This is a genomic window from Enterococcus sp. DIV0756 (genome assembly GCF_051710745.1).
GTDB lineage: Bacteria > Bacillota > Bacilli > Lactobacillales > Enterococcaceae > Enterococcus_A.
This window is the reverse complement of record NZ_JBIOLF010000002.1, coordinates 1,153,191-1,210,861: the sequence shown is the minus strand read 5'-3', so window position 1 is coordinate 1,210,861 and position 57,671 is coordinate 1,153,191. Positions and strand designations below refer to the sequence as shown.

Annotated in this window: 54 protein-coding genes and 2 pseudogenes (2 of these 56 cut by a window edge); 5 read left to right on the top strand and 51 right to left on the bottom strand. The window is 40.4% G+C overall.

The window, feature by feature from the left end; translation table 11 throughout:
* From IGI44_RS22125 to IGI44_RS22095, 7 genes are all read right to left on the bottom strand, one after another.
* A protein-coding gene (locus IGI44_RS22125) for a beta-glucoside-specific PTS transporter subunit IIABC (RefSeq protein ID WP_438790070.1) crosses the window boundary here: on the bottom strand, positions 1-1,034 show its 5' portion. It extends 814 nt beyond the left edge of the window; 1,034 of the gene's 1,848 nt are visible here — the first part of the coding sequence; it begins with the start codon at positions 1,032-1,034; the stop codon falls past the left edge of the window.
* Positions 1,035-1,245: 211 nt separating this feature from the next.
* Positions 1,246-2,142: a MurR/RpiR family transcriptional regulator gene (locus IGI44_RS22120; protein WP_438790069.1), complete on the bottom strand. Its 897-nt coding sequence runs from the start codon at positions 2,140-2,142 to the stop codon at positions 1,246-1,248.
* A gap of 10 nt (positions 2,143-2,152) precedes the next feature.
* Complete coding sequence (locus IGI44_RS22115; protein ID WP_438790068.1) at positions 2,153-2,566, bottom strand: MerR family transcriptional regulator; 414 nt, start codon at positions 2,564-2,566, stop codon at positions 2,153-2,155.
* A 192-nt stretch (positions 2,567-2,758) separates the two neighbouring features.
* Positions 2,759-3,349 carry a flavodoxin family protein gene (locus tag IGI44_RS22110; protein WP_438790067.1) on the bottom strand — a complete coding sequence of 197 codons (591 nt, stop codon included), beginning with the start codon at positions 3,347-3,349 and terminating at the stop codon, positions 2,759-2,761.
* A 109-nt stretch (positions 3,350-3,458) separates the two neighbouring features.
* A complete protein-coding gene (locus IGI44_RS22105; protein WP_438790066.1) occupies positions 3,459-4,439 on the bottom strand; it encodes an aldo/keto reductase in 981 nt (326 codons plus the stop codon).
* A 151-nt stretch (positions 4,440-4,590) separates the two neighbouring features.
* Positions 4,591-5,568 carry a Gfo/Idh/MocA family protein gene (locus IGI44_RS22100; RefSeq protein WP_438790065.1) on the bottom strand — a complete coding sequence of 326 codons (978 nt, stop codon included), beginning with the start codon at positions 5,566-5,568 and terminating at the stop codon, positions 4,591-4,593.
* Positions 5,569-5,588: 20 nt separating this feature from the next.
* Positions 5,589-6,608, bottom strand: coding sequence for a Gfo/Idh/MocA family oxidoreductase (locus IGI44_RS22095; RefSeq protein ID WP_438790064.1), 1,020 nt, complete (start codon positions 6,606-6,608; stop codon positions 5,589-5,591).
* A gap of 220 nt (positions 6,609-6,828) precedes the next feature.
* Here IGI44_RS22095 and IGI44_RS22090 point away from each other — a divergent pair, with 220 nt between their 5' ends.
* Positions 6,829-7,698, top strand: a complete 870-nt coding sequence (locus IGI44_RS22090) for a MurR/RpiR family transcriptional regulator (RefSeq protein WP_438790063.1) — start codon at positions 6,829-6,831, stop codon at positions 7,696-7,698.
* Positions 7,699-7,749: 51 nt separating this feature from the next.
* On the opposite strand, the pseudogene IGI44_RS22085 reads toward IGI44_RS22090, so the two are convergent.
* From IGI44_RS22085 to IGI44_RS22010, 16 genes and pseudogenes are all read right to left on the bottom strand, one after another.
* Positions 7,750-8,310 (bottom strand): annotated as a pseudogene (locus IGI44_RS22085) (histidine phosphatase family protein).
* Between the two features lie 82 nt (positions 8,311-8,392).
* Positions 8,393-9,091 carry a flavodoxin gene (locus IGI44_RS22080; protein ID WP_438790062.1) on the bottom strand — a complete coding sequence of 233 codons (699 nt, stop codon included), beginning with the start codon at positions 9,089-9,091 and terminating at the stop codon, positions 8,393-8,395.
* 32 nt (positions 9,092-9,123) lie between these two features.
* Positions 9,124-9,525: a MerR family transcriptional regulator gene (locus tag IGI44_RS22075; RefSeq protein WP_438790061.1), complete on the bottom strand. Its 402-nt coding sequence runs from the start codon at positions 9,523-9,525 to the stop codon at positions 9,124-9,126.
* 579 nt (positions 9,526-10,104) lie between these two features.
* Positions 10,105-10,388, bottom strand: a pseudogene (locus IGI44_RS22070) (PTS lactose/cellobiose transporter subunit IIA).
* Between the two features lie 30 nt (positions 10,389-10,418).
* The gene (locus IGI44_RS22065; RefSeq protein WP_438790060.1) at positions 10,419-10,739 is read right to left on the bottom strand and encodes a PTS sugar transporter subunit IIB; all 321 of its coding nucleotides are present in this window, start codon (positions 10,737-10,739) and stop codon (positions 10,419-10,421) included.
* A gap of 36 nt (positions 10,740-10,775) precedes the next feature.
* On the bottom strand, positions 10,776-11,564 hold the full coding sequence (locus tag IGI44_RS22060; RefSeq protein WP_438790059.1) for a MurR/RpiR family transcriptional regulator: 789 nt from the start codon (positions 11,562-11,564) through the stop codon (positions 10,776-10,778).
* A gap of 174 nt (positions 11,565-11,738) precedes the next feature.
* A complete protein-coding gene (locus IGI44_RS22055) occupies positions 11,739-13,076 on the bottom strand; it encodes a PTS sugar transporter subunit IIC (RefSeq protein ID WP_438790058.1) in 1,338 nt (445 codons plus the stop codon).
* 90 nt (positions 13,077-13,166) lie between these two features.
* Positions 13,167-14,171 carry a Gfo/Idh/MocA family protein gene (locus IGI44_RS22050; protein ID WP_438790057.1) on the bottom strand — a complete coding sequence of 335 codons (1,005 nt, stop codon included), beginning with the start codon at positions 14,169-14,171 and terminating at the stop codon, positions 13,167-13,169.
* Positions 14,168-15,196, bottom strand: a complete 1,029-nt coding sequence (locus IGI44_RS22045; RefSeq protein ID WP_438790056.1) for a Gfo/Idh/MocA family oxidoreductase — start codon at positions 15,194-15,196, stop codon at positions 14,168-14,170. Before IGI44_RS22045 ends, IGI44_RS22050 begins: the two co-directional genes overlap by 4 nt.
* 345 nt (positions 15,197-15,541) lie before the next feature.
* Positions 15,542-16,141 (bottom strand): hypothetical protein, encoded by a 600-nt coding sequence (locus IGI44_RS22040; RefSeq protein WP_438790055.1) that lies wholly within the window; start codon positions 16,139-16,141, stop codon positions 15,542-15,544.
* Positions 16,122-16,361 (bottom strand): hypothetical protein, encoded by a 240-nt coding sequence (locus tag IGI44_RS22035; protein ID WP_438790054.1) that lies wholly within the window; start codon positions 16,359-16,361, stop codon positions 16,122-16,124. The genes IGI44_RS22040 and IGI44_RS22035 overlap by 20 nt, the downstream gene beginning before the upstream one ends.
* A gap of 12 nt (positions 16,362-16,373) precedes the next feature.
* Positions 16,374-17,720, bottom strand: coding sequence for a TRAP transporter large permease subunit (locus tag IGI44_RS22030; protein WP_438790053.1), 1,347 nt, complete (start codon positions 17,718-17,720; stop codon positions 16,374-16,376).
* A 96-nt stretch (positions 17,721-17,816) separates the two neighbouring features.
* Positions 17,817-18,515 carry an RraA family protein gene (locus IGI44_RS22025; RefSeq protein WP_438790052.1) on the bottom strand — a complete coding sequence of 233 codons (699 nt, stop codon included), beginning with the start codon at positions 18,513-18,515 and terminating at the stop codon, positions 17,817-17,819.
* Positions 18,516-18,581: 66 nt separating this feature from the next.
* A complete protein-coding gene (locus tag IGI44_RS22020) occupies positions 18,582-18,821 on the bottom strand; it encodes a hypothetical protein (RefSeq protein WP_438790051.1) in 240 nt (79 codons plus the stop codon).
* Positions 18,822-18,837: 16 nt separating this feature from the next.
* Complete coding sequence (locus tag IGI44_RS22015) at positions 18,838-20,187, bottom strand: TRAP transporter large permease subunit (RefSeq protein ID WP_438790050.1); 1,350 nt, start codon at positions 20,185-20,187, stop codon at positions 18,838-18,840.
* Positions 20,188-20,337: 150 nt separating this feature from the next.
* Positions 20,338-21,309 (bottom strand): hydroxyacid dehydrogenase, encoded by a 972-nt coding sequence (locus IGI44_RS22010; protein ID WP_438790049.1) that lies wholly within the window; start codon positions 21,307-21,309, stop codon positions 20,338-20,340.
* A gap of 195 nt (positions 21,310-21,504) precedes the next feature.
* Between IGI44_RS22010 and IGI44_RS22005 the strand changes: the two genes are divergently transcribed.
* The gene (locus IGI44_RS22005) at positions 21,505-23,367 is read left to right on the top strand and encodes a sigma 54-interacting transcriptional regulator (protein ID WP_438790048.1); all 1,863 of its coding nucleotides are present in this window, start codon (positions 21,505-21,507) and stop codon (positions 23,365-23,367) included.
* A 116-nt stretch (positions 23,368-23,483) separates the two neighbouring features.
* On the opposite strand, the gene IGI44_RS22000 is transcribed toward IGI44_RS22005, so the two are convergent.
* The 24 genes from IGI44_RS22000 to IGI44_RS21885 all read right to left on the bottom strand — a co-directional run bounded on the left by IGI44_RS22000 (position 23,484) and on the right by IGI44_RS21885 (position 52,519).
* Positions 23,484-24,062 (bottom strand): hypothetical protein, encoded by a 579-nt coding sequence (locus tag IGI44_RS22000; protein ID WP_438790047.1) that lies wholly within the window; start codon positions 24,060-24,062, stop codon positions 23,484-23,486.
* A gap of 63 nt (positions 24,063-24,125) precedes the next feature.
* Positions 24,126-24,707, bottom strand: coding sequence for a hypothetical protein (locus IGI44_RS21995; protein WP_438790046.1), 582 nt, complete (start codon positions 24,705-24,707; stop codon positions 24,126-24,128).
* A 205-nt stretch (positions 24,708-24,912) separates the two neighbouring features.
* Entirely contained in the window at positions 24,913-25,404 is a 492-nt protein-coding gene (locus IGI44_RS21990; protein ID WP_438790045.1) for an isochorismatase family cysteine hydrolase, read from the bottom strand.
* Between the two features lie 233 nt (positions 25,405-25,637).
* The gene (locus IGI44_RS21985) at positions 25,638-27,140 is read right to left on the bottom strand and encodes a helix-turn-helix domain-containing protein (protein ID WP_438790044.1); all 1,503 of its coding nucleotides are present in this window, start codon (positions 27,138-27,140) and stop codon (positions 25,638-25,640) included.
* 207 nt (positions 27,141-27,347) lie between these two features.
* Complete coding sequence (locus IGI44_RS21980; RefSeq protein WP_438790043.1) at positions 27,348-28,040, bottom strand: helix-turn-helix domain-containing protein; 693 nt, start codon at positions 28,038-28,040, stop codon at positions 27,348-27,350.
* 772 nt (positions 28,041-28,812) lie between these two features.
* Complete coding sequence (locus IGI44_RS21975; protein WP_010744311.1) at positions 28,813-29,058, bottom strand: GlsB/YeaQ/YmgE family stress response membrane protein; 246 nt, start codon at positions 29,056-29,058, stop codon at positions 28,813-28,815.
* Between the two features lie 25 nt (positions 29,059-29,083).
* The gene (locus tag IGI44_RS21970; protein WP_438790042.1) at positions 29,084-29,668 is read right to left on the bottom strand and encodes an Asp23/Gls24 family envelope stress response protein; all 585 of its coding nucleotides are present in this window, start codon (positions 29,666-29,668) and stop codon (positions 29,084-29,086) included.
* A gap of 538 nt (positions 29,669-30,206) precedes the next feature.
* Positions 30,207-31,634 carry a family 1 glycosylhydrolase gene (locus IGI44_RS21965; protein ID WP_438790041.1) on the bottom strand — a complete coding sequence of 476 codons (1,428 nt, stop codon included), beginning with the start codon at positions 31,632-31,634 and terminating at the stop codon, positions 30,207-30,209.
* Between the two features lie 13 nt (positions 31,635-31,647).
* Positions 31,648-33,513, bottom strand: a complete 1,866-nt coding sequence (locus IGI44_RS21960; protein ID WP_438790040.1) for a beta-glucoside-specific PTS transporter subunit IIABC — start codon at positions 33,511-33,513, stop codon at positions 31,648-31,650.
* Complete coding sequence (locus tag IGI44_RS21955) at positions 33,510-34,355, bottom strand: PRD domain-containing protein (RefSeq protein ID WP_438790039.1); 846 nt, start codon at positions 34,353-34,355, stop codon at positions 33,510-33,512. Before IGI44_RS21955 ends, IGI44_RS21960 begins: the two co-directional genes overlap by 4 nt.
* Positions 34,356-34,617: 262 nt before the next feature.
* The gene (locus tag IGI44_RS21950; protein ID WP_438790038.1) at positions 34,618-35,268 is read right to left on the bottom strand and encodes a YczE/YyaS/YitT family protein; all 651 of its coding nucleotides are present in this window, start codon (positions 35,266-35,268) and stop codon (positions 34,618-34,620) included.
* 14 nt (positions 35,269-35,282) lie between these two features.
* Positions 35,283-35,831, bottom strand: a complete 549-nt coding sequence (locus IGI44_RS21945) for a helix-turn-helix domain-containing protein (protein WP_438790037.1) — start codon at positions 35,829-35,831, stop codon at positions 35,283-35,285.
* A 292-nt stretch (positions 35,832-36,123) separates the two neighbouring features.
* The gene (locus tag IGI44_RS21940) at positions 36,124-36,918 is read right to left on the bottom strand and encodes an SDR family NAD(P)-dependent oxidoreductase (RefSeq protein ID WP_438790036.1); all 795 of its coding nucleotides are present in this window, start codon (positions 36,916-36,918) and stop codon (positions 36,124-36,126) included.
* Positions 36,919-37,342: 424 nt separating this feature from the next.
* Positions 37,343-38,005 carry a DUF2922 family protein gene (locus tag IGI44_RS21935; RefSeq protein WP_438790035.1) on the bottom strand — a complete coding sequence of 221 codons (663 nt, stop codon included), beginning with the start codon at positions 38,003-38,005 and terminating at the stop codon, positions 37,343-37,345.
* 45 nt (positions 38,006-38,050) lie between these two features.
* Positions 38,051-38,446, bottom strand: coding sequence for a hypothetical protein (locus IGI44_RS21930; RefSeq protein WP_438790034.1), 396 nt, complete (start codon positions 38,444-38,446; stop codon positions 38,051-38,053).
* A gap of 334 nt (positions 38,447-38,780) precedes the next feature.
* A complete protein-coding gene (locus IGI44_RS21925; RefSeq protein WP_438790033.1) occupies positions 38,781-39,266 on the bottom strand; it encodes a hypothetical protein in 486 nt (161 codons plus the stop codon).
* 12 nt (positions 39,267-39,278) lie between these two features.
* Positions 39,279-39,719, bottom strand: a complete 441-nt coding sequence (locus IGI44_RS21920; protein ID WP_438790032.1) for a hypothetical protein — start codon at positions 39,717-39,719, stop codon at positions 39,279-39,281.
* Between the two features lies 1 nt (position 39,720).
* Positions 39,721-40,215 carry a hypothetical protein gene (locus tag IGI44_RS21915; RefSeq protein ID WP_438790031.1) on the bottom strand — a complete coding sequence of 165 codons (495 nt, stop codon included), beginning with the start codon at positions 40,213-40,215 and terminating at the stop codon, positions 39,721-39,723.
* A gap of 14 nt (positions 40,216-40,229) precedes the next feature.
* Positions 40,230-40,697, bottom strand: a complete 468-nt coding sequence (locus IGI44_RS21910) for a tRNA (uracil-5-)-methyltransferase (protein WP_438790030.1) — start codon at positions 40,695-40,697, stop codon at positions 40,230-40,232.
* Positions 40,694-44,689, bottom strand: a complete 3,996-nt coding sequence (locus IGI44_RS21905) for a hypothetical protein (RefSeq protein WP_438790029.1) — start codon at positions 44,687-44,689, stop codon at positions 40,694-40,696. The genes IGI44_RS21910 and IGI44_RS21905 overlap by 4 nt, the downstream gene beginning before the upstream one ends.
* 477 nt (positions 44,690-45,166) lie before the next feature.
* Positions 45,167-46,750 (bottom strand): oligosaccharide flippase family protein, encoded by a 1,584-nt coding sequence (locus IGI44_RS21900; protein ID WP_438790028.1) that lies wholly within the window; start codon positions 46,748-46,750, stop codon positions 45,167-45,169.
* Positions 46,751-46,897: 147 nt separating this feature from the next.
* Positions 46,898-48,835: a heavy metal translocating P-type ATPase gene (locus IGI44_RS21895; RefSeq protein WP_438790027.1), complete on the bottom strand. Its 1,938-nt coding sequence runs from the start codon at positions 48,833-48,835 to the stop codon at positions 46,898-46,900.
* A gap of 177 nt (positions 48,836-49,012) precedes the next feature.
* Entirely contained in the window at positions 49,013-51,808 is a 2,796-nt protein-coding gene (locus IGI44_RS21890; RefSeq protein WP_438790026.1) for an FtsX-like permease family protein, read from the bottom strand.
* Positions 51,809-51,817: 9 nt separating this feature from the next.
* On the bottom strand, positions 51,818-52,519 hold the full coding sequence (locus IGI44_RS21885) for an ABC transporter ATP-binding protein (protein WP_438790025.1): 702 nt from the start codon (positions 52,517-52,519) through the stop codon (positions 51,818-51,820).
* A gap of 117 nt (positions 52,520-52,636) precedes the next feature.
* Here IGI44_RS21885 and IGI44_RS21880 point away from each other — a divergent pair, with 117 nt between their 5' ends.
* Positions 52,637-53,224 (top strand): TetR/AcrR family transcriptional regulator, encoded by a 588-nt coding sequence (locus IGI44_RS21880; RefSeq protein ID WP_438790024.1) that lies wholly within the window; start codon positions 52,637-52,639, stop codon positions 53,222-53,224.
* 132 nt (positions 53,225-53,356) lie between these two features.
* Here the strand turns inward: IGI44_RS21880 and IGI44_RS21875 are convergent, their stop codons facing one another.
* Positions 53,357-54,364 (bottom strand): NADH:flavin oxidoreductase, encoded by a 1,008-nt coding sequence (locus tag IGI44_RS21875; protein ID WP_438790023.1) that lies wholly within the window; start codon positions 54,362-54,364, stop codon positions 53,357-53,359.
* Between the two features lie 201 nt (positions 54,365-54,565).
* Here IGI44_RS21875 and ndk point away from each other — a divergent pair, with 201 nt between their 5' ends.
* Positions 54,566-54,961: a nucleoside-diphosphate kinase gene (gene ndk / locus IGI44_RS21870; protein ID WP_438790022.1), complete on the top strand. Its 396-nt coding sequence runs from the start codon at positions 54,566-54,568 to the stop codon at positions 54,959-54,961.
* A 57-nt stretch (positions 54,962-55,018) separates the two neighbouring features.
* On the opposite strand, the gene IGI44_RS21865 is transcribed toward ndk, so the two are convergent.
* Together IGI44_RS21865 and IGI44_RS21860 are read right to left on the bottom strand one after the other, a co-directional pair.
* Positions 55,019-55,513, bottom strand: a complete 495-nt coding sequence (locus IGI44_RS21865) for a GNAT family N-acetyltransferase (RefSeq protein ID WP_438790021.1) — start codon at positions 55,511-55,513, stop codon at positions 55,019-55,021.
* 109 nt (positions 55,514-55,622) lie between these two features.
* Positions 55,623-56,066, bottom strand: coding sequence for a MarR family winged helix-turn-helix transcriptional regulator (locus tag IGI44_RS21860; protein WP_438790020.1), 444 nt, complete (start codon positions 56,064-56,066; stop codon positions 55,623-55,625).
* A 315-nt stretch (positions 56,067-56,381) separates the two neighbouring features.
* Here IGI44_RS21860 and IGI44_RS21855 point away from each other — a divergent pair, with 315 nt between their 5' ends.
* Entirely contained in the window at positions 56,382-57,029 is a 648-nt protein-coding gene (locus tag IGI44_RS21855; RefSeq protein WP_438790019.1) for a FusB/FusC family EF-G-binding protein, read from the top strand.
* Positions 57,030-57,086: 57 nt separating this feature from the next.
* Here the strand turns inward: IGI44_RS21855 and IGI44_RS21850 are convergent, their stop codons facing one another.
* A protein-coding gene (locus tag IGI44_RS21850) for a cryptochrome/photolyase family protein (protein WP_438790018.1) crosses the window boundary here: on the bottom strand, positions 57,087-57,671 show its end. Its footprint extends 840 nt past the window's final position; the window shows 585 of its 1,425 coding nt (coding positions 841-1,425); the start codon falls outside the window, past its right edge; the stop codon is at positions 57,087-57,089.

The following is a 57,671-nucleotide window of genomic DNA, read 5'->3' as shown; positions in this document are numbered from 1 at the left end:
GTTCTGAAAGCGACGACGGCTGAAGCAGTTGCTTGCGCAATATTTGAACAGACACATCCTGGGCCAAAGATACTGTCATAACCAAGCTCCGCCATTTGCATAACACCTAGTGGAGCCACCCCATTATGCAGTCCGAACATCACCATGATCGGTAAAAAGCCACCGATCAGAACTGCTGGAACCCAGCTGGCATTGACACTTAGGAAAGTGAAAAAGGTAGCTAAGTAGCCGCCAAGAATACTGCCAATCGGACCTAATACGGAGAAGGCTAAGGTTCCCATTATTAAGAAAGTCAACATTGGTACGAAAACGAGCTCGACAGATTTAGGAATCACGCGATTCAAGAACTTCTCAACATAAGATTGAGCGAAAATCACTAGTAAAATCGGGATCACAGAACCAGTGTATGTTGCGAGAGTAAAGGGAATAATTTCAAAAAATCGGACTGGATCTCCCGCTGTCACCAACGCTCCCCAGTTTGGATGCATCATCATTGCCGCAACAGATGCAGCTAAAATCGGATTACAGCGTAATTTCTGCGCTTCCGTGAAAGCCAAAATCATTGGCAGGAAGAAGAAAACGCCATCCGCAAACATATTTAACAGGTAATACGTTTGAGATTCCGGGGAAATCACTTGGAAAACGATTAGTAAGGCTAGTACTGCTTTGACCATTCCCGCTCCAGATAACGCTGGAATCACAGGCTGGAACGTTCCCGCAACAAACTCAATAATCGAAGTCAAGAGACCTTTCTTTTCTGTTTGAACTGCCTTTGTCGGATCAAGCTCAATGATTTTTTCGATTTCTTCAAAAACATCCTTTACATGGGTTCCAATCACAATTTGATGGACACCTGCGTTAAAAATATATTTCGTCACACCGTCTAAACTTTCCAAGCCTTTGATATCAATCTGCGATTCATCAATCACTTTAAAACGCAGACGTGTTTGACAATGATACCCTTCAGTAATATTCTTTTTGCCACCTAACTTTTCAACAATATCATGAGCCAAACCTGCATATTTCTTACTCATGGGATTCTCCTTTCAATGGGGCAAGATGTTTTTTTGATTTAACCGGTTAATCAAGTCTTGCTTGTATCTGAACCTTATCACGGCAAGAGAACGTTTCCAATAGATTTAAAGCATCTCAAAACGTATTCCATTTTTTCGTAAAATCGACCTCTTATTTATGAAATACGTTTCATCCCAATAAAAAAGAACACCCTACAATAGGTGTTCTGCATCAGAATGGTTCGAAAAGATCTTTATGAGTGGTTTGCCTCTTTTTTGATTCTAAAACTTTGGCATTGGCTATTTTATTCTTCTTGTTATCTTCATAATTAAGCGAGTAAATTTTCGCAAAGAGACTATCTAATAAAAATAGCACCGACTCTTGCGTCGCAAAATTTGCAATCTTGGAATATAGCCGCTCTTTGCTTGAGATATTCAAGACCACATCTGAATAATCTCTCAAATAGTTCTTGCCTCCGCTAGTAATACTGATGATCGGCACGCCGGATCGCTTCAGAATTTTGACATTACTCGTAGGGTTTTCGTCTGGATTATTGCCAGAATAGGAAAGAATCACCGCGCAATCTTTTTCGTTTAATGAACAAGAGATCAACCCATTCTCGCCAGCGTTGGACATGAAGGCTTTTTTCTGGATCGATAGTAGATTCCGCTTGAATAATTCGCCATAATAGTGATTGGGACTGTTGCCATAGATCACAATATTTTCTGCTTTTTGGATCAATTCTGCGGCGTGATTCAAATCTTCAACGGCAATATGCGAAACGGTGTCCTTAATGCTCTGAATTTTTAACGTAACTAGCTGTTCAATGATTTGCAGAGAGTCATCCTCGGCGCTAAAAGGAAAATTTGGGTCAACGTCCTCATAAGCGTTTTCATTATAATTGGCGACCTCATGAGTAAATGCATACATAAATTCCGTCCAACCTGAGTAATCAAAATATTTAGCGAAACGAACCAATGTCGGTTTTGAGGTAAAGGTTCTTTTGGCGATCTCATCCATACTAAGCTCCGGAAGCTGGTCACGATGCTCAAGAATGAATTCGCCGATCGTGCGCCGCGCATCATTTTGTTTAAAGGCCGCCTCTTCAATTCTTTGGAATAAATACATGCCTTACCTCCTAAACCTTCACTTTCTCTGATACCGATTTGTTTGTTTTCGAAAAAATTCCTTGTTCGCATTTCTGGATCATCTGATCGTAATTATCCAGCTTTGTTTCTAAACGAGCAACAGTGGCATTGATCAGCTGCTGCTTTTCCAGCATTTTTTTGTATTCCTCGATCAGAATTTTCTTGCGCTCAACGAGTGTGGCATCTCCCTGCTGATATAACTTGGAATATTTTGCTAAGGAATCGATGGAAAGACCAGAATCGCGCATACATTTGATAAACTCGACCCAGTTTAGGTCCTCTTCCTTAAAATCACGAATTCCGGATTCATTTCTAGTAATCGGCGGGATCAGGCCTTCTTTTTCATAATAACGGATGGTTGCCGGGGTCATGTTGAAGGTTGCTGCTACTTCTGAGATGTTCATTTTCACCACTCCTTTTGTTTGTCCTCTCATTTTCATCTTAACAGGATTTCCCTTTGATTTAAAGTGAGCTTTAACTCGAATCCAGTTTAAGTGAAGCAATAGTAAAAAATACTTAACAAACGGAAAGCCAAACGGCGAAGTACTTTCCGAAAAGAAAGTAAGCCGACGTTTGGCTTTTCATTTTTTAACTGTTTATTGGGCCAACCATTCTTCTACCAGACTCGCCGTTTGGCTTTTATCCGACGATGTGATTCCTAAGCCTTCACCAAGAGTGGCTTGAGTCAGTATCTCTCGGTAACGTCCCATGGATTCATCAATCGAGCTGCTTCCGCTAGTAAAAAAAGGATAAATCGTTTTTCCAGCTAATTCATTTTCACTAAGCCACTTTTCTACTGGTAAAGCCGGTTCACCAAACCAGATCGGTGTTCCCAAGAAAATACTGTCATACTCAGATAAATCAACCTCCTGCTTCACGATTTCCGGTAATTCATCGGCTTCTCTTTGCGACTGAACGATAGTCAAAACATCATCATAGACCTCAGGATAAGGTTCAACCGTTTCGATTCGCAATATATCACTATCCGTTTGTTTTTGAATTTCTTCAGCCACCGCTTTTGTATTTTCAGTTAGGGAATAATAGACAACGATCGCTTTCCCCCTAGGCCCAGCTCCGTTATCCTTAGTTGAATCAGCAGTGTCGCTTGCATTCTCAGAATCCGAACGACCTAACCCGCATGCACCAAGAAACAAAACAACAGGGACTATCCAAAACAGCTTTTTCATACATCCCACCTCCACTTTCTTTCGTTCTAGCATACTGGTTAAAGTGCACTTTAAGTCAAGAGACTTTATGAGTAATTAGAGTCGAAAATTATTTTTTATATTTGGATACCTACTCATGCCCCACCACTTTATGAGGAATATATGGCTCTTCTAAATACAGAACATCTTCTTCTGTCAATTTGAAATCAACGGCACCCACTGCGGTTTCAATATGGCTCATTTTTGTCGCTCCTACAACTGGCGCAACCACTGGATTTTTTTGCAGCAGCCAGCCTAATGCAATATTTACCCGGTTCGTATCATATCTATCAGCTAATTCCGCCACACGATCAATAATCAACTGATCCTTATCCGCGGTTTCATCATATTTAGCTTTTTGCGCGATATCCGTGCTGCTGCGCTTGGTTGCTTCGGAGCGATCACGAATCAATCGGCCAGACGCCATCGGACTATAGGGGGTCAAGGCAATCCTTTCGGAACGACAATACGGAATCATCTCCCGTTCTTCTTCACGATAAATCAAATTCAAATGATTTTGCATCGAGACGAACTTTGTCCATCCATTTTTTTCAGCAATCGCATTGGCCTTTTGAAACTGATAAGCATACATCGCAGAAGCGCCAATATAACGGGCTTTTCCAGATTTCACCACCTCATGTAATGCCTCCATCGTTTCTTCAATCGGAGTCTCATAATCCCAGCGATGAATAATATATAAATCTACGTAATCCGTTTGCAGACGTTTCAAGCTTTGATCGATTTGCGAGAAGATGGCTTTTCTTGATAAGCCCTGTCCATTAGGACCGTCAAACATTTTTTGATGGACTTTGGTCGCTAACACGATCTCATCTCTATTGGCGTAATCCTTCAAAGCTTTTCCTAAAATTTCCTCACTTCGACCCAACGAATAAACATTGGCTGTGTCGAAAAAGTTGATCCCCAGCTCCAATGCTTTCTTAATCAACGGTCGACTGTCCTCTTCTTCCAAAACCCAGTTATGAATCCAATTTTTAGGATCACCAAAACTCATTGAACCCAGACAAATTCTCGAAACATCTAATCCTGTGTTGCCTAATTTTGCATATTCCATTTGAATCCCACCTTTCTTCTACTATACTAGTGTACCTGTTAAAGTTCACTTCAAGGCAAGTACTTTTTTTAACAACCTTCCAATCGTAAAACAAAAACGGCACAAACTTTACATTTATAAAGTTCACGCCGTTTTTACTTTAAAAATGAAACTAGCCTAATTCGATCCCTGCATCCTTGATCGCCGCTTCGACGATTTCCATCACGATTTTGCTATGCTCCAGCTGTTTCTTAACAAAGGTCATATCCTTGTCTTCGATCACTTGATTGAATAGCTTGAATTCATCAAACATCCGATGCGGGTGATCCTTGTGATCGAAGGTTTCTATCTCACCTTTTAATGGTTGGATGCTGTAGCTTTCCAAGGTGTTTGTCGGACCATTGACGATCACAGAGCCTTCTGTTCCTTGAATGGTCGAACGAATCGTTGCTTCCGAATCTTTTGCTCCGATGCAGACAACTTTTACATCGCCATAATCCAGCAGCAGCATGCCAGACGTATCAATATCACGCTCAATATTGGCATAATATTGGACATGTTGCGGTTTACCAAGCAATCCAACAACTAGATGAATATTGTAGATATTGATATCCATCAACGCTCCGCCGCCCATTTTTGGATTAAAAGCGGGTAAAATCGTTCCTTCTTTAAACGCATCATAGCGGGAAGAATATTGTGAGTAGTTGCATTCAATAATTTTCAACGTACCAATTTTTTGAACAGCTTCTTTGATCCCTTGATAATTTGGCATATATTGATTGGTGATCGCTTCGACTAATACTAGGTCTTTTTCCAACGCAAGTTTTTCTAGTTCTAGTAATTCCGCCGCCTTCAAAGTGAAGGGCTTTTCACAGATCACGTGCTTGCCGGCTTCTAGTGCTTTTTTCGCGAAGCTGTAATGCAGATGATTCGGTACTGCCACGTAAACCGTGTCGAAAGCATCGCTTTTCAGACACTTGTCAATATCTGTGTAAGAGGCCTCGATTCCATACTCTTTTTGAATTGTCTCGGTCTTTTCCTGACTGCGTTTCGTTCCCATAATGGCCTTTAGCTGAATTTCAGGAAGATCCTTCGTGATTGCTAAAAACTCCTGTACGATTTTGCCGGAACCAAAAATGGCTAATTTCATTGCTACTCCTTCTTTCTTCGCTAGTTTTTCACCTGCTGGATGCCTTTTTCCAGCATCTCGATTTGCAGCAGCGTTTCTTCATCCTTAACGGCTTTTGGTTTGCCATTGATCAGTGTTTCGTAGATATCCTCATAGACACGGCTGTAATCACCGATCTCCGAAACGACCTTCTCTTCATGAAATACGCCTGCATCATCCATATAAGTCAGCGTACCATAATGCTCAGGCAAATCAATCCCGAAATCTTTGTTTTCCGGCATATAGAACATTTTTAAGTGCTCCTCTTGACGATCTTTGGTTTCTTTAACAAAGACACCTTTTTTTCCATAAACTACAAAACTTGGACGCTCCTTCAAACGGAAATAGCTAGATTTTACTGACACCTTCATGCGGCCATAAAACAGATCCAGATCAAAATAATCATTCATGCGATCATCGCCAAGAAGTTGACGAACTTCGTAATGCACATCGTCTGGCTCTCCAAAATAGGAAATTACTTGATCCAATGTGTGACAAGCATGCCCATATAGATAACTTGTACCGATTGAAAAGTGCTCCACACTCTCAGGTACTTCTGGACGGAAGTAATCGTAATGCATCTCAACTTCTAACAAATCACCCAGCACGCCACTTTCGATGACTTTTTGCACGGTTAAAAAGTCTGAATCATAGCGACGGTTTTGATAGCATTGAATGAATAACCCTTTTTCATCTGCTAAGCGGAATAATTCTCTCGCTTCCTCAGAGGTTTCAGTAAATGGCTTCTCAATCAGAACATTTTTACCATGCTCCAAGACTTCTTTGCCTAATTTGAAATGCAATGGACTTGGGGTTGTCACCACCACCAATTGAATTTCTGGATCGTTGTAAATGTCATTGATGTCAGACGTATACGTTGTTCCAGGATTTTTCTCCCAGGTAATGCGTCCGCTAGGTGAATAGATCGTTTTGACCTTGATCTTGTCGGTTAGTTTGGTTGAAAATGGTAAGTGATAGCGATTGGTACTCTTGCCGTTGCCGATGTATGCGATAGTTAACATGGATAAATCCCTCCAGATTTCTTTTAATAGTTTTAGTATAAAAGAAATCATTTCATTTGAAAGTGATTCCTCTAAAACAGGTCCTTTTATCCAAGCTTTCGAACAAACAGGTCAAAAATCTGAACATTTTATCCAAAAAAATTTACAGGTTCTTCTGAAATTCGTAAAATTACGGTAGAATAAATAGAATACTCGTTCATTCAAACAAGAAGGTGAAAACATGCTATTAATCGATAAATTACGACTGCAAAAAGATCTGACCAATACGGAAAAACGGATCGCGGATTATATTTTACAGAATTTGACAGAGATTCCAGCGATCAATGTTGCTGATCTAGCCAAAAATACCTATACTTCCCATTCATCAGTGATCCGTTTGGCGCAAAAAATGGGGTATGATGGTTTTCGCGATTTTCGTGTCGCAATTTCTGAGATCGCTCATAGTGATATCTATCGACCAGAGCCAGTTGATGCGAATTTCCCCTTTCTGCCGCAGGATTCCACAAAGGAAATTGCGAAAAAAATGGCGGATCTAACCGTCAATACTGTCCAACGAACCTATGCTCAGCTAGATGATGTTATTCTAGATAAAGCAGCTGAGCTGTTAGCCAACGCCGAACGCATCTTTCTCTTTGCTCAAGGGGATTCTCAGATTCGGGCTCGCAGTTTTCAAAATAAGCTAGTGAAGATCAATAAATTCTTGATTATTGCGGACGAATATGCGGATGAGGATTGGAATGCCGCCAGTCTAACTAGTAAAGACTGTGCGATTTTCATCTCTTATCGCGCACGCGTCCCACAATACGAGCGAATGCTGAAGCACTTTTTAAATGAAAACATACCGTCCATTTTATTGACCGGCAACAGTCGTTCAAACCTAATCCCATTAGCCACCCAATCAATCGTATTCACTCAGGAAGAAATGGCTTTTATGAAGGTTAGTACGTTCTCTTCCCAGGTGGCCTTTGAGTACATTTTGGATACTCTTTTCTCACTCTTATATGCCAAAAATTTCCAACAAAATCTTTTGGACTTTAAACGGAAAAACGAATGGATTGAAAAAGGCATTTTATCCGATGATTCAAAATAACCTAAAAAAGCGATTCTACTTTACGTTTGTTAAGTAGAATCGCTTTTGGCTTTACTTAATGAAAGTGAAATCGTGATTAATGATTTCCAATAGTTCGAACTGATCATTCTCAAAAACAAACTTGAAGATACAGCAATTGGCGATTTTTTCTGTGCGTTCCACCCTGCTGGTATGCGCCCATCTTTTGAGAAATTGTCCGCAGACCGCCCCGTGGGAGACCATCAGGATATTTTTTCCTGTATCCGCTTGTGTCAGTTTTAGAATCGTCTGGGCGATTCGCTCTTGAAATTCCTGTTCTCCTTCACCACCAAAGTCCTTAAAGAAATCACCATATGGCAACGGCGGATTCTAATACTCATGTTCTGCCTCTAAATCACCGAAGTTCCATTCCTTTAATCCTTTAATACGCGAATAGGTCAAATCCGTCACCAACTCTAAGGTATCGCAGGCTCTTTCCGAGGCGGAGGCATAAGCACTATCCAGTTCGATCCCGTTTCGTATAAAAAAATCCCGCGCGATCAAGGCTTGTTTTTTCCCAAGTTCCGTTAACGGCGAATCACACCAGCCTTGGATTTTTTTCTGTTTATTAAAGAGCGTCTCTCCATGACGCATCAAGTAGACCGTTTTCAATTTTATCGCTCCGTTTCATTAAAAGCTGGTCGGTGCAAGCTGTGTTCGCAACGACCAGATTTTCTTAGATTTTTAAATCATTCAACCATTCAATAACCGCTTCTTTGCTGTCGGCGGCGTCATCACGATTGACAGAATAGCCATCTTCAATTACGTTTGCATCGGGTTCTTCTTCCTTGATCGAATGGATCGTGTCGGAAAAACCACTGCCGCCATGGGTATTGAAGGGAATGATCGTCTTCCCGGCTAAATCCGTTTCATCCAAGAAACTGTAAAGAATCATCGGCATGTCGCCCCACCAATTGGGATAGCCAAGAAAAATCGTTTCGTATTGATCGATATTTTCGATTTTTTCTTTCAATGCTGGTCGTTCCTCATCCTCCTGTTCCTTACTAGCCAGATTGACCAACTCTTCATGATCGGTGGGGTAAGCTTTTTCCGGCTCGATCCGAAAAATAGCTGCTCCGACTCTTTCTTGAATCGTTTGTGCCACGTATTGTGTGTTGCCTAGAACTTTGCCTTTAATCACCACCGTGCTGTTTTCCTCTTCTTCGGTCATGTTCTCCGGATCAGTTGTTTCCGGCATTGAAAAATAGACAACTAATGACTTCCTGAATTTCTCTGGCTCTGGTGCAACTGGAGCCGAGCTTTCTGACTTACTTTCACTAGAACTTGAAGCTTTTGTCTCATTTTCCGAATTGCCGCAAGCTGACAACACTGAAATTGTAAAAATCGCTGTTAAAATCCCAAATATTTTTTTCATTTGTTCCCCACCTTCCCAGGTTGGCTACACCATCACTCTTCCTTCAACTCATTATCGATCTGTAATTTTTCCTTTTCGTAATTGACCATATGGGTATCAAAGTTATCTAATTTATATTTTAAATAATCCCGCGCCTCTTCTAAGGCTTTGATTTTGCTTTCCGCATTGTCTAAATGTTCTTGCAAGATCGCTTTTCTAGCCCCCAAAGTTTCGTCGCCTTCACGGGAAAGACTGGCATAATCGATCAAGCCTTCAATCGAGACACCTGCATTGCGTAAAACTTTGGCAAAATATACCCAATTTAAATCTCTTTCGGAAAAATCTCGATAACCACTTTTATCCCGTTTAATTGGCGGGATCACCCCGATCCGTTCATAATAGCGCAAAGTATCTGCGGAAAGATCGTATTTCTCACTGACTTCTTTAATATTCATCTCTTCACCCTTTCTTCATTTGAAATCGGTATTTTACCTCAAGCCGTCGCTTCTTCTCTTTTATGGTACTTATTTCGTAGAACGAATAAATAATGTCATTCCACGATGCATCTGTGAGCAAATCATTGATGATCTGCCCAGACTCGTATTCGTTGATTTCATCAACAAACTCCCGTTAACTTCGCTTCTCGCCGTTCACCTAAAACGATCCTGTTTTTTTTTACGGCTAATAAATTTACACTTGCCTTTCCGATTTCGCTCAATCCCTCCTGATGAACCAAGCATACACCTTGGAGTTGACTTCAAGGCAATAGATATTTTGGTTTTTCTTTACATAATTTTAGATCGTAAAAAAATAGTAGATACAATTGAATGTACCTACCACTTTTTAGTAAACTTTTATCCACGCTTTAACTTAATTTAGGCAGAAGTTAACCTCTTATACAGTTCGGTAATGAATAACCTTTGATTTTCCTTTTGAAATAATCAATCAACAAACAAATCGGAGAGGTTGAAGGTGTATTCCCCAACTCTAGTAAATTATACGAATGATTTCTCTTTTTGAATGTGGCAAAAAGTTCACTTAATCTTCTTGCAAATCGCAATAATCTCTTCGGCTAAATCCGTAAATGCAATAGAGATCATCAAGCGATCCTGACTATGGACCATCAGCAATGATATCTTAGTAGTCTTTCCCGCTGATTTAGCCCTCAGCAAGCTTGTTTGCGTATTATGAGCCTCTACCAAAGATTCTTTTGCTAAATCATTTTTTTATCCGCTTCTCCAAAACACTGTATTTTTGCAGATTGGATAGCTTCCATCGCATAACTTTTAGCATTCCCGCCATGGATGATCAATACCATGATAACTTCTGAATTTTAGTTGTCCCTCCCTCAGGCTCCTCCATCTATCAACTTAAGTGCTGTTGCAAAAACCTTCTCGCCATTCATCATTCCATAGTCCTGCATATTGATAACCTCTACCGGTACATTGATCTTTGCTGCTTTTTCTTCAAACTGTTTCAACATGAAGCGAACTTGCGGACCCAATAAAATGACGTTGATCTCGCCTTTTTCGATTTCAGGATCAGCTTCAGAAGCATACAAGGCAAAAATCTTGGCTTCCACTCCTCGAGCTTCTGCAGCTTTTTCCATTTTCGTAACCAGTAAACTAGTGCTCATCCCTGCGGCACAAACCAACATAATCGTTTTCATTTTCTTTTCCTTTCTTAAATAAATCTTCCTAATGTGTTAATCATAGTCAAAAGGGTCTTTTCTTTTACGGGCAACTAGACAAGTAAAAATAACATCCAACAGATAGTCAACGGAAACACCATATTGCAGCGAGGTCAGCTCATAGGTACCAGAATAAATATAGAGACTATCGTTACATAGCAGATCAAGCTTCCGATCCAAATTCCCAGTCAGCGCGATCGTATAAATATTTCTGCGTCGCAACTCCATCGCCGCATTGACCATGACGGGATTTTTACCTGTATGACTAATAATAATCGCAACGCTATCATTATCTGACAGCGTCTTGATATAAAAATCATTGTACGTATTAAAAACCTGAGTATTAATTCCTAAACTACTTAATTTTAAACAAATTCCTTGAGCTCGCGAATAATTCATATCACTAGCATAAAAATCGATTCTTTTTGAATGTACCAAACGATTGATGATCCGATTCAAAGAGTCCTTTTTAATCATTTGCTGTGTATGACGTACCGTCTCTTGATACAATCCTTCAACTGTTGCAGATAATTCGATATTTGAAGCCGTAACATCTAGCTTTGTTCGTTCGCTTTTTTTATTTTGAGCATGTTCGCTGACATATTGTAATTGAAACTCATGATAGCTGTTAAAACCCAACTTCTTACACAGACGGTTGATAGTTGCTGGACTAGTTAGTGTTAAAACCGCCAGTTCTTTCGCCGTTTTGTTCAAAATCGACTCTTGATTTTTCATAATAAATTGAGCGATTGCTCTTTCCTGATGAGTAAATGTTGTTCCCTTTTGCAATTGCTGAATAATCATTTCCTCACTCCTCAATTTAGGATAGTTCGTAACGTACACCTGTTGAAGTGTCGTAGAATCCGGATTATACATTTTGTAACCGGATCCACTTTCGTTAATTATAGCATCCTTGTCTGAGAAAAATGAGGTGTTCATTGAACTTATTTATATGTGCTTGCTCGATATAAGCTGTGATCATACTTCATTCGCTTGAACCATTTCAATCGAAGTCTTCTCTTCCGTTGCTTGCTGTTCTATCACATCAAGGCTTTGATTGTAAACTTTCCAGAACGGCAGATAGATAACTAAACCGATAGCAAATGAAATGAAGGGGATCAGTGCCGTTTTGATATCCCCAGTTCCTAGCGGTCCTAATAGAAATGGCGGAGTCGCCCAAGGTACTACCGCATAAAACTTACCAAAAAAGCTTGTTGACAATAAGAGATAGCCGACACCAGTAGAGATTGTCCCGCTTAAAATGAATGGAATCATCAAGTAAGGATTCAACGCAATCGGCAACCCGTAGATCACTGGTTCAACAATTGTAAAAATCCCTGGAACCAGTGCAGTGACACCGATCGTTCGAAATTGCTTCTTCTTGGAAATAAGCATTAAAAGCAGAAGCGGCCAAACCGCCGCAGTCCAAACGGTTAATCGGATAAGACCTGTATTTCCAAGTCCAGCTAACACATTTGGTAAGTCGACATTCGAAACCCCACTTGCTAAAGCGCTTGCATTCTGGTCAACCCAAGTCAATCCAAAAGGTGTAAACAAAGCTAAAAACATATTGTCTCCATGAAGCCCAACACTCCAAAGTAAAAGACAAATAAACGTTACAAGCATCGCCATCCATAGACTATCCGAAGATGTGATAATTGGCTCCAATAAGGTATTCAACCAAGTAACCATATCGAAATCAAGGATTGTTCGAACAACCCAAGCCAAAGTGAAAACAGTAGCATATGGCAACAAGGCACCAAAAGCATTTCCGATATTCGGTGGGACAGAATCTGGCATTTTTATCGTGATATTTCGATCTAAGAAAAATTTCAAAATTTGAACGCCAACAATACTCGTAACGATACAGACAAATAATCCGCTGGCGCTGAATGACGCAACCGAAATACCACCAGCTTCATCATAGCCATTGATCGTAAAAATCAGAAAGGTGGCTAACCCCAGCATACTGCAAGTTAGCGTATTCATTTTTTTCTTTTGTGCATAATGGTATGGAATCGAAATGGCACAGTATAAAGACATCATATTCATCGTCAAGCTGTTCATCCAAGCAAATTTTCCAGCTAAAGGAGCGAAGAAGCCAATGAGCGGTTTTCCGCTTGTTCCAATATCTGGCGAACCCAATACATACAAAATCAAAAAGATTGATCCGATCATAATAATCGGCATTGCTGAAACGAGACCCGAGACAACGGATGAAATAATATCAGTATTCGCAAATCTTCCTAGTGGTCCAGAAATTTTTGTGGTAAAGTCCATTACTCGATCCATTATACTTTTTTTCTGTTTATCCATTTTTTGTCCCTCCTATTTTGGTAGTTGAACTCAGGGATTACGTTTTACTCTTTTCGCAATCCCCCATTTAACTACGTATGTCATACAAACTTATCCTTTACTCACACTGACATCAGCTGGAAAGATTACATTCGCCGTTCTTCGCGCTTGTGTCTGGATTTTCATAGTATCTAAAGAAATGTTCATCAGTTTTTCCACTTCATTTACTTTGTGATGGTCGATAATGTCGCAAAAAGAAACAAATTCATGATACATCCGATGCTTGTCCTGATTCAGTTCATATACCTTTTCGCCTAACGAATCATTCATCAATACTTTGAACTTTGCAACGACATTGGCGGAATCTTCTATCACGATACAGCCCCTGTCTCCCTGAATCGACGTAACAATCGGTGCTTTACAATCCTTCGCAGCAATACAGACTGCTTTAAACTTTTCATAATCCAAATCCAAAATACCAGAAGTGTCGATCCCTTTTTGGATGTTCGCTTGATAATTTACCTTATCTGGTAAGCCAAACAGTGTGACCATTAGATTAATATTGTAGATATTCAGGTCCATCAATGCACCGCCGGATTTTTCTGGATCAAAGGCAGGCTGGACTACTCCTTGCTTGAAAGCATCATAGCGAGAGGAATATTGTGAATAATTAGCAGAAACGATCTTGATTTCCCCTAAAGTCGGTAATAGCTCTTTAATCTTTAAAACATTCGGTAAAAAGCGGGTAGATACTGCTTCTAAGACAATCAAGCCTCGTTCCTTCGCTAACTCAGCCAATTCGACTGCTTCTATATCATTTGAAGTAAATGGCTTTTCACAAATCACGTGTTTATCTGCCAATAACGAGCGCTTCGTAAAAGTATAATGAAGATGATTTGGAACGCCAATATAGATTGTATCAATGTCTGGATCCTTTAGCATTTGATCATAATTCGTGAAACACTTCTTAATTCCATTTTCTTCTGCCAATTTCTGGATAATCACTTTTTCAGCAGGTGTTGCGCAAATTGCTTGTAACTCCATATCAGAGACTTCAGCCGCAAAACTCAGCAAATCCTGGACGATCATTCCGGCTCCTAATATGCCTACCTTCATACTTTTGCCTCCTTCGCGACAGTCATCGCTGCTTCAATAATTTCTAATACAGCAACAACTTCTTCGTCCTTGACCATTTTTTCAGCATTGCCGGCTAAGACAGCAAGGATATTATCATAGATAAGTCCATAGTCCCCTTTTTCAACCGGAACCTTCATAGTTACCTCTTGACCTTCTTCATCTATATACGACAGCGTTCCCCATAGTTCTTCAGGGTATTCTTCTTTCGGCAATGGATAAGGACCATTTGGTTTTGCTTTAGAAGAATTATGACCTAAGGACGGCATCAAAAAGCTGCCTTTTCTGCCGTGAATAATAAAGCTTGGATAATCGAGCTTTACATAATAACTTGTTTTTACAATCACTTTTAAGCCACTTGGATAGAAAAAGTCGATATCGTAATAATCATCTGAAATACCCGGATTATCGATACTCCGAACATCGTATACAAGTCTATCAGGAACACCAAATTCTCCAATGATCTGATCAACAGGATGAACCGCCAATCCGTAAAGAACACCCATTCCTTTATGTTTTGCAATTTGTGGACGATAGTAATCATAGTGGGATTCAACTTCGATCAGCTCACCCAAGACCCCTGACTCGATGACTTTTCGCACAGTTCGCATATCTGTATCAAAGCGGCGATTTTGATTGGCCATCGCTAAGAGTCCCTTTTCTTTGGCAAGAGCGAAAACCTCTTTGGCTTCAACGCTAGTCATAGCAAAAGGCTTTTCTGTCAGCACATTTTTGCCACTTTCTAAAGCCATTTTAGTATAGGCGACATGAAACTGATCCGGTGTATTAACTACAATCAAGTTGACTTCTGGATCCAGCATTACCTCTTCAATTGAAGAAGTAAAGTGTATTGTAGGATACCAGCTCTCTCGCTCAAAGTCACCCACACGATCTTCTTCTCTACGATAAATATATTTCACTTTCATTCTTTGTTTTCGTGACTCTACATATGGTAAGTGATATTGACATACACTATTACCAAAACCAATATAGGCAATGACTAACATAAACGTTCCTCCCATTTCAACTGTTTTTCAAACGTTAGTACTCCTGCAGAAACAATCTAATACGAACCATCAGCTGTTTGGTACAGTTCAACCATATCAGCTGTTTTTGTCCATTTCGATGGTTAACGCCAAAATAGGATATAGCTTTCAGTTTTGAAGCATTTTTATGAAATACGCTTTCACTGTCTTTTGATTACTGTCAGGATGAGTCATTTTTCTCTACACAAAAAAACTCTAATGATCGTAATAATGATCATTAGAGTTTTAGGATTTTCCTATTGACTTAAGTGTTTTAACCGCCCATGTGAGATAACTACTAAAAAAGCTCTCTTTATTAACTATCCCTTAAACACGCACTTTCTCCCCAACCATTTCATAAACATCCTCCGCAATCATTCTTCCATCAGGAATAAAGCTATTCAACGTATGGACAAACGGTTGTCTATTTATAGGAACTTGGTTGTGTGAGCTAGAATAACTGGCGACTTGTTTTTTTCGGTAAATAGCGTGATCGAAGACCGCTACATTAAGCTTTTGCGGCAATAATTGCTGAAAAATTTGGATAATTTTGAATTGAGTAAAATTATTCATTAAGGTATATGTTCCTAGTCTAGCAGCTTTGGCCTTTTTTTCTCTCGGAACAATCGCAGATTCTTTAACGTACTCGCCGCCAGCGACTACGCGGTGGCCGATACTGTCAATGTCCTCTAGGGAATCAATTACTGAAAAGCTTAGTAATTCTGCTAAAATGAGTTGGACAGCTTTTTCATGATCAGCAACCTTAACTCTCTTTGTATCATTTAATGTCCACCAATGAAATCTTCGATAGCTTTCTTTTTCGCCATTGACCTCAACGAGACCAGAAGCTAACTCATCTCCTTGAGGAAGCTGAAACAGCGCCCACTTCACCCCATATTTACTTGCATCAATTGCTAAGATCTTCATGCTTTTGTTCCTCACCTTCTTTTAAATACGAGTAAAGCCAACACAACAACCCGGTCAAACCGGTCAACGGAAAAATCCAAGAAAAATACTTTCTGGCTGCGACGACCAATGCCTGATTAAAGCCGATTAGCCCTACGATTTGGATACAAACGAGAATCAATCCGCCAATAAAAAATACCACAAAGCCCATGATTATGAGGTACTCCATAAATTTTTTCATTTCTACTCTCCTTTAAATGAACAGTGGTAAGAACCCCATCGCAATCAACCATCCTAATAAAGTAATTGGTATGACAAAAAATTTGATCAGCGTATAGAAAGTGTCTTCTGGTCGGCTTTCCGTCAGTCCTGCGGCAATGAAAATGGAGCCTGATGCCGGCGGAGAAGCGCCTTCTGTTGAAGCGAAAACAAGAATCGCCACAACGGCCTGCAAAGCTGGAACCCCAACGCTGAGTAAGGCACTAAAGGCAATTAATCCGATAGAAGTTAAAGTTGCTGTAGAGGACAATGGCCCTGCTACTAATACAACCAAGAGTCCCACGAGCAATACCATAATCGGTTTGGCAAAATTCAAATGATTAAACACTGAAACTAGTTCTGTCGCCAAATTTAACTGGGCAAATAGTTCACTCGCTGCAAAAGCAAATAACAAAATACCGCCGATATTCTTATAATGTGGAAAAAGCGTTTTGACTAAATGAGACGCATTCGGAATATTTTGCTTTAACTCTTTTCTTCCTAAAACTACAATGATTGAAATCATCAAAATTGGAATCCATGTTAATAAAGAAATATTGGCTAATGCCTCCTCCATTCCCCGATTATTATAAAACTTTCGAACAGGTCCGATTGTAATCACAATCGGAATAATTGCTCCTAGAAAAACCAATAAAGAGGTCCAATATTTCTTTAGTGCTTCACGCAAGGTCAAATGGTGTTCGGAACAATCGACCGAAATGTTCTCTTTCCGCATTAGATATAATACTAAGAAAATTCGATAAATCACTTGATAGATCCCAGAAACGAAAAGTCCGATATACAACTGGCCTTCTGTGATTAAGCCGCTGATTTCAGAAAATCCCAGCATAATAAACATCGAGGCGCTTGGAGGAAATCCCGCACCCAAACCGCCATTTCCTGCTAATAGGGTAGCCGCTGTTTCTCTTTTCCAGCCCGTTTCAATCATCCATTGTGCGGTAAAGGTGCCAGAAGTCGCTGTATTCGCTGAATTTGAACCGGATAACATCCCAAGAATGGCTGAAAGTCCAATATTGACAAAAGCTGGCCCACCCCGCAACCTTCCCAGCAGAGACTGAAAAATTTCTAAAATACCTTTTAAAAGCCCAGATTCCTTAATTAAATAGCTCATTAAGACAAACGCTAATGAGGCAAATAGTACCTCATTAGACAAAGCGCTCAAAAAGCCTATTCTTAAGTAATCAAAGAATTCACTGCCGCCGAACATTGCCACGACAATAAAACCTAGCAGCATACCTTCTGCCATGTTTCGCTTAACGATCGTTGCCCAAACAATGATCAACAAAATATAAATGATTAGTGCAAGCGTAGCGTTTCCCATGTTGAGTCCTCCGTCTAATTATGTATACCCACTTGGCAGACAGGTATGCTGAAAAAGAATTGCTGAAACACGCGATCGTGTTTCAGCTGATCCAAATTAACCGTTGTATTCTGCGTCGATAAATTCGACATTTTTCCCTTCCAGCGTTCGGTCCACCCAAGAACGATCCGCTGATCCTGTTGATGCTTTTTTCACTTTAGCACTGTCTGCTTCCGCATTCGCTTCTGCTTTTTCAATCAGGTCTTCCGCATCCTTTTTAGGAATGACGATGATGCCATCCGGATCGCCTAAAATGATGTCTCCTGGAAGAACGGGAATGCCGCCAATAGCGATTGGTGTATTGACTTCGCCTGGTCCTTCCTTAAATGGTCCACCCGGTGTCGTTCCAGTTGCATAAATTGGACATTTTTCATTCGCAAGAACATCAATATCACGGATAGGCCCATCAATCACGATGCCGGCAACCTTTTTAAAATCAGCTAAATATTTGTACATGATCTCCCCCATTAACGCTCGAGAGCGATCCCCTTCATTTGAAAGAATAATGACATCTCCTTCTTGCGCCATGTTCAACGCTTGATGGAGCATCAAATTATCCCCTGCCCGGGCTTTCACTGTTAACGCGACGCCGCACATTCTTTTTTCTGGCGAGGACATCAATTTGATTTCAGGGTTTAAGGCAAACACGCGAGACATGCAATCCGCCACATTAGCAGCCGGTAATTTGCTGAATCTTTCTACTAATTCTTTTTCCGGTAAGTTTCTTTTTAGATAAACGCGATTTCCAATAGTCATTTCTTCTTCTCCTTTATTGTAAACGATTTCTTAATAACAAATGTGTTTTTTTAACATTTTGGTTTTTTATTTCGCTTCAGATTTTTCAGTCTCTGCTTCTTTCGGAAAATAGCTGTAAATAAATCCTAGTACACCTGCGATCGCCGAGCAGACAAACGTTGGCACACCTATATAATTCGTCGCATGAATCATCAGCTGCCCATTTCTCAGAATCATTCCCAATAGCTGAGCGACAACCAAAAGTGTGCCGCCGATCATAAAGATTACGACAAACAGCGTAAATAGCTTTTTCACTAATTCTTTCATTTCATCCCCTCACTTTCTATACTGGTAACGGCAGCCAGCCCCAACACATCATCCATCCGATAGCCATTACTGGAATGACATAGTAAACAAATAATGGGACAAAGGATTTAGCCGGGTTCGACTCGGCAATTCCGGCAGCTACATAGATTCCTCCTGAGGTCGGCATTGATTCGCCCTCTGTAGAAGCCCAAGCTAGCACCGCAGCAACTGCGATCACTGGATTCACGCCGACTGAAGTCAGGGCAGAATAAGCGACCAAACCAACGACGGTCAATGTTGCGGTAGAAGATAGCGGACATGCGACTAGCACCACGATGGCACCAACGATCATGATCATTAACCAAGGAGCGATCGATAATGAACCTAAGAATGCAGTCAGCTCTTCACCCATACCTAACAGTCCTAATACATTACTTGCCGCAAAGGCAAACAATAAAACCGCTCCGATGGATGAGAACTTCGTGATGGAGCTCTCAGCGATTTTGATCCAGCCTTTACCATTCTTAGGAAAATTCTTCCAGCCCAACACAATACAGATAGCGCTAATAACAATGGGCATCCAAGTGATCAAAGAAATAGTATCCATCCCTTCTGGACCAACCATGTTTTCCGAACCAAGGAATACCGCAATTGGACTCATCGTTAAAAGAATAGGAATTGCTGCACCTAAGAACACAAAGAGTGATGGCCAGCCCTCTTTTAACGTTTCTTTAATTGGACGAATATTTTCTGTTACACCCTTGATTTTATTTTTCTTAATAAAGAAACCCACAATTAGAAAGCGCCAAAGGATTTGATAGGTTCCGGCAATCAGCATCGCCATGTACAACTGACCCTCTGATACCTGAGCAGCAATTGGGGCCAACCCTAACAAAATGAACATCGAAGCATTCGGTGGAAATCCAACAGCCATGCCGGCATTTCCTGCGGCGATTGTCGTCGCGAGTTCATCATCAAAGCCGGTTTTCTTCATCCATGGAATCGTGAAAACTCCCCGGGCGGCCACATTTCCTGTTGTAGAACCTGAAATTAGACCAAGTGCGCCTGAAGCGATCACATCCATAAAAGCTGCTCCGCCAGGAATCCGTCCTAACAATGAATTCAAAATATTTATAAGACCTTCTAGCACACCCGATAAATCAAAAATATATGCCATTACTACAAAGGCCAGCGCGGCGTACAATACTTCGTAAGTGGCCGCATACTTCAAGCCTTCATAGAATAAAACAAACGCATCCTTACCACCCATTGCACAAATTGCCACAAAACCTAAAAACATTGATTCTCCGATCGAGCGTTTCACAATTAAAAACCAGATTAGAATAACGCCAATAAAAACGATCAGTGAAAGTATTCCAATACCCATAAATAACCCTCCAATTTCTGAATAAATGGTGTTCCAGAAGTAGCTTCTTCGGAAATAAGCCGAAATTTCACAAAAATTTGAGAAACAATTTTCGGAAATTCCTTCTTATTTCTTGAAGCTGACCACTTCTGTCACAACCTCCAATAGTGTCTAATTTAGAATTGCTTCTTTCATCTCAGGAACTGGCCAAGTTGGTTTTTCCCCACTTAAAACTTCATGAACACTCATCGCACAATGCAGGGATGCCCGATCTGTGGCTTCTTTTGTTGCTGCGCCAATGTGCGGTGCCACAACAACATTATCCAAATAAAGCAGTGGATTTTTTGGATCAACAGGTTCACTTTGCATCACGTCTAAAGCAGCGCCTGCGATTTTTTCAGCCTTCATGATGTCATAGAGCTCTTCTTCCACCACAATCTTGCCACGAGCTGTATTAATGAAGTAAGCTGTCGGTTTCATCAACGACAATTGTTCCTTTCCAACAAAACCGGTCGTTTCTTGATTCGCCGGACAGTGAAGTGAAACAAAATCACTTTCTTTAAAAATGCGATCAAAATCGTCGGTCAATTCGACACCTTCAGGCACCTCCGCTTGTGTTTTGTATGGATCGTAGGCGATCACTCGCATGTTGAACCCATGCAGCGCTTTTTTTGCCACCCGCGAACCAATATTACCCACGCCGATTAGGCCTAATGTTTTACCATCTAGTTCCACCTTTGGTAACCGCAATTTCGCATAATAATAATCATCTACAAAGTGCTTTTGTACCTTTTTAAAATTCCGTGAACAATACAACATATAGAAAACAGCTAATTCAGCTACTGACATGCTATTTGCAACAGGGGCGTTACAAACCATTACGCCATGTTCCTTTGCCGCCTCTAAATCGACCGTGTCATAGCCTGCTCCATGTCGTGCAACCACTTTCAGCTTTGGTGCTGCTTCGAAAACTTCCTTAGACATTTGAGATAAGCGAACAATGATGCCATCCATATCTCCGATGTCACGGATGATATCCTCTTCTTCTTTCCCTGAACCGTCAATTAATTCATACCCCCGGCTCTCTAAATACTCGCGTCCTTCTTGCATGATTTCCTGTGGTAATAAAATTTTGTATCCCATCGTTTCCAGTCCTCCAAAGTTGTTTTGTAAGTCTTACACTTTCTTATATGCAACCGCTATGCCAACTTTTTCAAAAAAACAAAAAGCTTTTATAAAGCGCTTTCTTTAACAGGAGAATTTATGCTATACTGGCAACATGAAAGAAAACATTTCATCCGTTGAAATAAATGAAATGTTTTGAAAGGAGTTGGAGGATTGGACACCGTCATTTTTTCTGGACAAAAAAATTTCACTCGTGAAGTGACCTACCTCGTGGAGAACAATCCAAAATATAAGGGGTTTATCGTTACGGAAGCGGTTGGAAAGAAAGCGGAAGAATTAGGAGAATATTATCACAATAAAGGTGCCAAGCTATTTATCGCCCGCGGACAGAACTATGATCGCTTGAAAAACAAATATGACATTCCTGTGATCGAAGTTCGCTGCTGCTATGAAGAGATCTTAAAAGCGTATCAGCAGGCCAAAAAACAGTCTGCAAATATCGCAATTATTGGCTATGGGTCTATTTTTCGAATGATCAAAACCTTTCAAGATACTTCTGGCGAGCACTTTCTTCCACTTGAAATACAATCTGATGATGACCTTGTAGAATTGGTCAAAGACGGCTTGTCACAGGGAATAGATACCTTTGTTGGTGGCTTGAATACTAAAAATGCTTGTGAATTTCTCGGAGCCAAGCATGTGATGCTAGAAATCAGCCCCCCCTCTTTGATTGAGGCTTTAGAAGAGGCTTGTCATCTATTAGCCGTACAAGCAGAAAGAAATCGAAATTATCAATTTATTCAGACCATTTTGAATGTGGCTGATGAGGCCGTTTTTGCCTTTGATCACGATCGAAGCATCTCTTATATTAATTCACGAGCAAAAAAAGTTTTAAAACGCATCCCCCTTGCGACGCTAACCGACTTAATCTTGACCGACGAGAATTATTCCAGCGTTTTTCAAAGCGGGAATCAAATTGAAAATAAGTTGATCGAAATCAAGACAGAGCAATTTGTTTTCTCCATGATTCCCTTGACTTCTGATAATGCCATCTACGGTGCGGTGGTTCATTTGACGAGTGCAAATAAGATTATTTCTTCTGAAAATACGGTTCGAAAACAGCTTTATACAAAAGGCCATGTCGCTCACAAACAATTTAATGACATCATTGGAAACAGCAATCAAATGAAGCAAGCCGTTGAATGGGCCAAACGAATCGCCAAATCAGAGAACAGCATCTTAATATTAGGGGAAACGGGAACGGGTAAAGAATTATTTGCGCAAAGTATTCATAACCATAGTGCACGAAGGGATGGCCCTTTCATTGCGATCAACTGTGCGGCTTTGTCCTCCTCTGTACTGGAAAGTGAACTTTTCGGATACGAAAAAGGAGCCTTCACCGGCGCTAATACTGAAGGGAAAATGGGGATTTTTGAAATGGCTCATCATGGGACCGTTTTTTTAGATGAGATTGGAGAGATTAATTTAGAAGTTCAAGCCAAGCTGCTACGAGTGTTACAGGAAAAGGAAATCGTGCGGGTCGGTGGTGAAAAGGTTATTCCCGTCGATGTTCGAATCATCAGCGCGACGAACAAGGACTTGCAGCGGCTGTCCTTTGAAGGGAAATTCAGAAATGACCTTTTTTACCGTCTAGCTGTTTTAGAATTGAAATTACCGGCACTTTCCGATCGTAAAGAAGATATTCCCCTCATTATTTCCCATTACCTTACGCAGCATTACCCAGAACTAACGATCCAAACGAAAAGTCTAGAGCATTTCAAGCAATTTGACTATTTCGGAAACATTCGCCAGTTGATCAACCTGATCGAACGCTGTGTAGTGATGACGGATTATTCTGAAATCACGTATAATACAGTCGTCGCGATTTGCCAGCAGGAATTTCAGGCCACTCAAAACAGAGCAGTCGCCTCAAAAATGAGAGCCCCTCAAACGGAGAAAGAACTGATTGAGGAGACTTTGCGTGACCATTTTGGAAATCGCAAGGATACCGCACAGGCGTTAAACATCAGTACCGCCACCTTATGGCGAAAAATGAAAAAGTACGAACTTGTTTAATCGTGCTAAACAAACGGAGCTGATCTAAAAGTCCAATAGACTTTCAGATCAGCTCCTATTCATGAATATGCAATGTCTGCGGAAAAACTGCAGCTACAAGCTTCCTCGCAAAATGTTTAGTCTATTTCATAGTCCTGAACGGTCACTAAATAACTGTTAACGACCCCATCTTCTGCAATATGCATATGGATTATGTCCAATCCCTCTCGCTCCATCAGTTCTGGCAGTAAGTAGTCCTCAATTATTTCATCCTCTGTCACACCTTTTTTAAAGTAGACTATTTGACTAAGTTCTTCGTAATTTATTGCTTCACTCGAGTCAAAAATATAATCAACTACGACCTCTGGTTTTTTCTTACTTTCTTGTTCTATACAGTGGCGCCTTGCCAGATTTTCACCAAAGAAGCCCAGCAAGTCAGCAAGATCTTCCTCATCATCAATATCCCACTCAAAATCGCGATAGTTTTGAGTCACTAAATGATTAATCGTTTTTATCTCTGCCTCAGTCAAACTATTCTCAGAAACTTTATACTCCTCGCCATCAGGCTGATCGGTAATTCTATAAACCAGACTTCCTGCTTTATTCAAAATAGCAAACTTAAGCACTAAATGATCCTTCGATGTGTGAATCCAAACCACTTGGCTCGCCTGATAATCCCCAAAAGATTGTGTGTTCTTTAAATAGTTTATTTTCATCTGTCTATCTCCCATAAAGATTCTCTTCATGTACTATACCATCTATCTCCTAGCAACGTACAATTAATCGTTTTCATTCTCGCGGCTGACAGTACGTTCGTTACATACTAGTCGATAGACGCTGACCTCGCCTGCTTCATAATACTTGACATTAATCACATCCATCTCTTCATGTGCGATAAGTTTGAAAAGCATCCTTCTTTCTGTCTGCGCCTGATCTATTTCTCCTATTTCAAAACATTCTAAATTATGAATCGTGTCACGTTCTTCCTTGCTTGAAAAAAGTTCATATTCAACCATGATGTTTTCTTCTGTTTTACTGAGTCTTCTAATGGCTTTTATCTTTGCCAATTCTCTGCCAAAATACCCTAACGTCCCAACTAAATCATCATACCAATTAAAAAAAGGGTCCGTTTGGCTTAAAATTCTTTGGATATCAGCAATCTGCTCTTGACTGATGTGCTCATAAACAATATCTGAAGCGCTTTCATTGGAACTTCCCGTTATCCGATAAAGCAGATTCCCTTTTTGATCCAATAAATGGAGCTTCACATTTGTCTCGCCCTTTAAATCTGTGATCCAGATCACCCGACCGATCCGATAATCCCCATAATGCAGCGTATGCTTTTGATAGTTAATCATCACTTTTTCATCCCCTGGAGTACTCTCACTTTAATTATTAGTATAAAAGGAACGCGGATGATTGACTAGTGAACATTTAGTTATAAAAAACCTTTTTTAATTTAAAATTTAAATCAATTGATAACGTTTCTGCTCTTTTTCAGATAATAGAGGGGTTTTAAATAGGATAAAAAAACGCTAACCCCTTCAATGAGGCTAACGCTCTGAACTAATTAGATTCAATGTTAAAGGCTGGCAACAAACGAACGGTTGCTTCATTTAATTGGTTGCCTGCAACCAATTGTTGATCAATAAAGAAATCTGCTTCAGGTAAGGCACCTTGTAATGCCAAAATATTCGCCAACACACACAAACTTAACTCGACACCAACCACTTCGATGCGCTTTTTCTCTTCTTTTCTTGCTTCAGTTAACTCACGAATCTCGATCAATTGCTCCGGTTCTAACGCAAAATAGTTCTTCTTAAATACATATTCCTCTGGCAGAGGTGCAAGCTCTCTTACTATCTGCAATTGTCTTAACTCTTCAGATTCATCTTTGTGTTCGATCGGAATATCTCGAGTAAAAAGAACCAGTTCACCAGACTCGCGCGCTTTTTTTAAACGTTGTTGAATAGCTGGTATGATGCGCGCCGCACCTGTAACATAATTTTTATCCTCAGGATCCAAAATACGATTTTGCATATCCACAATCACTAACATAGCTATCTCCCTCCTGTCACTTAGACAACTTGTTTGATCTGCCAACTATTGATCACCTTTTTGGCAACATCTTCTCATATACAAGCTTAACGTAAATGATTCTGGATGAACACTATTCGGCTTATCGTCACTCGCCGCTTACACTTTAGAGTGTAAGATAACGAACTTTTCAAATGAAAAGAACCCGGCAATCAGTTTTCACCAATTGACGGGTTCTTATGAATCACATTCTTTTACGGCAGCATAGCTTTGTATTTTTGATCCCGCACCTTATTAATAAAGGTCACTACCCGAATCCAATCAGACAGGTACTGTTTTTCCCCCCATTGAAAAAGGTACGGCAGCTCACGAGGAAAATATCGCGTCAAATCAATCGCGTAATCAGAAATCACTACATCTGGGTTTTGACGAATGCCAACAATAATAATCGGCCGCGGGCTGATTCGAACCAGCTTTTGTTTTTGCAGCTGTTCCTCTAGCCCTCTTCCCTTAGATTCGATAGCTACTCGAATTGGCAGATCCCGATCCATTAGGACGTGATACAACAGTTGTGAGACATAGTATTTAAAGGAATTTGAATTAAGCGTTTTTACCCATTCTTCATTTGACGTATCTACGTTATGAGCGATCCTTTCTAGGAGATCAAAGAGATAAAGATATTGATCCTCAATTTCAGAAATCGTCATATAATCCCCAAAAGAATCGATTTGTTTACCCAAGCCAAAGGTTAACAGAAAAGAAAAAATATACGTAGAGTTTATAAACAAAAATCGTTTCTCATCTTGACCAAAACGATACTGTAGATGTTCCTCTATCTGAAGAATCCAATCATCAATCAAACGCCGATAATCGCTCAAAAAGCCAGGCGATTGTAATTGAATCTGCTGCATCGTTTCTTGAGAATAGCTCTGTCCTACTGTAAACATATAATAAATGTACAAGAACTCATCGCTAGATAAATCCTTTTCATAAAGCAAGTTGGCTTCGAAAAAAGGAATTAGTATTTTTTGTTCAAAGAGTTCTCTGGACATAAAAGGATTAAAAAACTTTTTGACCGTTTCTGGGATTGTTTTGATGACATAGCCTTGTTTGATCCGCGTGACTGAAACGGCTAAAAAATTGATAAATCGTTCTTTATCCGCATGTCTGAGAAAAGGAAAATACTCCGTTAAGCTTTGGTAGGCTTCAGTGGCACTTTTTTGAACAATCGGAGGACGATTACTATCAATCTCGTCATAAATATGCCAATAAAAACTATGAAAAAAATAACGAATACGGAATTCATCACCTACTAGATAGCCGTTCTTTTTTAAATTTAAGCCAATCTGATATTGTGCCAAAATGGGGCTGAACTCTCCAATTTGGCGCTGGACCGTCCGGCGACTAAGATACTGACTTTGACTGAAGGCTTCCAGTGATTTAAACTTTTGATGGAAAATCGCATCCCAAATAATAAAAGGAAGTGTCGATTTAGTTAGGTCCACTTGAATTTTATTTAACAAAAAGCGCTCAGAAAACTTTATGATGACTTCCTTATTTTCTCGGTCGATCGAAAATTCGGGGTAATCTTGCTGAATCGTTTCTATCTGATCCAAAACCTGTTTTAGCATCGAGTATGAAATACCCAATTCGTCCGTTAATTCTTTATAACTGAAGACAGAGTTGTAGGATCGATAACAATAGGTAAAAAACTTTTGTACGAGCTGATCTTGTCCCTTAATAAAAGAATCTAGCACGAGAAAGCCTCCTTTGTTCTTTATGAATTTAAGAATATAACATCTTTTTTTATCAAATACAACTAATTAACTCTGGTGTTTTAGACAAAAAAACCGCAAAAAATTTTCGAAGGATAAAATCCGAAGATTCTTTACGGCTTTGATTGTTTCTTGATTATTTAGCTATTGAAAGAATGACTTGTCTTGATCCGCATGAAAACTGTTGTATCATATAAAGCTAGTTTCTTTTGATGCAATTTTTTTCAGACAATAGCCTTTGCCCCATGAGGTTTGCAGCTGCGTTTCATCTAGGCCTTGTTCCTTCATTTTTCTCTTAAGGGACTTAACAATTCCTGATAGGCGGCTTTCCTTTGACCTCGAAGGAGTTGTTTCCCATACGTAAAAGCACATGTCTGTTCGTGAAATACACTTTCCTAGCGATTGCTTCAGTAAACGAAACACCCGATATTCCTGTTTGGTTAGACAATAATCAAAATGTTCTAAAAAGAGAACTTTTTCTTTGCTCAGCGTTGGTTTACCCTTTTGTTCCGTCTGATCACTAGCCGACAATTGCTCTCGCAGCTCTTCGAAATTCAATGTTTGTGAGATAAGGATGGACATTCCTTTCTTTTGCCATTTTTTTCGCAGTTCTTCATTCAAATCAACAATCGTCTTGCGAATCAGAGTACAACTAACTGTTTTTAATCTATCTACGCAAATGACTGCTTCCTGATCCGAGATCGTTTCACTTAGGATCACCTTATCAAAGAAATCAAATTCACCGTCAAATTCCTTTTTTTCTACGTTTAGTAAATCCAAAAATAGCTGCTTACTGCAAAGCACCTCATACCCTAAAACATTTAATTTATTTATAAAATCCTGTTCATAGGAGTAACTTTTTGTTAAAAGTAAAACCGTCATTACCTCCGCACTTTCCTTTCTTTTTGATTTTTCCAGAAGTTTCTCTTCCTTCTTAAGAACAGCATAACCAATAGTAGTAAGCGAAATTCACTTAGAGCGTTCTAACGAATAATTCTTAGGCTGCCAAGGTTGATAGAAAAATCTCAGTTTTACTATCTGTCCGATTCCCCAAAGTGAACTATTTAGTAAGACAATCGTTGGAACTCACCGAGGAAGTTTTACAGTTTAGAAGAGAACGTCCTTTCTTTCTCGTCTATTATTAATCAACTCCATGCATTTGAAATGTCAAAAATAATAAAATCAACTCATAGAAACGTCCCATTTAAACGATAAACAGATAAATAAACAAAAAAATAAAGATCTATCCGTAGGAAAAGATCCTTATTTCCATATATTTGCCCCTTAATTTAAACACGAAATCCACCTTCTTGTTTTCAATCGATTTATAAATCCCACTGGAGAAAAAAATATTTTTAAAGGACGAAACTTTATTTTCAACTTATAAACGACAATCGTTTAGCCGGTTTCAAAAGACCTGATCAGTGAGTGCTTTTAGCTAAAGAGACATTTTCTCACGTCATGGCTCTTCTTTTTGTCACATCCTAAAAGAGGTTCTATTTTATAAAAAAAAGGATTTCATACCGTTCAGAAAACGACATGAAATCCTTCAACACTTTTGTAAGCTTTCATTCAAATTATGATTGAATTGTAATCATATGAGCTTTTATTATCAAAAGTATAACAATTGTTTGTGCAGTATGGATACCTGCTATTATTTTGATCTGCCTAGGAAAAATGAAACGATTAAAACTAAAATGATCGCTCCAATAATTGATGGTACGAGTGCCATCCCTGCTAATGAAGGTCCCCAAGAACCTAATAAAGCTTGTCCTAATGCTGATCCGACTAAACCTGCGACGATATTCGCGATCCAGCCCATGCTGTTTCCTTTACCTGTAATCGCTCCAGCGATTGCTCCAATCACTGCTCCAATAATTAATGACCATAATAAACCCATGATAAATTCCTCCTATTATTTGTTCTTATTTCACTCGTGAATCTTGATTGTCTTCGATTTTTTCTTGTGCTTTATCTGTTCCGCGGTTCATTGCATCTTTGGCTTTATCTGTTTGTTTTGAAGCAAACTCGCCTGTTGTTTTCGCTGCACTAGTTACTTTATCTTGTACGGTTTCACTATCTTGTTCAAACTCTTCTTTGGTTTTGATATCCACCACATGTACATTGACTTCAATGACATCTAAATGCGTCATTTTTTCAACTTCATCATGTGTAACTTTTCTAATTTGATCCGCCACTTCAGTGATATCTTTTCCGTATTCGATCACAACATTCATGTCAACGGCGACTTGTTTCTTGCCGACTTCTGTATCAATTCCAGCCGTCACATTGTCTGTATTGACTAATTTTTCCGCTGCATTAGAGAAGAATCCACCATCGACGGTCAATAACCCATCAATTTTCTCAATGGCAACACCGATGATTTTTTGAATGACTTTGTCATCATAAACCGTTTCACCTCTTATCTGTGAGTCATTCCCTTTGTTCATTTGATTTGTTTGCGTGTGTTCGGGTACTGATTTCTCGTTAAACGAATTGTTTTCTACCATTTCAAATTCCTCCTATTGTATTTTCTTTTACAAATGACCTCTTTCACTGATCCGCTAGTTTGACAGAATCTTTAAGAAGCATTTTTTTGTGAAAGGAAAAATAATTCTACAAGCAATAAAATAACCGCCTTAGAGTTATCATGAACGATTGCTTCATTTCGTTTTCCTTACTTTCACTTAATAGCTTAACGCAAAATGTTTCATCTGAACAATAATCTGCTTACAATTCCATAATTTCAAAAAAATAAATTCGATATTTGAATGAAATGACACAATTTATCATTGACATTAATAAAGTATTCCTTGTACAAAATTATTCTTAAGTCGTTTCGTCTTTACTTACACAGAGATAAAATAACAAAAATCAACATAGGCTTATTTTGCAACATAGTCATTTGACATTCAACGTGACACTTTTAAGAATCATTAGGCAGCTTGGTACCCAAACAGACAGAGGATTATCAATGAGTTGCTTGTCTGCCATACAAAAAAAGACATGACCACCGCTAGGGATGATCCTGTCTTTTCATTCACTGATCTATTCTGTAATGTTCGCAGCATTTTCTTTGATTGTTTGCTTGTACCAATCAAAGGAATCTTTTCTTGTGCGTTTGAGTGAACCCTTTCCTTCATCATCAAGATCCACATGAATGAAGCCATAGCGTTTACTCATCTGACCGGTTGTTGCACTGACTAGATCAATTGGGCCCCAAGTAAGATACCCGATACAGTCTACTTGGTCTAACTCAATTGCTTTTTTGACTTCTAAAATGTGTTTCTTAAGATAGTCGATTCGGTAGGCATCATGGATATGACCATCAGTAGCAACCTCGTCCACTGCCCCCAACCCATTCTCTGTAATCATAATCGGTAAGCCGTATTTGCGATAAGTATAATTCAACAAGTAACGAATGCCTACAGGGTCAATTGCCCACCCCCACTTGCTTACTTCTAGGAAAGGATTCTGTAATCCGCCAAATAATGCACTGGCTTGATCCTCTGCACCTTCATAAGCTGCCACGGAAGACGCATAGTAATTCATTCCGATAAAATCAAGTGTGCCATTTTTGAAGGCCGTCTGATCACGTTCATCGATCTCCAGTTTGATCCCGATGGCCTCATACTCCTTCAATTTGTACTTAGGAAACGCTCCGTTACACATTGCATCTATTTGGTAAAAATCACGATCCATCTGTTTATAGGCGTTTAAAACATTTTCTGGATTGCAGTCAACCGGATAGACAGGTTCGATTCCAAAGACACAGCCCACCTTGTTTTCTGGATTGATCTTTCGAGCTAAATTAACTGCCAAACAGCTTGCAATGGTCATATTATAGCCGATCACTGCCAACGTTCGTTTCTTATCCTCAATTTCAGAAAACTTCAACCCAGCAATGATGTACGTAAAAATATCACTGGCTTCAGATTGAGGATCGATATGGTTCATCTCATTGAACGTTACCCAGTATTTTACTTTATGATTGAAGCTGCGGAACATCGTCTCACAAAATCTTAAATAGAAATCGACCACCTGACGATTTTTCCAAGAACCATATTCCGTCACGAGGTGAATCGGCATCTCAAAATGATACAACGTCACAATTGGCTCAATGCCATGCATTAATAATTCATCAACCACTGCATGATAAAAATCGAGTCCTGCCTGATTGGGTTCTTCTTCATCCCCTTTAGGAAAAATTCGCGACCAGTCAATGGAAATCCGCAAAGCTTTAAAACCCATTTCTGCGAAAAGTGCAATATCTTCCTTGTAGCGATGAAAGAAATCGATTCCTATGTGAGACGGGTATCTGCAGCCGGCTTCAAATTCTGTATGAATGTCACGTGGTTGCCCGTAAGCCCCGACAGTCACTAGATCCATTAAGCCGACACCTTTATTTCCCTCATTTATAGCACCCTCACATTGATGAGCGGCAATACTGCCGCCCCATAAAAAACTCTTATCCATCTTCGCTTTTCCTCTATTCAAAAATTATATTCATTGATAAATCACTGTCACAAACAGACTTATTGGTTTCTGGGATCACATCAAGATAATCGTTCGTATTGGTCACCACAACAATCGTTGTTGGATCATAACCAGCCTGCTTAATCTGATCAAAATCAACCGTTCCTAGTAGTTGACCTGCTTTTACCTTATCACCAGCTGCGACTTTGATGTCAAAGCCTTCACCATTTAACTCGACTGTGTCAATCCCAATATGAATCAGCACTTCCTCGTTTTTCTCTCCCTTGATCCCCATCGCATGTTTCGTTGGGAAAACAACAGTGATTTCACCATCAATTGGAGAATAGATCTCATTGGCCTCAGGAATAATTCCTACCCCTTTTCCTAAAGCACCGGTCGAAAAAGCTTGATCAGCAATTTCCGATAATTGGACTAAGTTTCCTTTTACCACACTTTTTAGAGGAATCGATCTTAAGCCGCTTTTTTCTTTCTCAACAGCTGCTGCTTGAGAAGCAGAAACCTGAACTTCCGCATTTTCTTCAGAAGGAACACCGAGCATATAGGCAGCAACTGCAGCTCCGATAAAACTAATACCGACAGCCGCAACCATGAACCACAAGTTTGCAAAATCGCCATCATTTCCGATATAAGAAGGGAGTCCAAAGAGTCCCCAAGCCACAGAATAGGCTTTAACACCCGTAATCCCAGCAAACAATCCGCCAAGTCCGCCCCCGATCATCACGGCGATGAACGGTCGGCGATATTTAACAAATACCCCATAAATCGCTGGTTCGGTAATACCTAAAATTGCCGAAAGTGTCACTGTACCAAATAATTGTTTTTGCTTGTTGTTTTTCGTCCGTAAAAAGTACCCAAGCATTGCACCGCCCACAGCGATATCAGAGATTGTACAAGATGTAATGAATGCCGGATCAAAGCCATTAGAAGCGATCAGTGAAGCGACGACGGGCATAATAAAGTTTCCCGCACCTAACATGATCAAGAATGGCTGTAATGCGGAGTAAAGCATCATCACGAACCACGCACCGACTGTGTTTAATAACCAGGTAAATACACCAATAATTCCTTCACCTAAGTAAAAACCAATGGGACCGAAAACCAGAAGTGTCGCCGGCAGCATAATTACCATGACTAACAAAGGTGTCAGAAACAGTTGTAACGAACTTGGTACGATTCGCTTTACATATTTCGTTACGTAGCCCATTACCCACACAGCGATCAAAATAGGCACGAAGCTGTTAGAGTAGGTAATTTCAGGTAGTGAAAGGCCGAACATCGTTAATCCCGATTGCCCATTGATCGAGTCTGATAAAATGGTGACTGCTAAAGCAACGGCCAAATAAGGATTCGCACCTAAACGTTTGGCGCAACTCATTGCCATGAAAATTGGCAAGAAATAGAAAACCGCACTTCTTAAGGTATCAAAGATAATGTATGTTGAGCTTTCTGGTGAAATAATGCCAGTCAATGAAACGATCGAAAGTACTGCTGCTAATAGTCCTGCACAGATAATCGGTTCAAGAATCGGTGTCATGGATTCCGAAACGACATCGAGTGCTGCTTTCACGAAATTTTTCTTTTCCTTGGGTCCTGATTCTTGGGCTTCTGGATTTAACCCAATCATACTGACTAATTCTTTATACACATCGTTGACATGGGTTCCCACGATAATCTGATAGGCCACTTGATTACTGACCACATCAATTACGCCGTCCATGTCCTTGATCGCTTCGGTTTGTGCTTTCGAGCGATCTTTTAAAGTAAAACGCAAGCGTGTCATGCAATGTACCACTGCTTGAATATTGTCTTTCCCGCCAACTAAATCAATAATGGTTTGATTGAATTCTTGGTATTTCATTTCTGTTCGTCCTTTCTTTCTGTCACACGATTAATATGGATCATTAAATAGGTATATTCATCTTTGGTTAAATAGTGATTGAATCTACCCTTCACGTAAATATCAATTTTTTCTGTTGCTTGAAATGCCTCAGGATAAAGCAGTTTTACTTGGTCGTACAGGCCGGCACTGTCTTGACTATAAATTTCCTGCTTTCTCAGTCGTTCGATAAAATACTGTAAATGAGTGACTAAACGCATATAGTTCATAGACGTTTCGTCTAGTGTGATATTAAAGTGGTATTTGATGATATTTAAGATATCTCTCAAAATTTCCATACTTTCCAGCGTCTCATCGAGCAAAGACTGACTCTCCTGAATGTTGACAAAATGTAAGGCGATCGAAACGGCTTCCTCGTCAGGAAATTCAATCTCGAAGGTCTGGCGCATCAATTTCACCGCATGCAATCCGATATCATAGAATTTGGGATAAAACTTCTGAACCTCCCAAGTTAATGGACTGCGGATAAACTGCTCCTTTTCTCCTCGTCGAATCGCAAAAGTAAGATGATCCAGCAGTGCCAAATACAAATAATCATTTGCCTCTTGCTTCGTCACAAACTCGCCATAAGCAACGATATCATTCAATAAATGAATCATTTTTTCATCTGAATGTGTCAGCAAGTAACTGAAATGCTCCAGGCGGTCCTTTGAATCTAGTACATAGGTTTTTTCGATTTCAGAATCATCAATTCGTTGGCCAACGTTCTTTTTAAAAGAGATTCCCGGTGAATAAACAATCGACTCGTGTCCACCCTTTTCAATTATCGCAATATTATTATTCAAGATTTTAACTACTTTCATCTCTTACTCCTTTCCAGAAAAAAAACTCAGATTACAGACTAAACAAACCGACAAATTCGGTACGTTTAGTGCATAATCTGAGTTCTGCCTGCATGACCAGTCACATAACTCTAAGAATAACTACGGTGTCATTCCTAGTCTTTTTTCTTTCTTACATGATTATAGTAGCAGGTGAAATTACTGGTGTCAACGCTTACTTTTATTTTAGCAACTTTTTTAATCGTACTCCTTTTAGCTGCAAAAACAGCGAAGGATGGACTATTTACCGAGGGACTCCTAGCTCCTTCACTGTATCCACAACACTTTCATGAGCCACATTCGTTACATCAAAATGTAAAATTTTAAAGGTCGCCTCTAAAATAAAACTGATTCCAAAAACAGAGATAATCGTTCCAATACCAACTTTTGCTCCTAATAACCAACCGATCAAAAGAACCGTTCCTTCAATAATCCCACGAACAATTCCAATCGGTACCTTTGGCATCCGTTTTCCTAGTGCGACCATCAACGCATCCCGTGGTCCGCAGCCCAACGAGGCTCCGATGTAAAAGTAACTGCCTACACAGATCGACACCTGCCCCAGTAGGAGCATCACTACACCCGAGAAAAAATGATGCATTTGCGGAATCACATCAGCCGCTTGGATCATATCAACAAAAGTTCCGATCAAAATCGTGTTAAGAATCGTGCCAAAACCAATTTTCTCTTTTAACGCTACATCCACCACTAAGATGACCAATCCGCTGATGATCAAAATATTTCCATAGGTCTGATTTGTCAGATAGGCAATTCCCATACTAAATGCTTCCCAGGAAGCTAACCCAATATTGGCTTGAATCGTTAAAAATGACCCCAACGCAAATAGAAACAACCCGACTATCAACTTAACCAACCTTACACTATACCCCTTCATTTCAGTCCTTCTTTCTATTCTCTGAACATCAACATCAAAATGTGTGTGTCTTTATCCGTCGTATTCGCATATTTGTGATTGCAATTCGCTAAAAACTGAATGGCTTCACCTTCCTCCAGTTCAAAGCGCTTTTCCCCTACTTGGATGTCCAATACCCCTTGCGTACAAATAATATATTCTCTGATTCCCGCCTCATGATACTCAGACAGCCGTTCCGAATGCGGTGCGATTACATGTCGCAAAATCTCAAATTTCTTATCTGGATCATATTCAAACAAATTGAAGGTAGCAAATCCCTCCGAAGTCGAATAATGCTTCGTTGTACTTTTTTTGATCACCGAGACTTCCGGCGTCTCCATATACGTCAGCTGAGCTAACGGAACGTTGATCCCGGTACAAATTTTCTCCAGCATCGAGATCGTCGGACTTTTCGTACACCGTTCAATCTCACTCAACATGCTCTTGCTGACTCCTGAAAGCCTTGCCAAATCATCTAATGTCAGATTTCTTTCCTGACGAATCCGTTTAATATTACGACTGATCATTTCATTTGCTGAAATCATATTACCCTCCAAAATACTATATTGGATAAAATCTACTATAGTGAATAAGATACGGATGATAAGGCCATTTGTCAATAGAAGAAAAGGAGATAATAAACAATGTTTTTTGGAACAACCGACAGTCGCTACCTGAATAAATTGGAAATAGTTCTTACTCTATCCAAAAAAAGACCTGTTATGAAGCAACCTAAGATAAGATACATTAGCTTTTGGGTCTAACGTAGCTAAAAAAAGGTTTACTTCAGAACAGGTCGATTTTCTAGATTCATTTTACTAACGGATCGTCACACGCTTAAAAAATTGTTGGAACCAATCCGCCATCTAGACGCAATGCCGCTCCTGAAAACGATCGCGCATAAGGACTAGAGACAAACGCCGCAAAACGGCCAATTTCTTCTGGACGAATCAATCGTTGAATTTGAGATAACGGGCGATGATTTTTCATAAAGTCGCTTTCCCATTCACTTTCTGGCAAATCCGTGTCACTATACATGTCCACTAACATTTGTTGAACACCTTCAGTCAACGTCGAACCTGGCATGATCGTATTAACGGTCACATTCGTTCCCTTTGTTAGTTTAGACAAGCTTTTTGCCAAAGAAAGGTTCATGGTTTTCGTCAAACTGTACTGCGGCATTTCACCAGAAGGCATGATCGCTTCTTCACTCGCAATAAAGATCACTCGACCAAAATCAGCAGATAGCATTTTCGGCAAATAAAACTTCGCCAACGCATTTCCTGAATAGAAATTTACATCGATGAAATGCTGCCAAAGCTCATCTGAAATGTCAAAATAGTCCTTTGGCTGAAAAATCCCCATATTGTTGATTAAAATATCCACATTGGAATAGGCTTCAAATAGCTCTTGACGTTCGCTTTCCTCCGCTAGATCATAGGCTGCTGACTGTGGTGTTGTTTGCGGAAACTGCGTCTTGATTTCCTGCACAACAGCTTCAACTTCCTGATTATGGCGACCATTGATAATGACATTTGTCCCTTCTTTTGCTAGTTCCCAAGCAATCGCCTTTCCGATACCTTTCGTTGAACCGGTGACCAATGCGGTCTTTCCTGTTAAATTTAAATCCATTTTATCTCCTCCAGTCATTCCTTCGCTAAACAATTATGTTCTTCCACCATAATCTCTGTACGGAGCGGTTGTCAATTAGTAAGGCTCTGCACCCCTCAACTATAATGAGAACAGCAAAAAGACTTAAGCCAACGCTTAAGTCTCCTCTCTATAATACAAGTTTATTTCTTTCACGGAAGGAATCACTCTTTCATAGCCTCTGTCTATTCGTTCGATTAGCCGTTGCATTATTTTTTCATCTGCATGATGCAACCGTTAAATGAATCACTAACCAGACTACGCGTAACCCAAATCATGGCAGATCAAATAGCACGCTGATTCAGCGCGCAAAAAAGTTGATGTAAAAAGTCCGATTTAGACATTAAAGTACATAGTTTCTAACTCATCCCAACGTTGGCTTTTTTGATGAGATAAAAAGAATCGGTTACTCTTGTTTTCGGAGGCGATTTCGTTTTTTACTAGGTGTGACTGGAGGCGATTCCTTATTTGCTGCAGCCGGTTGTTCAACCTTCGGCTCTTCTTCCTGAAATTTCCCTGTGATGATGAGTTTTACGGGGTCAGTCGTTTCATCTACCGCAAGATCTTCTACCAGCACTCGTGGCGGCAAGCATGAAGAGATCAGCAAAAAAGCCTCACTTTCACCGATATCTTGGGGTTTGACCCCCATTGGCAGTTCGATGGTCTGGATCAACCATCCAGGACTTGGATACTCGTTTGTAATAGTCAAATCTTCTGGAATTCGGATGGTTTCTTTATCATGAACAGGTTCTTGGACCTGAGGAATGTCTTCTGCTTGTACGGGTTCTACCACCATAGGCATTGCTACTGGCGCTTCATCCGTGTCGTTTTTCGCATCTTTTTTATCATCAAAGATTTCTGTTTCCAGCATTTCGATTAGTTTCGCACGGCGGACTTCATCAAATAAACGAACATCATTTTTATCGTAGATGCTTAATTTCGTCAATTTGGTTAACGATGCCTGGATTTCATCCGGTTTTTTTGTCGCATCAAAATCCTTGAAGCGTAAACGATGGGCCTTGCCATCGCTTCTACCAAATTCTACAGCAAGTGTCGTCGTTGATGTCATCTGTTTCCTTCCCTTCTATTTCTCTTCTTCCTATTCAGATGGCAGTCACTGCAACGATTCAGTCAGTCCAGCTAGTGGGGCTTCGATAAATTGTGTATACAAGCCCTTCAGCTTTTTCGTCACCGCAGTATAAGTCTTCGCAGGAAATAACTTAATTTGTAGCAGACGCCAGTCTTTCTTTTTGAAATATTCTGCAAAATATACATAAAGATCACGCAGCACGGCATTTGATCGCGTGCGCATGAAGATATGCTGAACCAGCTCAGGTAATACGAATGAAAAGTCCTTTTCGCAGATTTCGTCCCGTACTTGTAGCGCTACTAACATTTCGATCGCGCCATTGCCGTCATTGGTCTCATGATAATACTGAGTAATACGCTTTTCTAAATTCTTACGCGTTAGCGTGAATAATTGACGTTCACTTAATCCGTAATCTTTCATACTTAGTTCTCCTTTTTAAATGGATTCTTTTACTCCAAAATCTGATGGTGATGGCCCGTCACCATGTTGAAGTCTAGTCCTTTTTCACTTTACAAAAATAACATACGCCTTTTATCTCTCTTTTTCAGACCAGAATGTTAAAACCAAATTAAGTAATAGAATTTTTCTTATAAGATAACTAATTTTATTATATATCCCTTTTGAAACCCTGGATTACTGTTAAAAAATTACTATAAACCCAAATATCCTTTAAGAACTTCTGACTTTAAAATAATTCGCAAAAAAAAAGATCCTAAGCTTTGTCGCTCATGATCTTCCTTTGCTTCATCACTTTTTATGATTTTCGCTTGTTCAAGAGTGCTACCGCTCCTGCTGACATGAAAACGCCAAGTGCCGCTAATCCAACGCTGGACGCCATTCCTGATTTTGGATAGCTTTTCACGGATGTTGCTGATCCTGCTGCTGTTCTGTTGCTCGGGGTCGTACTGACGCCTCCACTCTTTTTCAACACCAAGCCGTTAAGTGCCTGTTGTAGCGTATCAAATGCCGCGTTGACTTTTTCTTCATCATAAGGAAATTTATTCAGCACGTCTTCGGCTTCTTTCAAAGCGGCTTGATACCTGTTCCAGCTATCTTCTGTATAATCGTTTTTCTCTCGTTGTTTTTCTTTCTCCTTCGTGATCAACTCTTCCAGTTCAGTCGCTTTTGTCGCGGAAACTGTCGTACGAACCGTTGTCGTTTGTTCGCCTTCTGCTGCGAGCGTGTGAACTGGAAGTCCAGTAAGTACAAAGAGTGAGAAAACACACAAAATCTTTTTCATGACGTTCCCCTCCTATTCTATCGCAGATGTAAAGATGATCTTCCCTTCATATCTTCCTGGTTTTGCTTTCGCCCATGCTTCTTTCTCAATCTTCAAATTCAGTTTTGCCGTTTTTTGAGTCACAGCGTCTTGCGCACCCCAGGTATCACTTTTCCAATCCTCGCCTTTTTCATTTGTTAAGCGAAATGGTAGTGTGGGTGCCTGTTTGCTGTCCTTATTCTTCATCTCATCGATTGTTGCCGAGATTCGTACCTGTTGATCTGGCGCCAAATCTCCCGATACTTTTAACTCAGAAAGAGCAGTCGTCTCTGCGTTCTTCATGATCTCTTGGTTAGCCGGAATCGTTAATGTATAGTTTGAAGGGATCGTCGTTGTTATTTCAGTTGTTTTTTCTTCCGCCAATACCGTAATAGGCAGAAAGAAAATGCCTAAAATGACCAAATATTTTTTCATTTTATTTTCTCCCTATGACTTCTGTGACATCAGCAACGAAGGTGATCGTTGTTTTATAACTACCCGCTTTTTTATCTCCAGTTATCTCTGAAAACATGAATGCCTCTAGGACTCCACTCTCACTTTTGTTCGTTGCTTTGACTAAGAGGTCGCCCTTTTTCAAAACTTTTGAGTCATTTTGTTTAGTCAATTTTGTTGAAAGAGTATGATTGGTCGAGAGGTCTTTTTGTCGTTTCAATGAAATCGTTCCATCCTCCGAGATAGATTCATTTTCAGAGCTAAGGGTGATACTTAACTGTTTTACTGGTTCAATATTGTGCCCACTTGTCCCAAGCTTAAGTTCTGTTGTATTCTGTAAATCAATCTTTTGCGGAATGACTAGTGTATAACTATTTTCTACCTTGTAGTTTACTTCTGTTTCTTCCCCATGGACCATTTCCACAAATCCCAGTGCCAGTAAACTCACCAGCATGGTTCCAATCAGTATGTTTTTCATATTGCTTTCCTCCCTTACTGAACATTCAATGTCAAGTTGATCTCAGAACCATTCAGCGGTTCCTGCTCTTTTAAGCTAAAGCACTCGTATTTGAGAAACGCCTGATCATAGCTGCCGGCGGCTAACGGTTGATCCAGCGTTAAATCATAAATGGCTTTGCCCGGCTCCAAAAGCTTTGATTCCCATAGTTTCGTTTCTGCGTCCTGCCATAATGAAAGCTTGAAGTAGCAAGTATTTTTCTTCGGATTGTGGAAATTGACCTGTTGCTCTTTGGTTTCGGCCTTTAAAGAAATACTGTCAAAGCCGGGAATCTCAATCGTTGGAGAGGATTCTCGTGAGACTTTCCGTTCTCCTGTCCACTCTTCTGCCGATTCCACATCGGCCAGCAAGGTTTCCTCATTTTGCGAATAACGATAGATCATGAAGCCCCCAACAAGAAAAACGACTAGGAGAATGCTTGCGATAAGTGATTTTTTCTTCATGGCTCTACCTCCTCAGTCGTGCGGGTGGTTTCAAAAATCAATGTGCCTTTGTAACTGCCCGCTTGTAGCGGATCATTGCCTGTTGTTCCCGTCGGACTGCCGAGCACCATATCTGTTTCTTTTTCGACGCTGTTTGATGACAGTGTTAACCCTGCATAAGTAATCAGCGAATGCGCTTGTTTTGTGTCGTCGCCTTGATTTTTTAATATCAAATTATCATCAGACATGCCCGTAGCAGATAAACTTGTTGAGACCTTTTTGGTGTATCCAGAAACTTGGTAAAATTCATTGGTCAGCTTGACTTGTACTTTTTTTTCTTTCTCTTCCAAAGTGACAGATTTTGGAATCGTTAGTTTATAGGTTGATGCAGGAACAAATTTGTCCTCCTTCCATTCGATAAAGGACTCATTATTCGCAACTGTGACTACATGCTTTTCTTTTGGCAAATAGAGATAGAAGTGATCGTCATCGATGTGTTTCCCGCTGACTTTCCAATCAGTTGTGCCGGCCTTAAGCGTTGAACCGTTTGAATAAGAAGAGGCATCCGCTTGGTATAATCCGAGTGGCGTAGTGCCGTCGCTGGTTGGAGACGGATTGATTGGTGTTTGTCTAGCTGAAGCGTTAACCGAGCCACCAGTAATGATTACATCGCCCTCAGAATCTTTATTTTTATCCCCATCTCCGATACCGGGAGCATAATCATTACCAGCGGCAGTTATCGTCCCACCACTGATGTTAACTAATCCGCTGCCGTTATAACCACCACCAATTGCCGCAGCATAAGTTCCGCTTTTAGCTATGATCACACCTCCAGTAATTGTGACTTTTCCACTACTACTTCCAGCAGTATCTCGATTCCCGCCACCGATGCCAGAAGCAAAATACCCACCAGCGGCAGTAATCAGTCCTCCATGAATTTCAATCCAGCCTCTCTTAGAATTCCCACCACCTATACCCGCTCCAGCAGAACCTCCTTGAGCTTCCAAACTACCAGCATAACCCTGATAATCTCCAGATCCACTGTTGATGACTAAAGAACTTTTTGAAAAGTTATCATTCTGCAACCCTGCGCATTGTCTCGCACTTTTTAACTGATTCTCTCCGACTAAATCAATGATTGCGGTAGCTTTTGCATCGATTCGGAATGCGGCTTTCTCAAAATCCCCGGACAAGTCGATCTTCACGTCATTTAACCTCACAGTGACACCCGTACCAGTGACTTTGATCCGATCTTTCGTTGTCGTCTCCACTCCGCTGCGCATCGAAAGGTTGTATGTTTCATCATTACCAGCAAGTATTACCTCATTATCGGAATATGAAACACCTGTAAAGTTATCCACCATCAAATCCGACTCCCATAAAATAAATTTATTCGCTTGTTCATCCCAAATAACAGTGTAGTTCTTCTGTTGTCCATTCGTTATTACAGTAACGGTATGATTTTCTTTCATCATATACAGATAGGCTTTATCATCCTCTTTGTGCAGTCCATTAACTTGATAATCCATATTATCTACTAAAATCTGAGACTCTTCTTCGAAAGGAATCAGATTGCAGAGTGCCACGTCTATGTTCTCAACGTTTTGCGGTCTTGGATAAATACTATCAAACGTTGTGTCGACTAAGGCTTTCACAGAGCCACCACTGATAGTGACTTTTCCACCAGTTTCAGCTCCATTTTGCCCTCTGCCTATTCCATTTGCCTTTTGTCCTCCGGTAGCCGTAACCGTTCCCCCTGTGATGGTTACCACGCCGACTCCTACGCTTCCTCCACCTATGCCTGAACCTCCTGAATTGCCTCCTGAATTTTGTCCTGTCGCGGTAATTTTTCCTCCAGTGATGGTTACCGTACCGATGGTCCCTCCAGAACCACCACCGATACCTGAACCTCCATAAATCCCTCCGATTGCGGCAATGTTCCCCTTATTAATGATTACCGTACCATTTCCGCTAGAACCGCCGCCGATACCTGAACCGTTGCCATTACTCGTAGCTGTAATGTCGCCGTCCTCAATTGTAACCGTTCCCGTTTTTCCGCCACCACCGCCGATACCTGAACCAGTGACATCACCCGTTGCGTTGATTTTTCCTCCACGAATCGTTATCGTGCCGGTCCCGTTATTACCGCCGCCGATACCTGAACCTCCCGAACTACCAATGGCTGTGATATTTCCTCCAGTGATAGTTACCGTACCTTTTTCGTTATTCGCTCCGCCGATGCCTGCCCCTCCAGAACTACCAGTGGCGGTCAAACTACCGGCATAGCCTTGAATGGTGCCTTTCCCACTCTCAATAATTAACGATTCCTCTGTTTCATTGTCATTTTGCAGTCCTGCCTTTAATGAACCGCCCTTTAATTCATTCTCTCCCGCCAAATTAATCGTGGCGGATGCATTAGATTCAATCAGTAAAGCGGCTTTTAAAACCTTGCTTGACATGTCAATCTTCACATTATTCAGTTTGACTGTCACATTTGTACCTGTGATTTTGATTCGATCTTTCGTTGTTTTCGCTAACCCACCATACATGGATATTTCGTAGGTTTGATTGTTGCCACTGAGAATTAGCTCTTGATCCGAATAAGTAACGCCATTGAAATGGTCAGCTATTAATTCCGATTCCCATAAAACAAACTTTTGAGTATCTTCATTCCAAAATACAAGATAGTTTTCCTGTTGATTCCCCTTTTTCACAGTGATCGTGTGGTTCTCTTTGGTCACATAGAGATAATACTTTTCAGCATTCTCATGTGATTTTTTAAAATTATAATTCACATCGTCAACCAAAATATCCGCATCTTCTTGGACATTAATAAGATCGCAAAGCTTGACTTCTTTATTTGAATTATTTACTGGGCTAGGTTGTATGCTATCTTCAACACTTCTTCTGCTTGTCTTGACGTTTCCTCCATTTATGATTACCTTCCCGTAGGTCTCCATTTCCCCACGTCCGATATCTGAGCCCTTGGTATCGCCAGTTGCTGTAATTGTGCCGCCATTAATCGTTACCGTACCAGTAGGACGATTTGCTCCTCCACCTCCACCGATTCCGGCACCACCATACTTCCCACCAGTTGCTATAATAATTCCATCGTTAATCGTCACTGTACCTTTTTTATTGGAACCACCTCCAATACCTGCAGCTTGAACTGTACTAATCGCTGTAATCAGTCCACCGTTAATTTCGACTGCACTATCGAAATTCTGGGTTCCGCCGATGCCTGCTCCACGATTTCCTCCAGTTGCTTCTAAACTTCCAGCATATCCTTGATAGTTTCCGGGACTGCTGGTAATCACTAGAGATTTCGAGGTGTCATTGTTATTCTGCAAACCAGCACAGTTATTCCCACTCTGTAGTTTATTTTCTCCAACCAAATCAATCGTAGCTGAGGCACCAGATTCAACTGATATTGCCGCTTGACCATAGTTTGCCGAAACATCAATCTCCAAACTATCCAAGGTCAGCAGGACGTTCTCAGCAGTAATAATTATCCGATCTTCGGTCGTGGTTCCCGATACGCGATAACTTCCGCCTTTGAGAAATTTCAATACAGGCGCTTCGAAGACATAATTCTCTCCATAAGTGCCTCCTTCAACAGTAAAATCACCCGTGTCCATACTTTGTATATCTGCCTTGTTCAGACCTTTTTCAGGCATCACTGAGTCTTCTATGTTCTCAGTAGTTTCATGTGGTTCCTCCACAATTTCGACTGGCTCGTCCGTTTCTTCTGACCCTTCCTGGACTTCTTGTGTCTCTATTGGCGCTTCCTCTACATCAGTCTTTTCTAACTCTTCGTTTGTTGTTTCCGGAATATCCAAAACTGGTGGTGCCTCGGGCAATGATTCTTCAGGGGATTTTATCAACTGAGGTTCTTCCACCACCGCTTCAGTCGTCGTCTCAGCAATCACTACCGAAACACTAGAAAAAACCAAACCTGTAAGTAGCAACAACGTTAAAAATAACGAAAACCTCTTACTCACTTTCTTCAACATCCACTTCCTCCTTTTTTTGACAATGCAGAAAACTCAAAAAGCAAAACAGCGATAACGGTACAAGTGATTTTCTTCAGTTGTGATCAAATTTGAGAAAAACGTTTATTCTCTTAACGCACATCCATTTCCAAGTAATCTCCAAACGATAGCTGAACTCAAAGTACAAATAACTCTATTTCTAATAAATCTGTCACTATAATTAAAACATTTTTTTAACACTTTAAATATGAGGTAGAAATATATATAACCCGAAAATACGATCATTATTTTTATCATTCATATAACTTTTGGGTTTTTAGTTATTGAAAAAATGATTTTAAATTTGAAATTTGAGGGTGTGCAAAAAGATACTAGGGAAGGCTAGACAAAATAAAGCAGGAGACTTCTACGAAATGTCTCCTGCTTTAGATGATATTCAGTTTAGCAAATCATTTAAGCTTGTACACCAAGTATCGAGCCTTTGAGATAAGCTTCTATTTACAGTAGTGTCCTTGCTTTGCGTATTATTTTCTTTCCAAACAAGGTTACCGCAAAGACCGTACAGCCGACAAAACCAATCACTGCGATAACAATAATCGATTGGAATCTGGTTTCAAGTCCAAACAAACTAGACATCGTTTTGAATAGTAAGAAACTGATTACGCTCATAATGAATGTTGCCTGAAAGACTTTTTCATAATAATTCCGTGTGTAAGCGATAGGGTGGATATCAAATTCATAAACAATATATCTGTAGATAGCAATAATTACACCGATTGTACTAACAGTGGTCGCTACAGACAAACCTATCCCTTCAAATAAATAGATGCACGGCACTTGCAATAGGAGCTTTAACAAAATAAGCTGACAAGTAAAAGACACCGCCTTTTTATGTGCGTTCAAAGATTGTAGGATCGATAATAGTACACTGAGAATTCCTAAGAAGAATGTGCTAACGATCGTTACAGCTAGATAGATACTAGCATTCAAATTATAACCAAAAAAAACGGTATTCAACGGGACACAAAGAATGAGCATTCCGATTGATGAAGGAATCAAAAAGGTCAATGTCAATCGCAAAATGTCTGCAATACTAGACTGACGTTCACCCTTTGTCCAAACCACACTGAGCATTGGGAGAGACGTTATTGTGACTGAACTGATTAGTGCTAATAATATCGGTGCCAGCTTGTTGGGATTCGCAGAAGCTAAAGTATACAATGTCTGCAAACTAGCAGACCCCATTGCTGGAAATACTACCGAAAAGATCGATTTTATTGAAAACTGATCAATCAATTGCAGGATGGAAATAACGGCACCCACAAAAACAAACGGCAATGATTCGCGAATAATTTCCTTCGCTACATTTTTCGTTCTTCGGACTAAATTGAATGGTGGTGCGATAAAATCCTGTAGACGAAACAGATCTTTTTTCTTTCCAGACCAAAGTAGATGGAAAATCGCGAACAGCCCGCCGATACACGATGCAAAGGTACTGATAACCACCGCAGATAAGATACTCCCGTTGGAAACAATACGAATAAAATAGGTTCCTGCAAGAATGATAATTACACGAACCACCTGTTCGATCACTTGAGAAACACCAAACGGAACACTCATATTCAGACCTTGAAAGTACCCTCTCATTGCGCTCAATATAGGAATGAGTAATAATGAGAGACATAGACTACGCATCGCAGTCGTGCCAGCCCCGTGATCAACAATTGGGCTAATTCTGCTTAATGCAGGTGCAAAAATAAACATTAAGACGGCTGAGATAATCCCTATGATTTCCATGACAGCTAAACCGCTTTGAAATAATTCTCTTACCTTATTCTGGTTTCCTTTAGCATTTAACTCAGCAATCTTTTTTGCAATCCCGCTTGGAAATCCCGCTGTTCCCAGTGACAAAAACAACGCATAGGGTAAATAAGCGACATTATAGAGTGCCTGAGCAGATTGTTGGTCCTGTGTGTTCCCCATGAAGATCAGCCAAGGAATTAAATAGACAAATCCAAGTACTTTACAAACGATATTTGATAAAGACAACCAAAACGTCCCAGTAACCAATTTGTTTTTCACTTCTTTATACCCCCATCTTAATAAACAAGTATAAAATTTTTCACCTTAGTTATAAAAGCTTGAAAGATAAGCTTTAAGTATACTTAAAGAACAGATGGAATTTTGAACATATAAAGAGAGACTCAAAACTTGAGCCTCTTCCTCTATCTATAGATACTTCTTCGGCGTCTTCAGCATTCTCAATGCATTTAGAATAACCACGATCGTACTGCCTTCATGGAGGATCACACCAGTGGTAATGTCCAGCTTGCCAAGAAAGTTCAATGTGACTAACGTTAGCACAACAACCATTGAAAAGGCGATGTTTTGCCACGTGATTTTGTCCATTTTCTTACTTAATTGATGCGCATAAACCAACTTGGACAGGTCATTTTTCATTAGAACGAGATCAGCCACATCCATCGCGACATCTGTTCCATCGCCCATCGCAATACCAACATCCGCAGTAACAAGTGCAGGTGCATCATTGATTCCATCACCTAGCATAGCGGTTGAACCGTATGTTTCCTGTTGTTCTTTAACAATCTTCGCTTTGTCTTCCGGCATCACGTTGGCAATGACCTCATCAACACCGATTTGTTTTCCGACCGCTTCACCAGTTAGCTTTGCATCGCCTGTGATCATGGTCGTATGAAGGCCGACTTGCTTGAAGTAGCTTATCGCTGCTTTTGCGTCTTGATTCGGTACATCCATCAATGCAATCAAGCCAATTACTGTCTCATTTTTCCCGAAGAATACTACCGTTTTCCCGTCTGCAGAGAATTGTTTTTCCTTTTCTTTATAGATAAAGGAAGCTTTTTCAAAGGAGGCAGGTTTTCCGATACGATAGTTGTTGCCTGCATAGTTCGTCGATAACCCACGGCCGACTTGATTTTCTACGTCAAGCTGAAGCGCCCTCGTTTCGGGAAAATTATTGATGATCGCTGTGGCTAATGGATGGTTCGATTGTTTTTCCATAGCCACTATAATATCAATAAGTTCGTTTTGATCCACTCCCTGTTCGAAAACAGAATTGGTCACTACCGGTTTGCCATTTGTTAGTGTCCCTGTTTTATCAAAGGAAATGGCTTTTAGGCCTTGTAGTTTAGATAGATACGCCCCGCCTTTTACCAACACACCTTTTTTAGATAAATTGGAAATTGTCGCTAAAGTCGTTGGGACAGCACTTGCGGCAAGCGCGCAGGGTGAAACAGAAATCAAATAGACCATACTGCGATACAAACTGACTTCCCAGCTCCAGCCAAAAATATAGGGTCCGGCAAGTAACACGAATGGAAACAAGGCTAAAACGATCGTCACATATTTGGGTTCCAAACGTTGAATCAGTGTAGCTGTTTTAGTCAAACTTTCTTGCGATTGCTTCACCATTTGCAAGATTTTTGAAAAGACTGTTTCCGAGCTATCCTTGGTGACCTTCATAGTGAAAGTGCCGGAACCGTTGATCGTACTCCCATAAACCTCATCCCCGACCGTCTTCTCTTTAGGAATACTTTCGCCATTGATGGGGGATTCGTCAATCGAAGTGTTTCCGCTTAAAATCACGCCATCGGTTGGTACCTGTGCCCCATTAAGAACCTGCAACCTATCGCCCACCTTTACCTCATCGACAGGAACTATTTGCGTACTGCCATCAGGATAAACAATTCTGGCTTCTGTCGGATTTAGATTCAATAAGTTCGTAATTTCTCGTTTGCTTTTTCCATCTACGTAATCCTCTAAGAAATGCGCTGCCGCAAAAATCACGATCAGCATGGCGGCTTCCTCGTATTTGCCAATCACGATCGCACCGGCAGCAGCTAAAGCCATCAAAAAATGAACATTTGGCTGAAATTTTTTGGCACTGTGTGAATTTCTGATCGTATCACCGACACCTTCAAGGATAATATGATACCCTGCAGTAATAACAGAGAGAATAAATGCCATACTTGAATAAAAACTGCTGGAACCCTCCAAAATGAAGCCTGCTAGAAATGCCGCAAGTCCGACAAAAAACAGTATGATCGTGAGTTTTCCTCCATGATTATGACTATGTTCATGGCTGTGGGTAGTGTCCTGATTATGAAGTGGTATGCTCCCTTTTTCCATAATACGTTCCTCTTTTCATCATGATTTTATATGAATGCTCATTCATATGTTTAAACCAAGTATATATGAATACATATTCATATGTCAAGCGGATAGCTAGTCTTTTTCCATAAAAAAGAACACTTTATCAGAAATACTTCTCATAAAGTGTTCTCTATCACGAGAAAGAAACTTCAATTAATCCACCGATTTCAATGCCTCCAGCATATCAATAGTTTTCAAACGATGATTAATGATAAAACCTAGAATAATCGTCACAACGACAATAATGATCGTTGGTACAATAAAGCTTATGCTGGAAAGTGCCGGATTAAACATCACATCATTTGGCGGGACAGCGGTAAGAATGAATTGATGCAGCCACTCGCCTAACCCAAAGCCAAATAAGATGCCAATCGCTGTCAATAGCATGGTTTCGCGGTAAATATACAAAGTGACCTCCTTATCAAAAAATCCCAATACTTTAATGGTAGAAAGCTCACGAATTCGTTCAGACACATTGATATTCGTTAAATTATATAGAATGACGACGGCCAACAGCACAGCAACTAGAACCAAGACCTCCATAATTTTATTCAGTGAATTAACAATCATAGTGATTTGACTAGTCATCGTTGTATTCTGTACGACTCCAACCACACCTGCCAAATCAATAAACTTCGCAGCTTGTTCCTTCGTATTTTTCTCAGAAGCATCCTTTAAATTAACCAATGAGGCATTGGAATGGAAATCCTGCTTAAAGACAGATTGATATTCATTTTGATTCATAAACATGAAGTGTCCCATGTACATCTCGGTGATTCCTTCCACCTTCACAGTTCGCTTCTGATTCTCCGCATCCTTCACCTTTATCTCGTCACCGACTTCTGCCTTTAGTAATTTCGCTAATCGTTCCGTGATGATTACACCGTCATCTTTCAGCTGCAATTCTTTTTTTGTTTTGCGATCATTTAACTGAATATAATCCGAAAAATTTTGTGTTTTCTCTGGCACGATTAATTTGATCTCTTGTGTGTCGCCAGCTGCTCCGGCCGTTTTAGTCACAGTTTCATAATGAACCGATGCATATTCCTTTACTGTAGGGTCTGTTAATTGCTGCTGGATTGCATTTTTTTGGGCAGGCGTCAGTATATCTGATTCAGCCACGATCATATCGTAACGGATCAATTCGCCAAATTGGCGTTCATTAATCCCTTCAATCGAGTGCTGGACGCTAAACCCGGCAAACAACAATGCCACAGAGCCTGCCACCCCAAATATCGTCATCAGCATGCGTTTTTTATACCGAAAAAGATTCCGGGCCGTTACTTTATGCGTGAAGCTCAAACGATTCCAAATAAACGGGATTCTCTCCAGTAAAATACGAGAACCTTGCGCTGGAGCCTTTGGCAGCAGCAAATCTGCTGGCCGTTCCCTTAGCTCTTTTTTGGCAGAGAGCAAAGCAGGTATCACTGCACTAATGAACGCTAAAACACAGGCAATCACAGAAATTTCCCAATGAAATTCAAGCTGAATCTTAGGTATGGTAAAGCCTTCATGATACGTATTGTAGACGATTAACGGCAGCAGCGTGTGCCCCAAAATGATTCCAATAATTGTGCCCGCCATGCTCGAACTTAATCCGTAAACAACAAATTTCTTATAAATGTCCTTATCTGTATAGCCTAACGCCTTCAGTGCGCCGGAATTTTTTCGCTCCTCATCAACAAAACGCCCCATTGTAGTGAAGGTGACAAGAGCAGCAACCAGAAAAAGAAAAACTGGAAAGACATTTGCTAGAGCATCGACGATTGTCGAAATACTGTTATAGATTTTATAGCCTTCGGAGCCCGGTGCTTCCCGTCGACTATTAACAAGGTAGACAGGCTGTTTCAATTGATCCAACGTTTTTTGTGCATCTGCTATCTGACTTTCACCTGTCATTAATTTCTTTTGCACTTCTTCTTTTTTCACATCAAACTGTTTGCGTTGGTTTTGATAGTCCGCTTCTTTTTGAACCAGCTCCTGCTCACTTGCCAGTAACTGCGCTTTTAATTGTTCAGGAACATAGTCCGTTTGTGCCGCTTTTTGCTTTTGCATTTCTAGTTCTTGACGCGCAGCTGTCAGTTGTTCTCTGACCGCTTCCAACTGAGATTGACCATCAGATAGTTGTGCTCTAGCATCAGTCAGTTGTTTTTTTTCATCACTCACTTTCGTTTGATACTCTGCTTTTATCGCAGTTAATCGTGCAGCTGGCTGTTCCTTCAATTGCTCATCCAGATCATCCTTATGCTTTTGAACCTTCTCTTTATAGTCATCTGTATAAGGGTTCAAATTTCGAGTATCGTTAAAGGTCATGCGTGCAATCATATAATAGGGCGAATCAAAATTCGCAGAATTTACAATTCCAAAGCCATCCAGTTCACCAGTACCTGCTGTTGACTGGCCGCGATTGAGCGACGAGATAACCTCAGGAGAATCGACAAATCCAACAATTTTGAAGCGATCTTTTTTTAATCGCTTCGAATTTGTGCTATCTGCCTTTTCAGAAAAGCGAATCGTATCACCTAATTTATATTCTTCCACATATTTTGCATCTAAGGCGATCTCGTTGTCTTTTTGTGGTAAGTGCCCTTTTTCTATTTGATAAGTAGAAACATCTTTTGTTTTAGAGAAGATCCGAAAACTTTCCGTGGAGTTTTTCTTGGTAACATCCTTGAAGTAGCCATAATCAATTTGACGCACACCAGCGGTCTTTCCGATTGCCTTTTGATCGGAGTCATCGAGCCCGTAGCTGCCGATTACCGTTATATCTGCCATATTCAACTCAGAAAAATAGGTTTTCCCGGTTTCTCGCATGTCGGGACCAGTCACTTTCAGTCCTACCAATGCAAAAGAACTAATCATCATTAACAATAAAATTGAGATAAATCGTCCTTTTGAGTGTTTAAACGAGCGAAAAATATCCTTCCATAATGCTTTCTTTTTGATCATCGTTTCCACCTACCATTCAATTTCAGATATCTGTTTAGGGTATTGATTTATAGTAACTTCCTTTACCTGCGCATCGTGCATCCGAATCACGCGGTCAGCGATAGGAGCCAGCGCCGCATTATGAGTCACAATGATAACGGTTGATCCTTTTTCGCGACTCATATCCTGCAATATTTGCAGCACTTGCTTGCCAGTCTGGTAGTCCAAAGCCCCTGTGGGTTCGTCACAGAGTAAAATTTTCGGATTTTTCGCTACTGCTCGAGCAATCGTTACTCGCTGCTGTTCCCCGCCAGATAATTGTGCAGGAAAGTTCTCCATGCGATTTTTTAACCCTACTTCTGCTAGGACTTGCTTGGGATCTGTTGCGTCGGTGACAATCTCAGAAGCCAGCTCAACATTTTCCTTCGCCGTCAGATTGGGAACCAAATTGTAAAATTGAAAAACAAATCCGACACTTTCTCGGCGATAAACGGTCAATTGTTTGGCAGAATAATCGGCAATATTGTTTCCATCAATAATTACCTGTCCTTTTGTATTTTTGTCCATCCCGCCAAGTATATTCAATACTGTCGATTTTCCAGCTCCTGATGGCCCCAACACGATCGCCAATTCTCCCTTCTCGACTTGGAAAGAAACATCCTTGTTCGCCAGGATTTCCGTATCCCCCATGTGATAGCTTTTATAATTGTGAACCATTTCAATGTAACTCATAAAACATCCTCCTTATTTCAACAACGTGTTGATTGAATAATGGAATTAGTATAGAATTAATATGCGTTCGATACAATATACACTTTCTCCGATTCTGTTTAATTAAGGAGGATCATCATGGTAAAAAAGAGAAAAACAGCCAGTAAGCTAGCAATCAAACAAGCTTTCACTCGATTGATTCATGAAAAAGGCTTTGAGAGCTTGACGGTGATGGAGATTGCCCGTGAAGCTGGTATCAATCGAGGGACCTTTTACACGCACTATATTGATAAGTATGATTTGATGGAAAAATTAGAAATGGAAACAATCGAAGACCTGAAGAAAATTTTACTGCGGCCCAATGAAGGTGACGTCAATGATCCGTTGGAGCTGATTCCTTATCCATTGATTTTAGAAGCCTTGGTTTATGTCAAAAAGGATTTTGATTTTGTCAGCGCAATTGCCGGACCTGGCGGCGATCGGCATTTTGTTTCAAGGATCAAGGGCATCTTATCCGAGCTGATTGAATCAAAAATTAACCAATCTACTTCACTCGAATTCAAAAAAGAAAATCTTCCAGAAGACTATGCCTTGGAGATTCTCTTATCAAGTATCGTAGCGATTATCTTACTTTGGATTAAGAAGGGCGGCGTAGAATCACCCGAAGATATTGCGACCATGGTTCACAAAGCACGTCAGATATCCCCGTATGAATTATTGATTTAGCACAAGCTTCAGAATAAAGCAAAAAACCATTTTACTATCCAAAACAATAGTAAAATGGTTTTTTGCTTTCTATTTGTAAAGTTTTTTTCACACATAATTTACGATAGGATTCTTCAGTTGCTGATTAAACGCTCACTTTTCCAGCAGCCCCATTGCCTGCTTTGCCCAATTAGAGTCTTTAAAGATTGCCCGTCCGACACCAATCATATCGGCTTTTTCTTCTCGTAATAATTTTTCCGCGACAGCCGCATCCACGATCCCGCCTGTCAGGATCACTGGTATCTCAACATTTCGTTTGATCGCCTCAGTCAGATCGCTAAAATAGCCCTGCTCCTTAGAATAAGGATTGATATAGGAACTGAACCCGCCAGAAATATCCAATAAATCGATTCCGGCTTTTTCAAAGGCTTGCGCGGCAATCATGCTGTCTTCAATCGTGGTACCGCCATCCGTGTGATCACTAGCTCCTAATCGAATCGCCAACGGATAATCTGCGCCAACTGCTTCGCGAACAGCCTGAATAATTTCTAAATGCAGTCTTATCCTGCCTTCAATGGTTTGTCCGTTGTACTGATCCGTCCGCTGATTCGTCAAAGGAGAATAGAACTGTGTCAGCAAATACGCATGAGCAGAATGAATCTCTACCCCATCGAAACCGGCATCTTTGGCCCTAACTGCCGCTGCCGCAAACTCAGCAATCACCTGTTGAATATCTTTCGTCGTCATTTCAATCGGCAACGCATCATTTTTGGCGAATTTTGCATGCTGGACAGCACTTGCACTTTTTGGCAGACAACCAATAATGTCCTGCTTGGCTCTGGCACCCGCATGATTGATTTGGGCAAACGTTTTGGTGTTATTTTGATGGATCGTTTGGACTAATTTGGTTAGCCCAGCAACATCACTGTCCTTAGCAATCGATAGTTGCCCATTACCAGCCTTCCCCTCGGGACTAATATAGCTGTGCTCGGTAATCAATAAGCCAATGTATCCACCTGCTGATTTTTCCGCGTAATACTGGCAAAGTTCCTCGGTTACTCTGCCGTCCTCTTGTGATTTTGACGTGGCGATTGGCGGCATAACCAGACGGTTTGGTAATTCCAAATTTCCAACGTTGATCGGTGATCCTAACAAACTCATAACTGCTCCTCCTTTGTTCAATCGACAAAACGAACGATTTCTTTCTGCTACTAGTTTATCAGGTTAATCACAGGCTTAATAGTGATTTTGAACGGATTTATCACGATTTTTTAGCATTTGAACAGTCGAAAAACAACGTCTTAACGAGGAGATTTTTAGCTAATTTGATATACTTATCTAAAAGAGGAACGGAGTCTGCTTATGGAAAGAACACTGATCATTATCAAACCAGACGGCGTGGCCCGCTGTTTGACAGGAAAGATTGTACAACGGATTGAAGACAAGGGCTTGACCATTACAAAAATGGTGAAAACGACTTTAGAAACGCCAAAGGTCGAAGCTCACTATGCACACCTGAAGGATCGTCCGTTTTTCTCAGATTTAGTCGCATATATGACAACCGGACCGGTTATTTTATTAGAAGTCACAGGGGAAAACGTGATTCAAGTCATGCGCAATCTAGCTGGACCAACAGATTCCTGCAAAGCGCCTGCTGGAACCATCCGCGGTGATTTCGGAACCAGTGTCACCCAAAATGTGATTCATGCTTCTGATTCAGTTGAAGCTGCTGAATCGGAGCTCCAGCGCTTTTTCTAATAGAAAACACGGAAAGTATCCAACATTAGAGCTCGTGTTGGATACTTTCCGTGTAATTTATTCTTTGGTTAAATCCCGCATAAAAAAGACCGTATCGACGTCCATTAAATGATAATCCTTTGGCATGTCTGCTTTATCGATCAATTCGAAATGATTCTTCTTGTAGAATTTCTGTGCCGCCTTTAACACATCAACGGTTCCTAGATATAAACGTTCATACCCCTGAGCCTTACAGTAGGCAACTAGCGTCTCCAGCAGTTTCCTTCCCACTTGCTTTTCTCCGCGAAATTCTTGAGCGGCGAACATTTTTTTAATCGCTCCGCAATGATTTTCCAATTTGACTAGCGCGATTGTGCCAACGACTTTCCCTTCGGATAACGCCACCCAAAAGTTCCCACCGGTCTCGATGTATTCTTCTCTTATTCGTAAAAGATCCGGCTGGTCCTCGATGCTGATAGCGATATCAAACTCCTCTCTTTGGATCGGAAGAATCAAATCAACGATTTCTTGTGTGTATGGTTCGTCAAAAGGGACAATTGATATTTCTGCCATTTGAAACACTCCTCTATCAATGATTGGTATTTTTCTTAAACACTTTCTATTCATAAAGCTTCTACTACTAAAACTTTCCATTCATAAAGAAAAATTACTTTCTTCTTTACTACTTGCTCTCAAGCTCATTTGGCACAACTTTGGCTAAAACCTCTTCGATCGTCTTCATCGCGGCAACCAGTTTCTGATAATTGGCTTCATCTAAAGGTTCTAATAGTTCCCACACCTTGCGATCAGACTGTTCTTCCACGTATTGGTTTAATTCTATCCCCTTTTCACTGAGAAAAAGATGCCGCATTCTAGTATCATCAGGATTTTTTTCTTTGTAAATATAGTCATCTCGTTCCAGTCGGCTTAGTAGTCGGCTTAAATAGCTTTTTTTAATATTCAAACACGTCGTCAACTCATTTGCGGTAATACCGGGATGACGACCAATTTCTCCCAGAAGCCGCATCTCGATCATTGAATAATCCAGATCAAAAACTTTCTGATCAAATACACCTAGAATTCTGGTGTAGTACCGATTAAATCTTCTGACATCATGAGTATCCAAAAGATGTCCCTCCCTTCGAAAATAGTTTACTTTATCAACTTAATCGAAGTATAGTTCTTTTAGTTTACTTAATCAACTATTTAACCTTCAATCAAGCAAGTCACTAAAATTATCCTTGAGTTAGAATAAAAGACTTGTGGAAACACGAAGAATGATTTATTCTATCTGAGGTACGTATCATGCAACATTAGGAGGAGATCATGATGACACATTCATCTTGTATCGTACGCTCAAAGAACAATCCTACTTATTAAACGATTAGTTCTTTGACGGAAAAGTAATTTTCCTCAAAGAGAGAAATGAGGAAAATCAACCATGAATACAGAAAATAATGTTTTAACCCCATACGAATATTGGTATTGCAAACAGCAGGTCAGCGAACTTGTCAGCGCCTACCATTCAGTGAACGACAAGCAAACCGTCGTCACTTTACAAACATTGATCCAAGGAAAGACCGAAGAATTTTTCGGCCGCAATCCTTTACTAGCCGCATATTGGGAACAATTTATGAATACTGCGCTCACACGCGACAAATTCGAAAAGCTGTTTGAAGAGATGAAACAGTTCGTTATTCCGATGGCTATCCCATCAACGAAGCAGATTGAAAAAAGCTTTCGTAAAGTCAAGAAAATGCATTATCCTGACATGGAAGCGAAAGATTTTCGAGAATTAAGCTATTTGGGCTGGAACGACAGCGGCACCAATCGTAAATACTTGATTCGAAAAATTGACGGGCGCTTTACCGGTGCCTATGGCAGCTTTAGTACTGATGTGCAAAAAGGGCATTGTGCTATTTGTAATCAGATCAGCACCGTCGCTTTCTTTTTAGCAACCACTAAATCCGCAGGAGACGGAACTTATACTAAAAAAGGCAACTACATTTGTACCGATAGCGATCAATGCAATCGCCAACTGACACAAGTAGAAACCTTAGATCGCTTCTGGGAGACAGTGACAAAATAATTAAAATAAGAGAGGAAACATACAGGTGAATGTATGTTTCCTCTCTTTTCGGTTGTTTCAATTTTCTTCCACTTCACGGGCATACTCTTTACTAGCCTCATACATAGAAATCGCGCGTTTTCGTTGTTCCTTATGTTCAACAATGGGTCTTGGATAGTCTTTATCCAAAATTACGTCATATTCTTCTTGTTCTGCCTGCGTCATTTTCTCTGGTTGATGGATCAGCTTTTCGGGAACATTTTTCAATTCCTTCACATATTTCTTGATGAATTTGCCTTCTTTATCGAACTTTTGTGATTGCGTCGTAGGGTTGAACACGCGAAAATACGGTACAGCATCGGTTCCAGTTGAAGCGGCCCACTGCCAGCCACCGATATTGCTGGCAGGATCATAATCGATCAATTGCTGCTGGAAATACTGCTCACCCCAGCGCCAATCGATTAACAAATCCTTCGTCAAAAAAGAAGCGGTGATCATCCGCAGACGATTGTGCATCCATCCGGTTTCGTTCAGTTGACGCATCGCTGCATCAACGATCGGAAAGCCGGTTTTGCCTTCTTGCCATTTTTTGAACTTTTCCTGATCGTTTTCCCAACGAATGAAACGAAATTGTGCTTGGATTGGTTCATTTTGTTGACGAGG

Coding starts and splice junctions, on each gene's coding strand:
- IGI44_RS22120 (WP_438790069.1), bottom strand. CDS start 2,142: ATGTATTTATTCCAAAGAATTGAAGAGGCGGCCTTTAAACAAAATGAT.
- IGI44_RS22115 (WP_438790068.1), bottom strand. CDS start 2,566: ATGAACATCTCAGAAGTAGCAGCAACCTTCAACATGACCCCGGCAACC.
- IGI44_RS22110 (WP_438790067.1), bottom strand. CDS start 3,349: ATGAAAAAGCTGTTTTGGATAGTCCCTGTTGTTTTGTTTCTTGGTGCA.
- IGI44_RS22105 (WP_438790066.1), bottom strand. CDS start 4,439: ATGGAATATGCAAAATTAGGCAACACAGGATTAGATGTTTCGAGAATT.
- IGI44_RS22100 (WP_438790065.1), bottom strand. CDS start 5,568: ATGAAATTAGCCATTTTTGGTTCCGGCAAAATCGTACAGGAGTTTTTA.
- IGI44_RS22095 (WP_438790064.1), bottom strand. CDS start 6,608: ATGTTAACTATCGCATACATCGGCAACGGCAAGAGTACCAATCGCTAT.
- IGI44_RS22090 (WP_438790063.1), top strand. CDS start 6,829: ATGCTATTAATCGATAAATTACGACTGCAAAAAGATCTGACCAATACG.
- IGI44_RS22080 (WP_438790062.1), bottom strand. CDS start 9,091: ATGAAAAAAATATTTGGGATTTTAACAGCGATTTTTACAATTTCAGTG.
- IGI44_RS22075 (WP_438790061.1), bottom strand. CDS start 9,525: ATGAATATTAAAGAAGTCAGTGAGAAATACGATCTTTCCGCAGATACT.
- IGI44_RS22065 (WP_438790060.1), bottom strand. CDS start 10,739: ATGAAAACGATTATGTTGGTTTGTGCCGCAGGGATGAGCACTAGTTTA.
- IGI44_RS22060 (WP_438790059.1), bottom strand. CDS start 11,564: ATGATTATTCAGCAATTGCAAAAGGGAACAACATTTACTCATCAGGAA.
- IGI44_RS22055 (WP_438790058.1), bottom strand. CDS start 13,076: ATGGATAAACAGAAAAAAAGTATAATGGATCGAGTAATGGACTTTACC.
- IGI44_RS22050 (WP_438790057.1), bottom strand. CDS start 14,171: ATGAAGGTAGGCATATTAGGAGCCGGAATGATCGTCCAGGATTTGCTG.
- IGI44_RS22045 (WP_438790056.1), bottom strand. CDS start 15,196: ATGTTAGTCATTGCCTATATTGGTTTTGGTAATAGTGTATGTCAATAT.
- IGI44_RS22040 (WP_438790055.1), bottom strand. CDS start 16,141: ATGAAGATCTTAGCAATTGATGCAAGTAAATATGGGGTGAAGTGGGCG.
- IGI44_RS22035 (WP_438790054.1), bottom strand. CDS start 16,361: ATGAAAAAATTTATGGAGTACCTCATAATCATGGGCTTTGTGGTATTT.
- IGI44_RS22030 (WP_438790053.1), bottom strand. CDS start 17,720: ATGGGAAACGCTACGCTTGCACTAATCATTTATATTTTGTTGATCATT.
- IGI44_RS22025 (WP_438790052.1), bottom strand. CDS start 18,515: ATGACTATTGGAAATCGCGTTTATCTAAAAAGAAACTTACCGGAAAAA.
- IGI44_RS22020 (WP_438790051.1), bottom strand. CDS start 18,821: ATGAAAGAATTAGTGAAAAAGCTATTTACGCTGTTTGTCGTAATCTTT.
- IGI44_RS22015 (WP_438790050.1), bottom strand. CDS start 20,187: ATGGGTATTGGAATACTTTCACTGATCGTTTTTATTGGCGTTATTCTA.
- IGI44_RS22010 (WP_438790049.1), bottom strand. CDS start 21,309: ATGGGATACAAAATTTTATTACCACAGGAAATCATGCAAGAAGGACGC.
- IGI44_RS22000 (WP_438790047.1), bottom strand. CDS start 24,062: ATGAAAATAAACTATTTAAAGAACACACAATCTTTTGGGGATTATCAG.
- IGI44_RS21990 (WP_438790045.1), bottom strand. CDS start 25,404: ATGTTAGTGATTGTGGATATGCAAAATCGTATTTTGGATCCTGAGGAT.
- IGI44_RS21980 (WP_438790043.1), bottom strand. CDS start 28,040: ATGACGGTTTTACTTTTAACAAAAAGTTACTCCTATGAACAGGATTTT.
- IGI44_RS21975 (WP_010744311.1), bottom strand. CDS start 29,058: ATGGGTTTATTATGGTCATTAATTATTGGAGCAGTGATTGGAGCAATC.
- IGI44_RS21970 (WP_438790042.1), bottom strand. CDS start 29,668: ATGGTAGAAAACAATTCGTTTAACGAGAAATCAGTACCCGAACACACG.
- IGI44_RS21965 (WP_438790041.1), bottom strand. CDS start 31,634: ATGGATAAGAGTTTTTTATGGGGCGGCAGTATTGCCGCTCATCAATGT.
- IGI44_RS21960 (WP_438790040.1), bottom strand. CDS start 33,513: ATGAAATACCAAGAATTCAATCAAACCATTATTGATTTAGTTGGCGGG.
- IGI44_RS21955 (WP_438790039.1), bottom strand. CDS start 34,355: ATGAAAGTAGTTAAAATCTTGAATAATAATATTGCGATAATTGAAAAG.
- IGI44_RS21950 (WP_438790038.1), bottom strand. CDS start 35,268: ATGAAGGGGTATAGTGTAAGGTTGGTTAAGTTGATAGTCGGGTTGTTT.
- IGI44_RS21945 (WP_438790037.1), bottom strand. CDS start 35,831: ATGATTTCAGCAAATGAAATGATCAGTCGTAATATTAAACGGATTCGT.
- IGI44_RS21940 (WP_438790036.1), bottom strand. CDS start 36,918: ATGGATTTAAATTTAACAGGAAAGACCGCATTGGTCACCGGTTCAACG.
- IGI44_RS21935 (WP_438790035.1), bottom strand. CDS start 38,005: ATGACATCAACGACGACACTTGCTGTAGAATTTGGTAGAAGCGATGGC.
- IGI44_RS21930 (WP_438790034.1), bottom strand. CDS start 38,446: ATGAAAGATTACGGATTAAGTGAACGTCAATTATTCACGCTAACGCGT.
- IGI44_RS21925 (WP_438790033.1), bottom strand. CDS start 39,266: ATGAAAAAGATTTTGTGTGTTTTCTCACTCTTTGTACTTACTGGACTT.
- IGI44_RS21920 (WP_438790032.1), bottom strand. CDS start 39,719: ATGAAAAAATATTTGGTCATTTTAGGCATTTTCTTTCTGCCTATTACG.
- IGI44_RS21915 (WP_438790031.1), bottom strand. CDS start 40,215: ATGAAAAACATACTGATTGGAACCATGCTGGTGAGTTTACTGGCACTG.
- IGI44_RS21910 (WP_438790030.1), bottom strand. CDS start 40,697: ATGAAGAAAAAATCACTTATCGCAAGCATTCTCCTAGTCGTTTTTCTT.
- IGI44_RS21905 (WP_438790029.1), bottom strand. CDS start 44,689: ATGTTGAAGAAAGTGAGTAAGAGGTTTTCGTTATTTTTAACGTTGTTG.
- IGI44_RS21895 (WP_438790027.1), bottom strand. CDS start 48,835: ATGGAAAAAGGGAGCATACCACTTCATAATCAGGACACTACCCACAGC.
- IGI44_RS21890 (WP_438790026.1), bottom strand. CDS start 51,808: ATGATCAAAAAGAAAGCATTATGGAAGGATATTTTTCGCTCGTTTAAA.
- IGI44_RS21885 (WP_438790025.1), bottom strand. CDS start 52,519: ATGAGTTACATTGAAATGGTTCACAATTATAAAAGCTATCACATGGGG.
- IGI44_RS21880 (WP_438790024.1), top strand. CDS start 52,637: ATGGTAAAAAAGAGAAAAACAGCCAGTAAGCTAGCAATCAAACAAGCT.
- IGI44_RS21875 (WP_438790023.1), bottom strand. CDS start 54,364: ATGAGTTTGTTAGGATCACCGATCAACGTTGGAAATTTGGAATTACCA.
- ndk (WP_438790022.1), top strand. CDS start 54,566: ATGGAAAGAACACTGATCATTATCAAACCAGACGGCGTGGCCCGCTGT.
- IGI44_RS21865 (WP_438790021.1), bottom strand. CDS start 55,513: ATGGCAGAAATATCAATTGTCCCTTTTGACGAACCATACACACAAGAA.
- IGI44_RS21855 (WP_438790019.1), top strand. CDS start 56,382: ATGAATACAGAAAATAATGTTTTAACCCCATACGAATATTGGTATTGC.